General features: G+C 67.7%; 58 protein-coding genes, 1 tRNA gene and 2 pseudogenes (1 of these 61 cut by a window edge). 28 read left to right on the top strand and 33 right to left on the bottom strand.

The genetic code is table 11. The features are described 5' to 3' along the window. Nucleotides 1-76: the start of a CDP-6-deoxy-delta-3,4-glucoseen reductase gene (locus tag D8S75_RS14790; RefSeq protein WP_119967118.1), read on the bottom strand. Its footprint begins 986 nt before the window's first position; the window shows 76 of its 1,062 coding nt (coding positions 1-76); its start codon is at nt 74-76; the stop codon falls past the left edge of the window. 126 nt (nt 77-202) lie between these two features. Between D8S75_RS14790 and D8S75_RS14785 the strand changes: the two genes are divergently transcribed. Then, the gene (locus D8S75_RS14785; protein WP_119967117.1) at nt 203-1,144 is read left to right on the top strand and encodes an SDR family oxidoreductase; all 942 of its coding nucleotides are present in this window, start codon (nt 203-205) and stop codon (nt 1,142-1,144) included. A gap of 151 nt (nt 1,145-1,295) precedes the next feature. Here D8S75_RS14785 and D8S75_RS14780 read toward each other — a convergent pair whose 3' ends face one another. Beyond that, entirely contained in the window at nt 1,296-1,994 is a 699-nt protein-coding gene (locus D8S75_RS14780) for a DUF4124 domain-containing protein (RefSeq protein ID WP_119967116.1), read from the bottom strand. Nucleotides 1,995-2,014: 20 nt separating this feature from the next. Then, nucleotides 2,015-2,497 (bottom strand): hypothetical protein, encoded by a 483-nt coding sequence (locus D8S75_RS14775; RefSeq protein WP_119967115.1) that lies wholly within the window; start codon nt 2,495-2,497, stop codon nt 2,015-2,017. A 222-nt stretch (nt 2,498-2,719) separates the two neighbouring features. Between D8S75_RS14775 and D8S75_RS14770 the strand changes: the two genes are divergently transcribed. After that, nucleotides 2,720-4,447 (top strand): AMP-binding protein, encoded by a 1,728-nt coding sequence (locus D8S75_RS14770; RefSeq protein ID WP_119967114.1) that lies wholly within the window; start codon nt 2,720-2,722, stop codon nt 4,445-4,447. A gap of 86 nt (nt 4,448-4,533) precedes the next feature. Here the strand turns inward: D8S75_RS14770 and D8S75_RS14765 are convergent, their stop codons facing one another. Then, the gene (locus tag D8S75_RS14765; RefSeq protein WP_503167751.1) at nt 4,534-5,424 is read right to left on the bottom strand and encodes a peptidoglycan DD-metalloendopeptidase family protein; all 891 of its coding nucleotides are present in this window, start codon (nt 5,422-5,424) and stop codon (nt 4,534-4,536) included. Between the two features lie 51 nt (nt 5,425-5,475). Between D8S75_RS14765 and D8S75_RS14760 the strand changes: the two genes are divergently transcribed. Both D8S75_RS14760 and D8S75_RS14755 read left to right on the top strand, forming a co-directional pair. Continuing rightward, on the top strand, nt 5,476-6,171 hold the full coding sequence (locus tag D8S75_RS14760; RefSeq protein ID WP_119967113.1) for an SOS response-associated peptidase: 696 nt from the start codon (nt 5,476-5,478) through the stop codon (nt 6,169-6,171). 70 nt (nt 6,172-6,241) lie between these two features. Next, complete coding sequence (locus D8S75_RS14755; RefSeq protein WP_119967112.1) at nt 6,242-6,808, top strand: DUF2242 domain-containing protein; 567 nt, start codon at nt 6,242-6,244, stop codon at nt 6,806-6,808. 21 nt (nt 6,809-6,829) lie between these two features. On the opposite strand, the gene D8S75_RS14750 is transcribed toward D8S75_RS14755, so the two are convergent. After that, a complete protein-coding gene (locus D8S75_RS14750; protein WP_119967111.1) occupies nt 6,830-7,075 on the bottom strand; it encodes a hypothetical protein in 246 nt (81 codons plus the stop codon). An 81-nt stretch (nt 7,076-7,156) separates the two neighbouring features. Here D8S75_RS14750 and D8S75_RS14745 point away from each other — a divergent pair, with 81 nt between their 5' ends. Beyond that, a complete protein-coding gene (locus tag D8S75_RS14745; protein ID WP_119967110.1) occupies nt 7,157-8,077 on the top strand; it encodes a M14 family metallopeptidase in 921 nt (306 codons plus the stop codon). An 80-nt stretch (nt 8,078-8,157) separates the two neighbouring features. Here the strand turns inward: D8S75_RS14745 and D8S75_RS14740 are convergent, their stop codons facing one another. Both D8S75_RS14740 and D8S75_RS14735 read right to left on the bottom strand, forming a co-directional pair. Next, the gene (locus D8S75_RS14740) at nt 8,158-8,610 is read right to left on the bottom strand and encodes an SRPBCC family protein (RefSeq protein ID WP_119967109.1); all 453 of its coding nucleotides are present in this window, start codon (nt 8,608-8,610) and stop codon (nt 8,158-8,160) included. Nucleotides 8,611-8,706: 96 nt separating this feature from the next. Further along, a complete protein-coding gene (locus tag D8S75_RS14735; protein ID WP_119967157.1) occupies nt 8,707-9,024 on the bottom strand; it encodes a DUF2322 family protein in 318 nt (105 codons plus the stop codon). A 299-nt stretch (nt 9,025-9,323) separates the two neighbouring features. Between D8S75_RS14735 and D8S75_RS14730 the strand changes: the two genes are divergently transcribed. Genes D8S75_RS14730 through D8S75_RS14720 form a run of 3 tightly spaced genes read left to right on the top strand, consistent with a single transcriptional unit; the run spans nt 9,324 to nt 10,587 of the window. After that, entirely contained in the window at nt 9,324-9,692 is a 369-nt protein-coding gene (locus tag D8S75_RS14730) for a GIY-YIG nuclease family protein (RefSeq protein ID WP_119967108.1), read from the top strand. After that, a complete protein-coding gene (locus tag D8S75_RS14725) occupies nt 9,689-10,111 on the top strand; it encodes a winged helix DNA-binding protein (protein ID WP_119967107.1) in 423 nt (140 codons plus the stop codon). Before D8S75_RS14730 ends, D8S75_RS14725 begins: the two co-directional genes overlap by 4 nt. Then, nucleotides 10,108-10,587, top strand: a complete 480-nt coding sequence (locus tag D8S75_RS14720) for a hypothetical protein (RefSeq protein ID WP_232829058.1) — start codon at nt 10,108-10,110, stop codon at nt 10,585-10,587. The genes D8S75_RS14725 and D8S75_RS14720 overlap by 4 nt, the downstream gene beginning before the upstream one ends. 38 nt (nt 10,588-10,625) lie before the next feature. On the opposite strand, the gene D8S75_RS14715 is transcribed toward D8S75_RS14720, so the two are convergent. From D8S75_RS14715 to D8S75_RS14700, 4 genes are all read right to left on the bottom strand, one after another. Continuing rightward, entirely contained in the window at nt 10,626-11,609 is a 984-nt protein-coding gene (locus tag D8S75_RS14715; RefSeq protein WP_119967105.1) for an FHA domain-containing protein, read from the bottom strand. Then, entirely contained in the window at nt 11,606-12,973 is a 1,368-nt protein-coding gene (locus D8S75_RS14710) for a S1 family peptidase (protein WP_119967104.1), read from the bottom strand. Before D8S75_RS14710 ends, D8S75_RS14715 begins: the two co-directional genes overlap by 4 nt. Nucleotides 12,974-13,039: 66 nt before the next feature. Further along, nucleotides 13,040-13,597 (bottom strand): DUF924 family protein, encoded by a 558-nt coding sequence (locus D8S75_RS14705; protein WP_119967103.1) that lies wholly within the window; start codon nt 13,595-13,597, stop codon nt 13,040-13,042. A 73-nt stretch (nt 13,598-13,670) separates the two neighbouring features. Continuing rightward, nucleotides 13,671-14,096: a helix-turn-helix domain-containing protein gene (locus tag D8S75_RS14700; RefSeq protein ID WP_119967102.1), complete on the bottom strand. Its 426-nt coding sequence runs from the start codon at nt 14,094-14,096 to the stop codon at nt 13,671-13,673. An 86-nt stretch (nt 14,097-14,182) separates the two neighbouring features. Here D8S75_RS14700 and D8S75_RS14695 point away from each other — a divergent pair, with 86 nt between their 5' ends. Together D8S75_RS14695 and D8S75_RS14690 are read left to right on the top strand one after the other, a co-directional pair. Then, the gene (locus tag D8S75_RS14695) at nt 14,183-14,674 is read left to right on the top strand and encodes a DUF2938 family protein (protein WP_119967101.1); all 492 of its coding nucleotides are present in this window, start codon (nt 14,183-14,185) and stop codon (nt 14,672-14,674) included. Between the two features lie 49 nt (nt 14,675-14,723). Beyond that, complete coding sequence (locus tag D8S75_RS14690) at nt 14,724-14,951, top strand: DUF2798 domain-containing protein (RefSeq protein ID WP_119967100.1); 228 nt, start codon at nt 14,724-14,726, stop codon at nt 14,949-14,951. 107 nt (nt 14,952-15,058) lie between these two features. On the opposite strand, the gene D8S75_RS14685 is transcribed toward D8S75_RS14690, so the two are convergent. From D8S75_RS14685 to D8S75_RS14655, 7 genes are all read right to left on the bottom strand, one after another. Next, nucleotides 15,059-15,679 (bottom strand): DUF937 domain-containing protein, encoded by a 621-nt coding sequence (locus D8S75_RS14685; protein ID WP_119967099.1) that lies wholly within the window; start codon nt 15,677-15,679, stop codon nt 15,059-15,061. 109 nt (nt 15,680-15,788) lie between these two features. Continuing rightward, a complete protein-coding gene (locus D8S75_RS14680; protein WP_119967098.1) occupies nt 15,789-16,118 on the bottom strand; it encodes a hypothetical protein in 330 nt (109 codons plus the stop codon). 17 nt (nt 16,119-16,135) lie between these two features. Then, nucleotides 16,136-16,849: a nucleotidyl transferase AbiEii/AbiGii toxin family protein gene (locus D8S75_RS14675; RefSeq protein ID WP_119967097.1), complete on the bottom strand. Its 714-nt coding sequence runs from the start codon at nt 16,847-16,849 to the stop codon at nt 16,136-16,138. Next, nucleotides 16,839-17,348, bottom strand: coding sequence for a helix-turn-helix domain-containing protein (locus tag D8S75_RS14670; RefSeq protein WP_119967096.1), 510 nt, complete (start codon nt 17,346-17,348; stop codon nt 16,839-16,841). The genes D8S75_RS14675 and D8S75_RS14670 overlap by 11 nt, the downstream gene beginning before the upstream one ends. Before the next feature lie 309 nt (nt 17,349-17,657). Further along, nucleotides 17,658-17,930 carry a HepT-like ribonuclease domain-containing protein gene (locus tag D8S75_RS14665; protein ID WP_442475749.1) on the bottom strand — a complete coding sequence of 91 codons (273 nt, stop codon included), beginning with the start codon at nt 17,928-17,930 and terminating at the stop codon, nt 17,658-17,660. A 73-nt stretch (nt 17,931-18,003) separates the two neighbouring features. Continuing rightward, nucleotides 18,004-18,294, bottom strand: a complete 291-nt coding sequence (locus D8S75_RS14660) for a nucleotidyltransferase family protein (protein WP_119967095.1) — start codon at nt 18,292-18,294, stop codon at nt 18,004-18,006. Between the two features lie 117 nt (nt 18,295-18,411). After that, nucleotides 18,412-18,735: a hypothetical protein gene (locus tag D8S75_RS14655; RefSeq protein ID WP_119967094.1), complete on the bottom strand. Its 324-nt coding sequence runs from the start codon at nt 18,733-18,735 to the stop codon at nt 18,412-18,414. Nucleotides 18,736-18,821: 86 nt separating this feature from the next. Between D8S75_RS14655 and D8S75_RS14650 the strand changes: the two genes are divergently transcribed. Next, complete coding sequence (locus D8S75_RS14650; protein ID WP_119967093.1) at nt 18,822-19,601, top strand: NYN domain-containing protein; 780 nt, start codon at nt 18,822-18,824, stop codon at nt 19,599-19,601. Nucleotides 19,602-19,650: 49 nt separating this feature from the next. On the opposite strand, the gene D8S75_RS14645 is transcribed toward D8S75_RS14650, so the two are convergent. Then, nucleotides 19,651-21,489: a glutamine--tRNA ligase/YqeY domain fusion protein gene (locus D8S75_RS14645; protein WP_119967092.1), complete on the bottom strand. Its 1,839-nt coding sequence runs from the start codon at nt 21,487-21,489 to the stop codon at nt 19,651-19,653. Between the two features lie 174 nt (nt 21,490-21,663). Between D8S75_RS14645 and D8S75_RS14640 the strand changes: the two genes are divergently transcribed. The 5 genes from D8S75_RS14640 to D8S75_RS14620 all read left to right on the top strand — a co-directional run bounded on the left by D8S75_RS14640 (nt 21,664) and on the right by D8S75_RS14620 (nt 24,667). Next, on the top strand, nt 21,664-22,005 hold the full coding sequence (locus D8S75_RS14640; protein ID WP_119967091.1) for a hypothetical protein: 342 nt from the start codon (nt 21,664-21,666) through the stop codon (nt 22,003-22,005). Nucleotides 22,006-22,135: 130 nt separating this feature from the next. Further along, on the top strand, nt 22,136-22,582 hold the full coding sequence (gene aroQ, locus D8S75_RS14635) for a type II 3-dehydroquinate dehydratase (RefSeq protein WP_370807737.1): 447 nt from the start codon (nt 22,136-22,138) through the stop codon (nt 22,580-22,582). Nucleotides 22,583-22,589: 7 nt separating this feature from the next. Further along, a complete protein-coding gene (gene arfB / locus D8S75_RS14630; RefSeq protein WP_119967156.1) occupies nt 22,590-22,997 on the top strand; it encodes an alternative ribosome rescue aminoacyl-tRNA hydrolase ArfB in 408 nt (135 codons plus the stop codon). A 128-nt stretch (nt 22,998-23,125) separates the two neighbouring features. Then, on the top strand, nt 23,126-23,950 hold the full coding sequence (locus D8S75_RS14625) for a DODA-type extradiol aromatic ring-opening family dioxygenase (protein WP_198673216.1): 825 nt from the start codon (nt 23,126-23,128) through the stop codon (nt 23,948-23,950). Between the two features lie 42 nt (nt 23,951-23,992). After that, nucleotides 23,993-24,667, top strand: a complete 675-nt coding sequence (locus tag D8S75_RS14620) for an alpha/beta hydrolase (RefSeq protein ID WP_119967088.1) — start codon at nt 23,993-23,995, stop codon at nt 24,665-24,667. Between the two features lie 39 nt (nt 24,668-24,706). Here the strand turns inward: D8S75_RS14620 and D8S75_RS14615 are convergent, their stop codons facing one another. Next, on the bottom strand, nt 24,707-25,189 hold the full coding sequence (locus D8S75_RS14615) for an Lrp/AsnC family transcriptional regulator (protein WP_119967087.1): 483 nt from the start codon (nt 25,187-25,189) through the stop codon (nt 24,707-24,709). Between the two features lie 133 nt (nt 25,190-25,322). Here D8S75_RS14615 and D8S75_RS14610 point away from each other — a divergent pair, with 133 nt between their 5' ends. Beyond that, nucleotides 25,323-26,597, top strand: coding sequence for a methionine gamma-lyase (locus D8S75_RS14610; protein ID WP_119967086.1), 1,275 nt, complete (start codon nt 25,323-25,325; stop codon nt 26,595-26,597). Here the strand turns inward: D8S75_RS14610 and D8S75_RS14605 are convergent. Further along, complete coding sequence (locus D8S75_RS14605; protein ID WP_119967085.1) at nt 26,533-27,018, bottom strand: Lrp/AsnC family transcriptional regulator; 486 nt, start codon at nt 27,016-27,018, stop codon at nt 26,533-26,535. The two genes, D8S75_RS14610 and D8S75_RS14605, sit on opposite strands and share 65 nt — an antisense overlap. 102 nt (nt 27,019-27,120) lie before the next feature. On the opposite strand from D8S75_RS14605, the gene mdeB reads away from it, so the two are divergent. After that, nucleotides 27,121-29,781: an alpha-ketoglutarate dehydrogenase gene (gene mdeB / locus D8S75_RS14600; RefSeq protein ID WP_119967084.1), complete on the top strand. Its 2,661-nt coding sequence runs from the start codon at nt 27,121-27,123 to the stop codon at nt 29,779-29,781. A gap of 135 nt (nt 29,782-29,916) precedes the next feature. After that, nucleotides 29,917-30,150, top strand: coding sequence for a hypothetical protein (locus tag D8S75_RS14595; protein WP_119967083.1), 234 nt, complete (start codon nt 29,917-29,919; stop codon nt 30,148-30,150). A gap of 146 nt (nt 30,151-30,296) precedes the next feature. Here the strand turns inward: D8S75_RS14595 and D8S75_RS14590 are convergent. The 10 genes and pseudogenes from D8S75_RS14590 to D8S75_RS14545 form a co-directional block, all read right to left on the bottom strand. Next, nucleotides 30,297-30,524 (bottom strand): annotated as a pseudogene (locus D8S75_RS14590) (zinc-dependent peptidase); the annotation flags it as partial. Nucleotides 30,525-30,602: 78 nt separating this feature from the next. Next, the gene (locus D8S75_RS14585) at nt 30,603-32,672 is read right to left on the bottom strand and encodes an NHL repeat-containing protein (protein WP_157982659.1); all 2,070 of its coding nucleotides are present in this window, start codon (nt 32,670-32,672) and stop codon (nt 30,603-30,605) included. A gap of 307 nt (nt 32,673-32,979) precedes the next feature. Beyond that, entirely contained in the window at nt 32,980-35,214 is a 2,235-nt protein-coding gene (locus D8S75_RS17510) for an NHL domain-containing protein (protein WP_157982658.1), read from the bottom strand. Nucleotides 35,215-35,267: 53 nt separating this feature from the next. Continuing rightward, entirely contained in the window at nt 35,268-37,478 is a 2,211-nt protein-coding gene (locus D8S75_RS14575) for an SBBP repeat-containing protein (RefSeq protein WP_157982657.1), read from the bottom strand. A gap of 158 nt (nt 37,479-37,636) precedes the next feature. Then, the gene (locus tag D8S75_RS14570) at nt 37,637-38,470 is read right to left on the bottom strand and encodes a M90 family metallopeptidase (protein ID WP_119967079.1); all 834 of its coding nucleotides are present in this window, start codon (nt 38,468-38,470) and stop codon (nt 37,637-37,639) included. Nucleotides 38,471-38,475: 5 nt separating this feature from the next. Beyond that, nucleotides 38,476-39,255: a UDP-2,3-diacylglucosamine diphosphatase gene (locus tag D8S75_RS14565; RefSeq protein ID WP_119967078.1), complete on the bottom strand. Its 780-nt coding sequence runs from the start codon at nt 39,253-39,255 to the stop codon at nt 38,476-38,478. Nucleotides 39,256-39,271: 16 nt separating this feature from the next. Further along, nucleotides 39,272-39,778 carry a peptidylprolyl isomerase gene (locus tag D8S75_RS14560; protein WP_119967077.1) on the bottom strand — a complete coding sequence of 169 codons (507 nt, stop codon included), beginning with the start codon at nt 39,776-39,778 and terminating at the stop codon, nt 39,272-39,274. Nucleotides 39,779-39,800: 22 nt separating this feature from the next. Further along, on the bottom strand, nt 39,801-40,382 hold the full coding sequence (locus tag D8S75_RS14555) for a peptidylprolyl isomerase (RefSeq protein WP_119967076.1): 582 nt from the start codon (nt 40,380-40,382) through the stop codon (nt 39,801-39,803). Continuing rightward, a complete protein-coding gene (locus tag D8S75_RS14550) occupies nt 40,379-41,635 on the bottom strand; it encodes a L,D-transpeptidase family protein (RefSeq protein WP_119967154.1) in 1,257 nt (418 codons plus the stop codon). The genes D8S75_RS14555 and D8S75_RS14550 overlap by 4 nt, the downstream gene beginning before the upstream one ends. Nucleotides 41,636-41,738: 103 nt before the next feature. Then, nucleotides 41,739-42,800 (bottom strand): L,D-transpeptidase Cds6 family protein, encoded by a 1,062-nt coding sequence (locus D8S75_RS14545; protein ID WP_119967155.1) that lies wholly within the window; start codon nt 42,798-42,800, stop codon nt 41,739-41,741. Nucleotides 42,801-43,013: 213 nt separating this feature from the next. On the opposite strand from D8S75_RS14545, the gene cysS reads away from it, so the two are divergent. From cysS to D8S75_RS14510, 7 genes are all read left to right on the top strand, one after another. Continuing rightward, nucleotides 43,014-44,390, top strand: coding sequence for a cysteine--tRNA ligase (cysS, locus tag D8S75_RS14540; RefSeq protein WP_119967075.1), 1,377 nt, complete (start codon nt 43,014-43,016; stop codon nt 44,388-44,390). A 44-nt stretch (nt 44,391-44,434) separates the two neighbouring features. Next, entirely contained in the window at nt 44,435-45,094 is a 660-nt protein-coding gene (locus D8S75_RS14535; RefSeq protein WP_119967074.1) for a DNA-3-methyladenine glycosylase family protein, read from the top strand. A gap of 58 nt (nt 45,095-45,152) precedes the next feature. Further along, on the top strand, nt 45,153-46,130 hold the full coding sequence (locus D8S75_RS14530) for an acetyl-CoA carboxylase carboxyltransferase subunit alpha (protein ID WP_119967153.1): 978 nt from the start codon (nt 45,153-45,155) through the stop codon (nt 46,128-46,130). Between the two features lie 248 nt (nt 46,131-46,378). After that, entirely contained in the window at nt 46,379-47,329 is a 951-nt protein-coding gene (tilS, locus tag D8S75_RS14525) for a tRNA lysidine(34) synthetase TilS (RefSeq protein WP_119967073.1), read from the top strand. 92 nt (nt 47,330-47,421) lie between these two features. Further along, the gene (locus tag D8S75_RS14520) at nt 47,422-48,690 is read left to right on the top strand and encodes an aspartate kinase (RefSeq protein WP_119967072.1); all 1,269 of its coding nucleotides are present in this window, start codon (nt 47,422-47,424) and stop codon (nt 48,688-48,690) included. A 39-nt stretch (nt 48,691-48,729) separates the two neighbouring features. Continuing rightward, a tRNA-Ser gene (locus D8S75_RS14515) sits at nt 48,730-48,822 on the top strand. Between the two features lie 76 nt (nt 48,823-48,898). Then, nucleotides 48,899-49,678, top strand: coding sequence for a crotonase/enoyl-CoA hydratase family protein (locus D8S75_RS14510; RefSeq protein ID WP_119967071.1), 780 nt, complete (start codon nt 48,899-48,901; stop codon nt 49,676-49,678). Between the two features lie 4 nt (nt 49,679-49,682). On the opposite strand, the gene D8S75_RS14505 is transcribed toward D8S75_RS14510, so the two are convergent. Continuing rightward, complete coding sequence (locus D8S75_RS14505) at nt 49,683-50,852, bottom strand: TGL-type protein-glutamine gamma-glutamyltransferase (protein ID WP_157982656.1); 1,170 nt, start codon at nt 50,850-50,852, stop codon at nt 49,683-49,685. A 195-nt stretch (nt 50,853-51,047) separates the two neighbouring features. Then, a complete protein-coding gene (locus D8S75_RS14500; RefSeq protein ID WP_119967069.1) occupies nt 51,048-51,467 on the bottom strand; it encodes an RNA-binding S4 domain-containing protein in 420 nt (139 codons plus the stop codon). A gap of 51 nt (nt 51,468-51,518) precedes the next feature. Here D8S75_RS14500 and D8S75_RS14495 point away from each other — a divergent pair, with 51 nt between their 5' ends. Both D8S75_RS14495 and D8S75_RS17775 read left to right on the top strand, forming a co-directional pair. Beyond that, nucleotides 51,519-53,027: a sigma-54 interaction domain-containing protein gene (locus D8S75_RS14495; RefSeq protein WP_119967068.1), complete on the top strand. Its 1,509-nt coding sequence runs from the start codon at nt 51,519-51,521 to the stop codon at nt 53,025-53,027. Nucleotides 53,028-53,187: 160 nt separating this feature from the next. Then, nucleotides 53,188-53,322, top strand: a pseudogene (locus D8S75_RS17775) (ABC transporter permease); the annotation flags it as partial.

Here is a 53,322-nt window from a genome sequence, read left to right as displayed (position 1 = left end):
GCTGCGCTCCGAAGCTGCGGCCGCTGGGCTGCACGGTGATCTGGTGGGCGGGAGAGGGCGGCACGGGGCTGGTCATGCTTTGGTTATCCTTGGAAGATCGAACACTGCGAATGGCCGAGATTTTGCCCGCAGAAGTTCCCCCGATTCCTGCAGACCGCAGGCCCGCATGCGCCACAGGCCATGCCTTCCTCTTCGCCATGCCATGAGTTCCGTGTCTCCTTCCTGCACCCTGGGTGCCCTGCCGTCGCGTTTTCGCCGTGCGCGCGTGCTGATCGTCGGCTGCGGCGACGTGGGCCTGCGCGTGGTGCGGCAGTTGCAGGGCCCGCGCGTGCGCGTGCTGGCCCTCACCACCAGCGCCGAGCGCGCGCCCGCGCTGCGCGCGCTGGGCATCACCCCCCTGCTGGGCAACCTCGACCAGCCCGCCAGCCTGCGCCGCCTGGCCGGCCTGGCCACGCGCGTGCTGCACCTGGCGCCTCCGCCGGGCCAGGGCGAAGGCCGCGCGGACTGGTGGCGCGACCCGCGCACGCTGGCATTGGCGCGCGCGCTGCGCCTGCGCAGCCTGCCCGACGCGCTGGTCTACGCCTCCACCAGCGGGGTCTACGGCGATTGCGGCGGTGCCTGGGTGACCGAGGCCCGCACCGTGGCGCCTGCCACGCCGCGCGCCCAGCGACGCGTGGATGCCGAGCGCGCCCTGCGCCACCTGGGGCGTGCGGGCGTGCGCACCAGCATCCTGCGCGTGCCGGGCATCTACGCCCCCGACCGCGAGGGCGGTACGCCCGAGGCCCGGCTGCGCAAGGGCACGCCGGTGCTCGTGGCCGAGGACGATGTCTACACCAACCACATCCACGCCGACGACCTGGCGCGCGCCTGCGTGGCGGCGCTGTGGCGCGGCGCGGCGCAACGTGTCTACCACGCCAGCGACGACAGCGACATGAAGATGGGCGATTACTTCGACCTCGCGGCCGACCTCTACGGCCTGCCGCGCCCGCCGCGCCTGCCGCGCAGCACGGCGCAGGCCGAACTGCCGCTCACGCTGCTGAGCTTCATGGGCGAGTCGCGCCGGCTCGACAACACGCGCCTGCGGCGCGAGCTGCGCGTGCGCCTGCGCTATCCCACGGTGGCGCAGGGGCTGCGTTGCGCTTGACCTGATCACGCCGAGGCGCTGCCTCGAACGGCGGCCTTTGCGGCGGGGACGGTGGTGGATGTGTGCCCTTGCTTACCAACGCAGGGCCAGGGTGCGTCCCCCCTCTCGCAGGAGAGGGGGTGAAGCCGCGCAGCGGCTCAGGGGGTGATCCTTAACACGGCGCGCGCCCGCCAGCCGAGCGGCAGGTGCCATCGGGCCCCGGCAGGCGGCCCGGTCCGGCGCGGGGGTAAGCCTTGCCTTCGGTGTCGAAGCAGGTGAATTCGGTGCAGTGCGTGAGCTTGGGGCGCGACGGCGGGGGCGCGGGATAGGCCGGGCGCGCATTGGGCACCACCACGAGCGGCGGGCGCTGGGAGGCCCGAGCCCTCTCCATTTCGGCATAGCCCTCGGGGCCCAGGCAGTCGAGGTCCATCTGGCGCTGCGCGGCGTCCAGCGCCGGGTTCTGCACCAGCGGCTCGCGGACCTGGGCCTCGTTCAGTTCCTGCCACTGGCGGCGCGAGCGCAGGCACTCGGGCGAGCGCGCGTGGTCGGGGCGGGGCGGCGCGCTCGTGGCCTGCCCACGCTGGCGCAGGGCCTCGCGCTCGGCCTGCAGGCGCGTGGCGGCGGCCTCGGTTTCCAGGCGCTGCTGCTTGCGTTGCAGGGCCTCGGCGGCCTGGGCGCGCTCCTGCTGCAATTCCTCGGCGGTCTTGCGCGGCTCGACCTCGCGCGCCGCCGCGCCGCTTTCACAGGCGCCGTCGGTGTAGGTTACCTTGCCGGTGCGGGCATCGGTGCAGCGCACCACCTGGGCCTGCGTGGCCAGGCACAGCAGGGCCGTGGCGCAGAGCACGAGGGGGCGCAGGAGCCGGGGCGACATGGTGCCTCCTGGAAGCGGGGTCAGGGCATGTCTTCCTGGCGCGGCATCCAGCGGCCGTTGCTCGGGTTGTAGCGGTCGTAGTCGCGGCGCGGGCCGCCGTCGGGTGCCTTGCGTTCCTCGCGGATGCGGCGTTCGCGCTCGGCCTGCACGCGGCGGGCTTCTTCGCGCTCGCGCATCTCCCGCTCGCGGCGCGCGGCCTCGCGTTCACGCTGTTCGCGCTCCCAGCGGGCGCGGTCGCGTTCCTTGTCGCGCTCCCGTTCGCGTTCCCAGCGCTCGCGGTCCCGGCGGTCACGTTCCCAGCGGTCGCGGTCGGAGTGGCGCCAATCCGGCTGTGGCGCGGGATAGACAGGGTAGGCCCCCGGCCCGTAGATGACGGTGGGCTCGGGCCCGCGCGGATAGGCGGGGTAGGGCTCGTAATAGGGATCGCCCGTCGTGGCGCAGCCGGTGGCCAGCAATGCCAGGCTGGCTGCGGCGAAGGCGCGGACGGGGAAGGTGGTTTTCATGGTGCTATGCCTTGGTGTGTGGAGAGGCCTTCTTCCATGACGCGGTGCCGGTGGCTTTGGTTGACCCGGGCGTTGCTCCGGGCGGCAGGCTTTGCCCACGCTTCATGGATGTTGCAATTTGTACACCCGGCGCGGGGTGGTTTTGCAACCATTTTGTCCTGATTGGTGAATTCTGTCTCTGCACAATGGCCTTTTCGCATGCGCGACCCAGGAGACAACGACATGACCGCATCCGCCGCCCCCCACTGGAACATTGCACCCCTGGACGGCCTCTCGCTGGTCAAGGGCCGCCAGGACGCCACGCTGTCGGAAGCGCCCATCCACCGCTTTCTGCTGGACACCGTGCAGCGCTTTCCCGACCGCCCGGCCGTGGCCTTCCGCGAGCAGGGCGTGCGCTGGACCTGGGCGCGCTTCCAGGCCGAGGTGGACGCGCTGGCCTCGGGCCTGCTGGCGCTGGGCCTGCGCGTGGGCGACCGCGTGGGCATCTGGTCGCCCAACCGTGTCGAGTGGCTGGTGACGCAGTTCGCCACGGCGCGCGCCGGGCTGGTGTTGGTCAACATCAACCCGGCCTACCGCATCGCCGAGCTGGAATACGCGCTCAACCTCTCGGGCTGCCGCGCCCTCGTCACGGCCGAGCAGCTCAAGACCTCGAAGTACCTGGAGATGCTGCAGCGCCTGGCGCCCGAGCTGGCCACCTGCGCACCGGGTGCCCTCAAGGCCGCGCGCATGCCCGCGCTGGAGATGGTGATCCGCATGGGCACCGACCGCACCCCCGGCATGCTCAACTACGACGACGTGCTCGCCAGCGGCCGCGCCCGCGCGGACCGCGCCGCGCTCGACGCGCTGGGCGCCGGCCTGTCGTGCCACGACGCCATCAACATCCAGTTCACCAGCGGCACCACGGGCAACCCCAAGGGCGCCACGCTCACGCACCACAACGTGGTGAACAACGCGCGCTTCATCGCCCAGGCCATGGACTTCACCGAGAACGACAGCCTGTGCATCCCCGTGCCGCTGTACCACTGCTTCGGCATGGTGCTGGCCGTGCTGGCCTGCGTGTCCACGGGCGCCGCCATGGTGTTCCCGGGCGAGTCGTTCGACCCCGTGGCCACGCTGGAGGCCGTGAGCGAGGAGCGCTGCACCGCGCTGCACGGCGTGCCCACCATGTTCATCGCCGAGCTGGACCACCCGCGCTTCGCCGAGTTCGACCTCTCGCGCCTGCGCACCGGCATCATGGCCGGCTCGCCGTGCCCCATCGAGACCATGAAGCGCGTGATCGCCGAGATGCACCTCTCCGAAATCACCATCGCCTACGGCATGACCGAGACCTCGCCGGTGTCGTTCCAGAGTTCCACCACCGACCCGCTGGAGCGCCGCGTCTCCACCGTGGGGCGCATCCAGCCCTTGCTGGAGGCCAAGGTGGTCAATGCCGACGGCCAGGTCCTGCCCGTGGGCGAGAAGGGCGAGCTGCTGGTGCGCGGCTACTCCGTGATGCAAGGCTACTGGGGCGACGAGGAACGCACGCGCGAGGCGGTGCGGGACGGCTGGATGCACACCGGCGACCTGGCCACCATCGACGCCGAGGGCTACTGCAACATCGTCGGCCGCGCCAAGGACATGCTGATCCGAGGCGGCGAGAACGTCTACCCGCGCGAGATCGAGGAATTCCTGTTCCGCCACCCCAAGGTGCAGTCGGTGCAGGTGTTCGGCGTGCCCGACGCCAAGTACGGCGAGGAGATCTGCGCCTGGATCGTGCCCAAGCCCGGCCAGACCTGCACCGAGGACGAGGTGCGCGACTTCTGCCGCGACCAGATCGCCCACTACAAGGTGCCGCGCTACATCCGCTTCGTGGAAGACATGCCCATGACCATCACCGGCAAGGTGCAGAAGTTCGTGATGCGCGAAAAGATGATGGCCGAGCTGCAGTTGCAGGAAGCCAAGACGGCCTGACGCCATTGGTGCCGGGTTTCGCATGAAATTCGGCTCTGGCGCTTTATGGACAAGCGCCATTAGCTATCACTTCGATAGCATGAATTTCACTCCGCAAGGAACAGCGCCGGGTCCACCATGGCGCGGTTGAGCATCACGCCCCAGTGCAGGTGCGGTCCGGTGGCGCGGCCCGTGGCACCCACGGCGCCCAGGGGTTCGCCGGTGCGCAGCACGTCGCCCACCTGCACGCCGATGCGGCTCAGGTGGCACACCATGGTGAGCAGGCCGCCGCCATGGTCCAGCCACACCGTCTGGCCGTTGAAGAAATAGTCGCCCGTGTCGATCACGCGGCCCGGCAGCGGCGCCACCACGGGCGTGCCCGTGGGCGCCGCGATGTCCATGCCGCTGTGCGGATTGCGCGCCTGCCCGTTGAACACCCGCCGCAGCCCGAACGAGCTGGAGCGCCGCCCCGGCGTGGGCAACTGCATGCGCAGCGCCTGCGGCACGGGGGTGCTGAACGTGGCTATCACCTCCTGTTGGTGCGCGCGTTCGCGCTCGTAGCGCGCCTGGTCCTCGGGCGAGAGGTCCACGGTGCGGGGCGACACCTTCAACTGCTGCTCGCGGTAGCGCTTGGGGTCGATGCGGTAGGCCACCTGGCGTGTGGCGCCGTCGGGCCCGCGCACGGTGATGTGCGCCGGGCCGGGCGCCGCCGCCAGCGCGATGCCCACCACGGCCGTCCACTCCAGGGCATCGCCCACCACCAGCAGCGGCAGGTCGCCCGCGAACGCCTGGGGTCGCGCGGCCGCCGGCCCCAGCGCAAGCCGGGCCACGCCGCCGGGCACCGCCAGCGCGCGGGGCCAGGGGCTGTCAGGCGATGGGGCAGCGGCGGGCGTGGTGCGCGCGGCGGCCAGGGCGCCAATGGGCAGTGCCAGCAGGCCGATGGCGCCCAGCAGGGCGCGGCGGACAGGAGAAGGGGCGGAGCAAGGCATGGCCGGCATTGTGCAGTGGCTATGGGCCCGCTGCACTGCAGGGGTCGGATAGCATGGCGCATGACCACCCATTACGAGAGCGTGCACCCAGACACGCTGTACCCCGAAGCCTTCCATGTGGCGCCGCCCGATGTTCCCCTGGGGCGCAGCCTGGTGCCGCGCCGGCCCGGGGTCTTCATCCGCAAGGCGCCAGCGCCCGCGCAGGCGCCAGTGCAGGAACCCCAGGAGCCGCCCACGGAGCGCGACAAGCCCGTGCGCGAACTGGCCGCCGGGCAGTTCGGCCTGGTGCCGCCGTGGGTCAAATCGGCCTCGGACGCCAAGCTGCGCTCGACCAAGCTGGTCAACGCCCGGGCGGAAACCGTCACCACCTCCAACAACTTCCGCGAGGCCTGGCTGGGCGCGCGGCGCTGCATCGTGCCCATGATGGCCTTCTTCGTCGACGACCTGCGCAGCGGCAAGCCCGTGCCCACGCGCATCGCGCGGGTGGATGGCCAGCCGATGGGCGTCGCCGGCCTGTGGGAGTGCTGGACGGGGCCGGAGGGCGAGATCATCACCAGCTACACCCTGCTCACGGTGAACGCCAACAGCCACGCGCTGATGCACCGCTACGGCCATGGCGGCAGCGAAAAGCGCATGCCCGCCGTGCTGAACGAAGGCGCTTACGACGCCTGGCTCACCGCGCACCCCGAAAAGGCGCGGGAGTTTCTGCGCACCTATCCCGCCAACTGGCTCACGGCCAACCCGGTGCAGAAATAGCGGGGGCGCCCTGCGCAGAACTTTTCAGCAAAAAGTGGCCCAAACGCTTGATGGATAAGCGCTGACAGCTATGAACAATGAAGCAAGAAAACACCGTTGGAGGACGCAGGCCCATGGGGCCCTGCTCGGCGCCGCGCTGTTGCTGGCGGGTTGCGCCGCGCCACCTTTGCCGCACCATGGGCCCCAGGAGAACTTTGCTTCGGTGGCCACCTATTCGCGCCTGTTCGATGCGCCGCCTGTGCACACCTGCGAGGCCGCACGCCGCGCGCTGCTGAGCCAGGGCTACCTCATCCAGAGCGCCCAGGCCGACCAGGTGGAGGGCACCAAGCATTTCCAGCCCGACGTGGAATCGCACCTGCAGATCATGATCCGCGTGGTGTGCGTGCCCGAGGCCGCTGGCGGGCATGTCAGCCTGGGCTTTGTCACCGCCGTGCAGGACCGCTTCGCCCTCAAGAAGGTGAGCAACTCGGCCAGCCTGGGCGTGGGGGCGCTCGGTTCGGTGTCGCTGCCCATGGCGGCCGGCCACGAGGCCATGGTCAAGGTGGGCAGCGAAACCATCGCCGCCGATGCGTTCTACGACAGCTTCTTCGACCTCGTGCGCCGCTATCTGGCCACCGGCGACTTCGCCGCCGATTGAGCCTTCCTGCCGCGCGGGTTCCTACGCGACGATTTCGTAGGTGACGGCTTCGCTCTCCACCATGTCCAGGATGTCGTTGAGCACATCCTCGTCCTCGGTGCTGCTCCACACATCCTCGGGGTCGCTGGCGAACAGCGGCTCGATGGCGATGTCGAGGAACTGCCCGTCGGGCATGCGGATGACCGGCGTGCCCTCGGAGGTTTCCACCAGTTCCCAGTCGTCCGGCACGGACATTTCAAGCTGGATGGTGACGTTGAGTTTCTTCATGGTGGTTTCCTTGGTGGGTAAGGGGCGAGGGTAACCCATGCACCCTATGATTCCAGCCTTTCGACGCAGCCACCCCACCCGATGATCTCTTCCGCGCTCCCTCCCATCGGCACCCCCGGCCAGCCCTGGGGCCCCGCAGACGTCGCCCAGTGGCGCGCGCGCCAGGTGCGCCGGCGCAGTTACGCCGACGAGGTGCTGGCCGCCATCGAGCGCCTGCGCCCGCGCTTCGACGTGCTGCCCTATGGCGAGGTGGTCTACGGGCCCGAGCGCTACCCCCTGCTCGCGCTGCGCAACGGGGACTGGCGCGGCGATCTGCCCGGCGTGCTGGTCACGGGCGGGGTGCATGGGTACGAGACCAGTGGCGTGCACGGCGCGCTGCGTTTTTTGGAACGGCATGCGCAGGCCTACGCCGGGCGGGCCAACCTGCTCGTGGTGCCCTGCGTGAGCCCCTGGGCCTACGAGCGCATCCACCGCTGGAACCATGACGCCATCGACCCGAACCGCTCGTTCCGCGAACCCAGCCCGGCGCAGGAGTCGGCCGCGCTGATGCGCCTGGTGGCGCCGCTGCGCGGGCAGTTCGCGGCGCATGTGGACCTGCACGAGACCACCGACACCGACGAGTCCGAATTCCGCCCCGCGCTGGCCGCGCGCGACGGCAAGCCGTTCGAGCCCGGCAGCATCCCGGACGGCTTTTACCTGGTGGACGACACCGAGAACCCTCAGCCCGCGTTCCAGCAGGCCATCATCGACGCGGTGGAGCCAATCACCCACATCGCGCCCGCCGACGCCCAGGGCCGGCTCATCGGCACGCCCGCCGTGGCGCGCGGCGTGGTGCGCTACCCGCTGCGCGCGCTGGGCCTGTGCGCCAGCGTCACCGGCGCGCGCTACACCACCACCACCGAGGTCTACCCCGACAGCCCCCGCGCCACGCCCGAGCAGTGCGATGCCGCGCAGGCCGCTGCGGTGTGCGCGGCGATCGATTTCGTGCTGGCGCAGCGTTGACCGGCGCGTCTGCGCCTTTGAAGAAAAAGGCCGCCAGGGATTGCTGGCAAAGCGCCAGCAGCTATCGAAAAAGAGTGAAATCATTCGACAGGGATGTCCGGCTCGACCAGCAGCGTGAGCAACTGCAGCGACTCCTGCCAGCCCAGGTAGCACGATTCCACGGGAATGGCGGGCGGAATACCCTCCTGCACCACGCGCAGTTCCGTGCCCATGGGCACGGCCTGGAGCGACACCGTGGTGCGCATTTCGCCGGGAAAGTTGGGGGTGTCGAAGCGGTCGGTGTTGACGATGCGCTCGCCCGGCACCAGCTCCAGGTACTCGCCGCCAAAGGCATGCACCTGGCCGTTGCCCAGGTTGGTGAACTGCATGCGGTAGCGGCCGCCCACGCGCAGGTCCTGCTCCAGCACCCGGCCCGTAAAACCGTGCGGAGGCAGCCATTTGGCCATGGCGTCGGGGTCGAGGAAGGCGCGGTACACGCGCTCGGGCGGCGCGCGCAGCACGCGGTGCAGGGTGACGGTGCCTGGGGTGGACATGGGCGCTCTCCTGGTCGACGTAAGAGCCGCGCCGGGGTGGCACGGCCGGAAGGCCACTCTACGCCGAACAGCGCGTTCGCGCTGGCCCGTGCCCGGTCAGGCTGCGACGGTTTGTGCGCGGTAGCTCTCGCTGCCCTCGGCCCAGGCCAGCAGGCGGTCGATGTTGGGGTGCTTGCCGGGGTGGGCCAGCGCGTCCTGCGTGTGCTCGGCATACCACTCCAGCCCCAGGCGCGCGGCGGCGGGCGTGATCTGGCCGCCATACAGCGCCGCCAGCGCGGCATACACCGCCAGCGAACCGGCCTGGCCGGGCTTGTTCTCCAGGGTGGCGAGCACCTGGCCGTCGGCGCCCAGCAGTTGCAGGGCGGCGAGGTGGGAGACGGCGGGCAGTTGCTTGAGGCGGTCGGCAAAGTTCATGGTCTGGCGCAGGGGCAAATGTTCAAAAAAAGTGCCTTGGCGGCACGTGGATTCAGCGCAAGATGCTACCAAAAACTGAGCATCCAGCGCCGCCCTGCGGTGCAGGCCCTACCGGCGGATCGCAAGAAAACGCCCCCCTTGCTAGAATCTGCCCCACGGGTGCTGAGGGGCGCCCGCCCGCACAAGAGGCTCTCACCCTCGGCCCGCACACCGGGCTTTTTTCTTGTTGCCTGACAGCTTCATCCCTTGTTTCGTCGGCCCCGCGCGGGGTGGCCGCACACGATGCCAAGGAACCTGTCATGGACTCATCCCCCGTTTCCCCATCCCCCCGGCCCAGCGCCGCCGTGCAGCGCCGCGCGCTCGTCCGCCACTACAAGGACAACCCGCCGCCCATGGGCGTGTACGCGATCCGCTGCGCTGCGCAAGGGCTCGTCTGCGTCAAGGCCAGCACCAACCTGCCGGGCGCGTTCAACCGCGAGCGCTTCCAGTTGCGCATGGGCGGCCACCCCGACCGGCGCCTGCAGCAGGCCTGGCGCACGCACGGCGAGGCGGCGCTGTGCTTCGAGGTGCTCGATACGCTGAAGCCCCGCGCCGATGCCACCGACGCCGAGCACCGCGCCGACCTGGCCGCGCTGCTTGCGCTGTGGCAAGAGGAGCTGGCGGCATGAGCGCCCCGGCCCTCGACCTCTGCCTGGACATCAGCCTGGCCCACGCCCGGCTGCAACTGGCGCTCGACGACGCGCTGGGCACCTGGCACGGCATCGGCCATGCCGATTTCATCCTGCTGCACACGCTGGCGCAGGCCGAGGGCGGCCGTCTGCGCACGGCGGCGCTGGTGGCGCCGCTGGGCGTGCCGGTCTCGGCCGTGGTGCGCCGCCTGATCCCGCTGGAGAAGACCGGCCACATCGCGCGCGATGCGGGCCATGTCAGCCTGCGCCCCGCCGGCCTCGCCGTGCTGGCCGAAGCCCGCACCACGGCCAGCGCGCTGTGCGCCGACGCGCTGCAGGGCCTGCCCGCAGGCGCCACGGACGCTGCGGCGGCGCTGTTGCACCACTTGGCGCCCACCACCTCGGTGGGGGCAGCATGAACAGCGCGCTCGACGAACTCAAGACCCGCGCCCGCGTGCGGCTCAACCGCGCGCGGCGCGAGGGCGTGGCGGGCAGCCTGCAACTGGCCGACTGCCTGCACGACGCCGCGCGCGCCGTGGGCTTTGCCCACTGGGACCATGCCCGCCGCGTGCTCGGTGGCCTGGCCACGGCGGGCGACGACCTGGGCGACTTCTGGCACGCGCCGGGCACCGGCATCCTGCTCAACCACTGGTTCGCGCGCCACGAGGATGCCCTGGCCGTGCTGGATGCAGACCGCGCGGCCTACCTGCTGCCCTACCGGCGCCAGTGCTTCATCGTGCAAGCGCCGTTCATCCAGGCCCTGGGCCTGGACCCGGACGACCCGCACTGGGGCCTGCTGCGCCACGACCTGGTGGCGGGCCTGGGCACGCCCGCGTGGCAGGCGCTGGCGGCGCGGCGGGTGAGGGCGCCGCTGGAGACGTTCGCGGGGCGGTAAACGCCCGCCAGGCCGGGCCGCCGGCCTGGCAGCGGGCGCTACTCCTCGTCCTCGTTGTCGTCGTCCGCTTTCGCGCGGCGGTCGAGTCGCTCGCGCAGCGCACCGGCTTCCTGCGTGAACAGGGGCACCGGCACGGCGGGGGCCAAGCGCAGGCTGGGCGGGAACAGGCTGCTCATGTACAGCTGGTTGGACAGGCGCGAATGGTTGAGCCACTGCACCCCCATCCAGGCGGGCAGGCCCAGGGCCAGCACGGCGCCCACGGTCCAGGCCAGGCCGGTGCGGCGGCGCGGCAGCACGGCGGCCAGGTGGGTGTAGATGCCTGCGGCCAGCACCAGGGTGATGAGCACATAGCCAAAGCGCGAGACCGCCTCCCACGACAGCGCAAACGCCGCCAGGCTGGCAGTGAGCGACACGGCCTCGGCCCCCAGGTACAGCGCGCAGGCAATGCGCATGTGGCGCCAGAACTGCAGGTGGCCGTCGAACACCTTGTTGGCAATGGCCCACAGACCGGCCCAGCCACCCATGAACAGCGCAATGCCCAGCAGCGCGCCGGGCAGCGCCTTCAGGTACTTGGTGCTGTCGTCGGCCTTCAGCCATTCGGCGGCCAGCACGGCCGCCAGCATCAGCGCCAGCAGGGCCACGGTGGTGGCCAGCGTGCGCCAGGGGAAGCGCGGCAGCGGCAGCTCCTGGGCGATGGGTGCATCGGCCAGGCGCAGCGCAATGCGCGTGCGGCCAATCTCCAGCGGTGCGCCATCGGGCCAATCAAAGCGCTCGCCACTGGCGTGGCGCTTGCGTTGCAGCAGGGCGCCGTTGAGGGTGTGCTGCACCTCCACGCTCACGGTGCGGGGCGCGTCCGCAGCACGGTCGATGCGCAGGTGCGTGGGCGCCACATGCGGGTCGTCCAGCACCAGGTCGCATTCCAGGCTGCGGCCCACGGTGACGGGCCAGCGCGTGACGGGTGCGCGCGCCAGCAGCGCGCCGTGGCGGTCAAAGGCCTCCAGCAGGGCCAGGGTGGGCATCATGGCGCGGCCTCCCACTTGAAGGACTGCAGAAAGCGCTCAGCCAGCTTCAGGCCGTTGTCAAAGCCAATGCCGCGCACGTCCAGGCGGCCCAGCACGCCCTGCGTGGGCTGGTTGAGGGTGGCGGCCAGCACGGTCATGTCGTACAGGCCCGGCAGCTTGCGGTAGGCCGACATGCAGACCACCGCGCGCAGCGGCAGGCCGCCTTGGTCCACAAAGCGCTCGGCACACTCGGCCGCCGTCTTTTGGCGGCTGCCCCGGTTGGGAATGCGTTCATTGGCAAAGCTGCGCGAATACATGTGCGCGAAGCGCGCCGCGCCGTAGGTGGGGGCGCTGTAGGCCTCGTAGCCCAGGCGCACCGTGCCCGTGCTGAAGTCGCCCGCCACCACATGGCTGTTGGTCTGGCAGGCCGAGCGCTCCAGGTGCAGCGCGCTGTAGTCCTCGTCGCGCCCACTGCCCCAGCAGCGCGCCAGCGCGTCGTCGGGCACGGGCACCAGGTAGTTGCCGTGGCGCTGGTCGTGGAACGGGGTCTGCAAAAAGCGCTCGGTCAGCAACTGCTGGTGCACCAGCAGTTGCCGCGCCACCTCCTTGTGGGCCGGCTGCGTGATGGGCTGGGCACTGGCCGCGCGCTGCAGCAGCGCCTGGGCAAACTCGGCCGGGATCAGAAAGCTCACCTGCTCGCCATCGAGCCGCTTGGCCACGTTCACGCCCAGCACGCGCCCGCCGTCGTCCACGGCGGGGCCGCCGCTCATGCCGGGGTTGAGCGTGCCGCCAAAGAAGATGCGCGGGTAAAAGCTGCGCCGCACCAGGCCGTTGTAGGTGCCTTCGGTCACGGCAAAGCCAATGTCCAGCGGGTTACCCAGCGAGTAGATGCGCTCGCCCTGCGCCAGCGCCTCGGCGGCGGGGCGGAACTCCAGCACCGGCGCGGGGCTGGTGCGGCCGCGCGCGCGCAGCACGGCCACGTCGTGCTGCACATCAAAGGCCAGCAGATCGACATCGCCCTCCTGCCCGTCGATGGTGACGTACACGCCCCGGTAGCGCTCGGGCTCCAGCGCGAGCTGGCTGGCTACATGGAAGTTGGTCACGATCAGCCCGTCGGCCGACACGAAGAACCCCGAGCCAATCGACGCCTGGGTGTTGGAGGTGCGCAGCAGCGTGCGGATCTGCAAGAGCTTGTCGCGCGACAGCTCATGGATGCGCCGGGCATCGCGCGACAGCGCCGCCTGCGCCGCCGCAGGTTGCGCGGCCGAGGCGGGGGCACCGGGCGCATCGGCGGCTACCGGTGGGTTCTGGGCACTGGCCAGGCCGCAGGCCAGCCAAAGGAGGGGGGTGGCAAGCCGAAGCCGCCAGCGGGTGGAAAAAGGCATCGCGGCATTCTAAGAACGTGATGCGGCGCCACCACTGCGCTCGCGCAAGCTCCGGCCTGGGCCGGGTCAGAATGACGAGCCCGGCTCGCTCAGAAACGCCAGCTCCTCCGCCGTGGACGCCCGCCCCAGCACGGCGTTGCGGTGCGGGTAGCGGCCAAAGCGCTCGATGATGGCCTGGTGCTGCAGCGCAAAGCGCAGGTTGCCCTCCAACCCCGGCTGCGCGAACAGCCGCACCGACTGCGCGTGGATGGCAGCCGACTCGCTGTGCATGTAAGGCATGTAGGCAAACGCCCGCTGCGTGGGCGGCAGGGCGCGGTCCTGGCCGCTGGCCACCAGCTCCTGTGCCAGCACCAGGGCCATGCCGTCCTGCGCGAAGGCGCGCGGCGTGTCGCGCCACACGTTGCGCGAGAACTGGTCCAGCACCACGATCTCGGCCAGCCGCCCCGGCGTGCTGGCGCGCCAGCCCGACAGCTCGCCGCGCGCGGCAGCTTCCAGGGTGGGGCCGAAACGCTGGGCAATGGCGGCGTCGAGCGCGGCGTCCTTGGCGAAGTGCTGCGCGGCGGTCAGCTCCTCGAACCAGAAGTGCAGGACGGCCGTGGGATCGGTGGGGATTGAATGGGTCATGGTTTTGAATCAAATTGGCCTGTAAAGCCCATGGATAAAGCGCCAAAAGCTATTGAAAGAGTAGCAGTCGCGCTCACTTCCCGCGCGGCGCCAGCGGCCGGGGCTGCGCCTCCATCATGCCGGCCGCCGCCGCCTTCAGCAGCCGCTGGAACGACGGGCACGCCGCATGGCTGGGCGCGGGGCACACGGCGGCGTGGCGCAGGCCCTCGCTCATGGCCTTGAGGCGCTTGACCGTGCGGTCCAGCTCGTCGGCCTTGGCGGACAGCAGCGCGCGGTCGATGTTGGGTTCCCCGCCGGGCGTGAACATGCTGCGGATCTCGTCCAGCGAAAAACCCGCCGCCTGCCCCAGCGCGATGAGCGCGAGCTGGTCCAGCACCTCGGGCGCGAAACGGCGCCGCCCGCCGTCCCGCGCCAGCGCATGGATGAGCCCCTTGCTCTCGTAATAGCGCAGTGCCGAGGCCGGCACGCCCGACAGCCGGGCCACCTCGGAAATGTCCATGCAAAAACCTCTTGACTTGAAGTTGACTTGAACTTCTATATTAGCCAGCAACCGCTCCAGCGGTCCATTGCAAAAGGAGTATCCACATGCCATCACTTCAAGACATCGCCACCATCGCCCTCGTGGGCGCGGGCGCCACCGCCGTGCTGGACGCCTGGCTGCTGCTGTTGCAGCGCCTGGGCCTGCCCACCATGAACTTCGTGCTGCTCGGCCGCTGGGTTGGGCACGGCCTGCGCGGGCGTTGGCGGCACGCCTCCATCGCGCAGGCCGCGCCCGTGCCGGGCGAGCGTGGCCTGGGCTGGCTGGTGCACTACCTCGTCGGCATCGCCTTCGCCGGGGTGCTGGCGGCGTTGCCGGGCGGCTGGCTGCAGGCCCCCACGCTGTGGCCCGCGCTGGCCTTCGGCGTGGGCACCGTGGCCGTGCCGCTGTTCGTCATGCAGCCCGCCATGGGGCTGGGCGTGGCCGCTCGCAAGACGCCCGCGCCGCTCCAGAACTGCGCGCGCAGCCTGACCAACCACGCCGTCTTCGGCGCGGGCCTGTACCTCGCGGCCGCCGCCGTGCAGCAGATCGGCCGCTGAGCGGCCGAGTCATTTCCCTTCCACCTTCATCCACGAAAGAGAGTCCACCATGTTTCCCCAAAAATACGCCCCCGCACTGTTCGGCTTCATCCTCTCCGGCCTGATGTCGCTGCTGGTCTCCGGCATCTCCACCGCCCGCGCCGTGGGGCTGGCGGCCCACTTTCCCGGCCTGTGGGCCACGGCCTGGCTGACGGCGTGGCTCATCGCCTTTCCGGTGGTGCTGGTGGTGGCGCCGCTCACGCGCAAGGCGGTGGGCTGGCTGACGCGGCAGGGGTGATGCCTATCGTGGGCAGGCCCTGGCGGCCTGCCTGTGTTTCAAGGAAAAATAGACTTTGCGACCGTGGATAAAGCGCTATTAGCTATTTAAAAGATAGCAAAAACGCTTCAGCGCCGGCCGCCCATCAGCCCGCCGCCGATCTTGAACAGGTCGCCCAGCCCCACTTGGCCGTCGCCATCCTGGTCGAGCAGGCTGCCCAGCAGGCCGCCGCCCAAACCCCCTTGCTGCTGCACGCGCGCGCTCTCCTGGCCCAGCACCTGGCCCAGGCCGCCGGCATCCATGCCGCCCGACTGCATGCGCTGCGCCAGGAACGACATCACGATGGGGGCCAGCATCTGCAGCAACTGCCCGGCGTTGGCGCCCAGCCCCGTGGCCTGGCCCAGGCCGGCCTCTGCGCGCTGCTGGTTGCCGCCAAAGATGTGGCCGAGGATGGCCGCGCCGTCTCGCGGGCCACCGCCACCGCTTGCGCCGCCGCCCAGCAGCGAACCCAGCAGCCCGCCCAGATCAGCACCGCCACCGTGGTCGCGCTGCAAGGCGCCAAACAAGTCCATCGCGCCTTGCGGCTGCGCCGCGTTGCGCCCCAGCGCGCCCAGCAGCAGCGGCAGGGCCGCGCCCAGGGCGTCCTGGGCCTGGGCGGGGCTGGTGCCCAGTTGCTGCGCCATCTGTTGCAGCGGCGCGCCCTGGAGCTGGGCCATCAGTTCATCGACAAGAGAGGCGGAGGAGTTCATGGCGGGCGTCCTTTCAGAAAGAGGCATGGTATGCCTTTGCGGTGGTGTGCGCAGTGCAGCAGGCGGCGAACGGCTGGTTGACACGCCAACCCGGCCAGGGTTCAGCCGCTCAGGCCTGCCACACCCCAAATCCCGCCGAACGCAGGTCGATGCCAATCTCGATCTCCCGGTCCACCGCCTCGTCGTAGCCCATGGGGTTGAAGCCCTCGTACAAATCGGGCAGCAGGCGCAGGCCGTACTGCGTCACGAACCGGTTGGCCTGGATGCCCGCCTTGTGCTTGTCGAACCGCACATCCGGGTCCAGCCCCGTCATGCCCACGTACACGCAGGGCTTACCGTCGATGTAGCCGGGGTTGCATTTGCGAAAGCGCGGCTCGTTCAGCACGTCCTTGGAGAGTTCGACCACGTAGACGTGGTGGTGGGGTTTGCGGCGGCGCATGGGGCTTCCGGGTCTTCTCATGCCTGGGGCACAACCCGCCGCAGGGCGCGCACCTTTTGCCACAGCACCGCCTTGGGCATCTGCATGGCCATGGCCTGCATGCAGCGTTCCAGCCAGCCGGTGCGGTTCTGCAGCCGGTCGATCGCCTTGCCCAGGTCACGCGCCACCGAGGGGCCATAAGCCTCTGACGCCTTGGCCAGCGCGGCGCGCAGGGCGGGCAAGGGCAGGTCCATCATGGCCAGGTCAATCACATCCCGGCTGAACACGCCGTCGTCCGCCTGGCGGTCGGAATTGGCCAGCAGCTTGGATGTGGCCAGGTCCAGCCGCGTCAGTGTGCTTAATCCGCACACCGTGTCGCCGGCCACCGGGGGCTCCAACACCATGCGGGCCTCGCGCACGATTTCCAGCTTGATCGCCTGCCCATCCATCTGCACCTGGGTGCGTATGCCGTATTGGTCGGCCCGTATCTCGCGCAATGCCACCAGCGGCTGCGCGTGCGCGTGGGTGATGGCGGCCAGCCCGCCGGGGCCGGTGAGCCGTTGCCGCAGCTCACGGTAGCCCGCCGCGTCAGACACCAGAAAATCAATGTCCACCGACTCGCGGTATTCGCCATGGCGCAGCGCAATGCAAGTGCCTCCGCCAAACAGGCAGCCATGCTGGCGCAGCGTGTCCCCGTTCAGGGCCTGCAGCACATGCGCAATGCGCTGGTGGTGGGGGCGCTCAAACGGCATCGCTGGGCCCGGTGCCGGTTTCCGCGCTGGGCGACAGGGCCAGCCGCAAAGCTTGCAGCAGGGCTTGTTCGTCGGCAGACATGGTCTGCATGTCGAGGTGCCGCGCATTGCGTTCGTAAATGCCCAAGGCCTCTGCGGGCGTGAGGGTGTCGGTGCCGTGCACCTGCCAGGCCAGCGCGTGCAACTGCGGGTAGTCGGCCAGCGGCACCCGCGCCGGAATCCAGCCGGTGCGGTCGGGCGCAGGCTTTGCTGCATCGGCTGCGACGGGTATTGCCTGTAGCCCTATGCCCAGCGCCGCCATGGCGTTGCACCACGCGCCCATGGCGACCGATGGCTCGCCTTTCTCGATGCGGTGCAGCGTCACCCGCGATAGGCCCGCTGCCTCGGCCGTCACCGTTGCGCTCAGCCGCAGTGCCTTGCGCTGGGCGCGAATGTGTGCGCCCAAGGCTTGAAGCTGGGCGAGGCATTGCTCGGGGGTGACGGGTGCGGGCGATGGCATTTGTTTCTCATTATTTTCAAAATGGAAGTTTTGTCAAATATGAGAAACGATTTTTGATTTGTTCGATGACCAGACCTCGCAGCCAGGGCATATCCCGCTTATTTTGGGTCAAATCCGGCCCTGGCCCTTTAACTACAAGCGCGAGCAGCTATGAAAATAGAAGCGAAATGGGCGCGCGAGGAGTCAAGTTGATGAGCCCGGCACGCCCGCCAGCGCACCCAGCCGCCGTGCGCTCACCTTGGTTGCAACGGGCGTGGCGAACGGCATGTTGTGCTGCGCCGAGAAGCGGTTGCGCTCGGCGGGGTCAGATCAAATGGACGACGGCAAGGCGTCGAGCTGAGTCTTCAAAGCCGGCAAGGCGGTTTGAACCGTGTCCCACACCACTTCGAGGTTGATCTCAAAGTAGCCATGGGCAATGCGGTTGCGCATGCCGCGCATGCTGCGCCAAGGGATGTGGCCGTGCTCTGCTGCAAAAGCGGAATGCTGATCCATCACCTTGGTGGCCGCTTCACCAAGAATGATCAGGCTCATGACCACCGCTTGCTGGGCGCGCCTGTCTTGCTCGAACTCCGCCTGGGCCATGCCTTCGGTGAACGATTGCGCGTCGGCAATGGCTTGGGCATGTGGTCCAGATAATCCGCTAGCCTGTTCACGGTCATACAGGCCGGGCTTCCTGGGCGACGGTATCGCGGAACTTGGCTGGCAGGTCCTTGAGGGTGAGCACATCGACCCGCACGCCCAGCAACTCCTGGAGTTCGTCCTGCAGGCCACCCAGATCCAGCAACGTGGTTCCGGGCAGTGTGTCCACCAACAGGTCCAGATCGCTGCCGTCGCCATCATCCCCACGCAGAGCCGAACCAAATACCCGAGGGTTCGCCACGTGGTAGCGCGCCGCAGCACGGCAGACGGCTTCACGGTGCTGGCTGAGGGCTTGGGAAGGGCGCATGGTTGGAAGTTTAGCGGAGCAAGCCATTTTGTGAAAAATCGGCCTGCAGCGCTTATGAATATTGCGCGAGCAGCTATAAAAATAGAAGCAAAATGAATGCGCGGGGAGTCAAGGCGTTCATCCCGACACACCCGCCAGCGCACCCAGCAAACGCGCGCTCACCTCGGCAGCATCGGGCGTGGCGAATTGCATGTTGTGCTGCTCCGTCAGCGGGCCGTGGCCCGGCTCCATCATGCCACCGGCAGCGCCGTAGCCCATGGCCTTGAACTTCCAGACCCCGCCCACTTTTTTGAGCGAGCCCACATGCGCCCCATCGGCCGTGTGCACCGCCACCACCTCGGCGTTGATGGGCAATAACTGCAAGGGGCCTGCCACCGGGCCGGGTGGGATGTGGGTGTAGGTGGGTTTGAAGGCAGGCGGTTGGGGCGGGGTCCGAGGCATGGAGGTGGTTGTATCGCGAAAGCGCGAAAATGGACATTTGTTGGCACGTGTTCCAAACACGCTCTGATGATGGAGAAGATGCAACGATGGCAATCAAACCCAATAGTGATCGGCTGGCAGTGATGATTGATGCCGACAACGCCCAAGCAACATTGGTGCAAGAGCTGATGTCCGAAGTATCGCGTTACGGGACGGCAACTATCAAGCGAGCTTATGGCGATTGGACGACACCGAATTTGGCACAGTGGAAGGGCGTTTTGCATTCCAATGCGATTCAGCCTGTCCAGCAGTTTCGGTACACCACTGGTAAGAATGCCACTGATTCAGCGCTCATCATTGACGCGATGGATGTGCTGCATTCTGGTGTCGTGGATGGGTTCTGCCTAGTGTCATCCGATAGTGATTTCACACGCTTAGCGACGCGCATCAGGGAAGCAGGGCTAGCAGTCTACGGCTTTGGTGAGCGACACACTCCAGAGCCTTTTGTAGCCGCTTGCGACAAGTTTGTTTACACGGAAATCCTTCGGCAAAAACCCGAAGAATCCAAGTTAAAACCATCTGCCAATACCCCCGAAACAAAGGCTATGCCAGAGGAGGTTAAACCGGAGGCGGTGGCTGGTGTCCCCAAGCTGAAACCAATGGTGCTCAAGGCTCTTGAGGTTGTGGCGAGGGACGACGGGTGGGCAACACTTTCTTCTCTGGGTAGCCAGTTAGGTCGCACTCATCCCTCCTTCGATTCTCGGAACTACGGTGTCGCCAAATTAGGTGACCTGATGCGGAAGCAAAATTATCTGGAAACGAAGGACGTGCCAGCAGGCGAAAACAGCCAGCACGTGAACCTTTACGTGCGCAGAAAACCGGCATAACGCCCCATGGATGCATGGGGACGGGCGCGGTCTTGGGTGAGTCCGCGGCTCACTTCCCCCAGCTATCCTTCAACCCCGTCACCCGGTTGAACACCGGCTTGCCCGGCGCGTGGTCCTTGCGGTCGGCCACGAAGTAGCCAAAGCGCTCGAACTGGAACTTGTCGTCGGGCTGTGCCGCCGCCAGTGAGGGCTCCACGTAGGCGGTCACCACCTTCAGGCTGTCGGGGTTCAGCAGGGCCAGGAAGTCCTTGCCGCCTGCGTCGGGCTGGGCGTCGGTGAACAGGCGGTCGTACAGGCGCACTTCGGCCTGCACGCCGTCGGCGGCGCCCACCCAGGTGATGGCGGCCTTGGCTTTCACGCTGTCGGCGCCGGGGGTGCCGCTCTTGGTGTTGGGGATGACCTTGGCGTGTACTTCGGTGACCTTGCCGTCGGCGTCTTTCGCACCCACGCCGGTGCATTCGATGACGTAGCCGCCCTTGAGGCGCACCACGTTGCCGGGGAACAGGCGCTTGTAGCCCTTGGGCGGCACTTCCTCGAAGTCCTCGCGCTCGATCCAAACTTCCCGGCCGATCTGGAACACGCGGTCGGGCGGGGGCGTCTGGCCTTCGGCGATGGCGCTGTGGGGCAGGGCGGGCTGGGTGCAGGTTTCCAGGTAGGCGTCGGAGCCAAACACCTCGGCCCAGTTGGTCAGCACGAGCTTGACCGGGTCCAGCACGGCCATGCCGCGGTGGGCCTTGTGCTCCAGGTCTTCACGCAGGCAGCCTTCGAGGGTGCTGTAGTCGATCCAGGAGTAGTCCTTGGTCACGCCGATGCGCTCGGCGAAGAGCTGGATGCTCTCGGGCGTGTAGCCCCGGCGGCGCAGGCCGACTATTGTTGGCATGCGCGGGTCGTCCCAGCCGCTCACGTGCTTTTCGTTCACCAGCTGGGCCAGCTTGCGCTTGCTGGTGACGACGTAGGTGAGGTTGAGCCGGGCAAATTCGTACTGGCGCGGCGCGGGGGCGGCGAGCAGGCCGCCTTCGATAAGGCGCTCCATCAGCCAGTCGTAGAAGGGGCGTTGGTCTTCAAATTCCAGCGTGCAGATGCTGTGGGTGATCTGCTCCAGCGCGTCCTCGATGGGGTGCGCGAAGGTGTACATGGGGTAGATGCACCACTTGTTGCCGGTGTTGTGGTGCTCGGCGTGCTTGATGCGGTAGATGGCCGGGTCGCGCAGGTTGATGTTGGGGGACTGCATGTCGATCTTGGCGCGCAGCACCATGGCGCCGTCGGCGTGCTTGCCGCCCTTCATTTCGCGGAAGCGCGCCAGGTTCTCGGCGGGGGTGCGGCTGCGGAAGGGGCTGTCCACGCCGGGCTTGCCGAAGTCGCCCCGGTTGGCGCGCATCTGCTCGGGCGTCTGTTCGTCCACGTAGGCGTGGCCGGCCTCGATCAGGCATTCGGCGGCGCGGTACATGAAGTCGAAGTAGTCGCTGGCCTGGTAGGGCTGGTCGTTGCCGGGCTGGGCCCAGTCGAAGCCGAGCCATTTCACGGCATCGATGATGCTGTTGACGTACTCCTGGTCTTCCTTCTCGGGGTTGGTGTCGTCAAAGCGCAGGTGGCACACGCCGCCGTAGTCGCGCGCCAGGCCAAAGTTCAGGCAGATGCTCTTGGCGTGGCCCACGTGCAGGTAGCCGTTGGGCTCGGGCGGGAAGCGGGTGCGGATTTTTGCCGGGTCGGGCTGGCCGGCCGCGTGGTGGGCGGCGTCGCCGGGGCTGCCGGCCCAGCGGCGGCTGGCGTAGGTGCCCTTGGCCAGGTCGGATTCGATGATCTGGCGCAGGAAGTTGCTGGGTTTGGCGGCTTCAGGGGCCGTGGCGGTGGCCACGGGTTGGGTGTTGGCGGGGGTGGGGGTACTCATGCGGGCATTTTAGGCGGCGGTTCCGTGAAGTTTTGCCCCTTCCCGGGGGGCGGGCGTGTACGTCCGGAAACAATATCGGGCGGTTTTCATGCCATCCTTTTCACTACCTCGTGCGTTATGCACTCGTAAGGGGGCCGGGCAGGGTGCCGGGCTTCCCTTGAAAAGGAGATTTCCATGATCCATTCCCGTTCCATCCTGTCCATGGCCGCTGCGGCTGGCGTGGCCCTGGCGTTGCTGGCCGGTGCCGGCGCGGCCCAGGCGCGCGATGTCAATTGGTCCGTGGGCCTGAGTTCGCCGGGCGTGGCCGTGGGTGTCAGCAATGGCTACCCCGTCTATGTGGCCCCCCCGCCGGTGTATGTGGCGCCGCGCCCGGTGTATTACACGGCGCCGCCGGTCTATTACGCGCCGCCCGCCTATGGCTACTACTACCGCGACGACCACCGGGGCCCGCACCGGCACCGCCACCACCACCGGCATGACCGGCATGACCGTCACGACCACTGGGACCGCCGCTGACGCGCGCCCCGTGGCATAACCCACTGCGCCAGGCGGCCCTCGGGCCGCCTTTGTCTTGGGCACCGCATAATCCGGCGTTCTGGCCCGCCGGCATTGCCGCCCGGTGGGCGCAACGCCTGGAGTGCCTTCCGTGAAAACCGTTTTCGTCCTCAATGGCCCCAACCTGAACCTGCTTGGCACGCGCGAGCCCGCCGTGTACGGCGCGCAAACGCTGGCCGATGTGGAGCAGATCTGCGCCGCCGCCTGCGCCCGCCATGGCTTCGCGCTGCGCTTTCACCAAAGCAACCACGAGGGCGCGCTGATCGACTGGATCCACGAGGCCGGCCGCCTGCAGGCCGCTGGCGAACTGGCGGGCCTGGTGCTCAATGCCGGGGCCTACACGCACACCAGCGTGGCGCTGGCCGATGCCGTCAAGGGCACGGGCGTGACGCTGATCGAGCTGCACATCAGCAACGTGCACGCGCGCGAGGCGTTCCGCCACCATTCCTACCTGTCGGCCGTGGCGCGGGCCGTGATGTGCGGCTTTGGCGTGCCGGGCTACGGGCTGGCCATCGACGCGCTGGCGCAGATGCAGTGACGCCATGATGGCCGGGGCCCTGCCCGCGATCACCGAGAGCGAGGTCGAGTTCACCGCCATGCGCGCCCAGGGCGCGGGCGGGCAGAACGTGAACAAGGTGTCGAGCGCGGTGCACCTGCGCTTCGACATCGGTGCCTCCGCGCTGCCCCTGGACGTGAAGGCGCGCCTGCTGGCGCTGCGCGACAGCCGCATCACGCAAGAGGGCGTGGTCGTCATCAAGGCGCAGCAGTACCGCAGCCAGGAGCAGAACCGCGCCGACGCGCTGGCGCGGCTCAATGCGCTGGTGCAGAGCGTGGCCAGGGCGCCGCTGGTGCGCCGCCCCACCAAGCCCACCTACGGATCGAAGCAGCGGCGGCTGGAGTCCAAAAGCCAACGCGGCCAGACCAAAGCGCTGCGCGGCAGGGTTCAAACGTAAAAGTCGGTGTCCTTCCGTGCAGCCGGCGGCATGGCGTGATTGTTGCCGTGATCGGGACGAAGAATCCTCTTTGCGGATCTTTATCCCGAAAGCCATAACTTTTACAGTGAAGGCAAAGGATGACCACCATGACCGCCTCCACCACCGCCCCCGCCAGCCTCGCCATTCCCCCCCTGTTCGTTTCACATGGCGCGCCGCTGTTCGCCCTGGACGCGGGCGAGACCGGCCCCGCGCTCACCCGTTGGGGGCAGGAGCTGCGCGCGCGGTTTCCGGGCCTGCGCGGCGTGGTTGTCATGTCGCCGCACTGGATGGCGCGCGGCGTGCGCGTGATGGCGGCCGAGCGCCCCGCCACTTGGCACGATTTCGGCGGCTTCCCGCCCGAGTTGTATGCGCTGCAGTACCCCGCGCCGGGCGAGCCGGCGCTGGCGCAGGAGGTGCTGGCGCTGCTGCAGGCCGCTGGCGTGCCGGCGCAGGCCGATGCCCAGCGCCCGTTCGACCACGGCGCCTGGGTGCCGTTGATGCACCTGTTTCCCCAGGCCGACGTGCCCGTGGTGCAGGTGGCGCTGCCGGTGGGCGCCGGGCCTGCCGAGGTGCATGCCCTGGGCGCGGCCCTGCGCGGCCTGGGCCGCCAGGGTGTGCTGGTGGTGGGCACGGGCAGCATGACGCACAACCTGGGCGAGTTCTTCGGCGGCGCGCGCGAGCCGGCGCCCTACGTGCTGGAGTTCAGCCGCTGGATCGAATCGGCCCTGCGGCGCGGCGACCTGCCGGCGCTGCTGGACTACCGCGCGCAGGCGCCGCACGCCGAGCGCGCCCACCCCACGGAAGACCATTTCCTGCCGCTGTTCTTCGCGCTGGGCGCGGCGGGCGAGGGCGCGCAGCCCCACTACCTGAGCCGCGAGGTGATGTACGGCATGCTCGCCATGGATGCTTTCGCCCTGCCGCATGCGGCGTGAGGTGGCAGAATCGACCCACACCATCCCGAAAGGAGGTTTGCCATGCTCGAACTGCCGCTCACCTTCTTGCAGCGTCCCGCTGCGTCCACCGTGCCCAAGCCCTGGCTGCTGGTGTTGATGCATGGCGTGGGCAGCAACGAACACGACCTGTTCGCGCTCACGCCGCAAATCCCCGACCAGTTCCATGTGCTGTGTCTGCGCGCGCCGCGCCGCATGGCGCCGGGTTCGTTCGCCTGGTTCGATTTCAGCGTGGAGCCCGGCGGCGCGCGCACCATCAACGAGCAACAGGAGGCGGCCAGCCGCACCCTCGTGGGTCAGGCCATCGAGGACGCTTCGCGCCAGCTCGGCATTCCGCCCGAGCGCGTGGTGGTGGGCGGTTTCAGCCAGGGCGGCATCATGGCGCTGTCGATGCTGCTGACGCGGCCCGAGCTGATGACGGCCGCCCTCGTGTGGCACGGGCGCCTGCTGCCCGAGGTGCTGCCGCTGGCGGCGTCCAACGACGCCCTGCACGGCCGCAGGCTTTGGGTGAGCCACGGGTCGCACGACAACGTGATCTCGCCCACGCACGGCCAGGCCATCGCGCACCACCTCGCGAAAACGCCCGTGACGGTGAGCTACCACGAGTTCCCGAGCGCGCACGAGATCCGTCCGTCGGAACTGGCGCAGACCGTGGCCTGGCTCACCGGGCTGACGACGCACGCCGGCATGACGCAGTGAGGCCGCCAGTGTGGCGCGGCACTCGGCCGCCCAACCGCATCAGGCCCGGTCCACCGGCAGCGCCACCGTGCGCTTGACCTCCTTGAGCGAAAAGCTCGTCGAAATCTCGCGCACCCCCGGCAGGCTGCGGATGCTGGTGCGCACGAATTCGGCAAAAAATTCCAGGTCCGGCGCCACCAGTTCCAGCTGGTAGTCGTAGCGGCCCGAGAGGTTGTGGCACGACAGCACCTGTGGCAGCGCCAGCACCTCGCGCTCGAAGGCGGCCGTGACCTCGGCCGTATGGTTGTGCAGCCCGATCTGCACGAAGCCCAGCACGCCATAGCCCACGCGGTGCCGGTCCAGGTGGGCGTGGTAGCCGCTGATCAGGCCCGCTTCCTCCAGTTGCCGCACGCGCCGCCAGCACGGCGAGGGCGAGAGCGACACGCGCTCGGCCAGCTCGCCCACGGTGGCGCGGCCGTCCTTTTGCAGGGCGTCGAGCAGGGCGCGGTCCACGGCGTCCAGGGCTTGTGGATCTGAGGGCATGAAATTTCCTGAAATCTTTACTTCGTGGCAATTATTTCCATATTCATGGGGATTTTCTGTGCAAATGGCGAAATATTTCCCCGGCCCCTGGCAAACAATTTGAGGCATTCGAACACCACCCGGAGACCTCACCATGAGCAAGGCCCACGACACCACCGGCGGCTTCAGCACGCGCGCCATCCACTTCGGCTACGACCCGGCCGAGCACCAGGGCGCGCTGGTGCCGCCCATCCACACCTCGGCCACCTACGCCTTCCCCGATGTGGGCTACGGCGGCCGCTGCTTCAGCGGCGAGGAAAACGGCTACTTCTACACCCGCATCGCCAACCCCACCCTGGCGCTGCTCGAAGGGCGCCTGGCCAGCCTGGAGCAGGGCGCGGGCGCGGTGGTGTTCGGCTCGGGCATGGGCGCGATCACGGCCACGCTGTGGTCCATGCTGGAGCCCGGCGACGAGGTGCTGGCCGACCTCACGCTGTACGGCTGCACCTTCTCCTTCCTGCACCACGGCCTGGGGCGCTTTGGCGTCACGGTGCGCCATGTGGACATGACCGATCCCGCCAACGTGGCCGCCGCGCTGAGCGACAAGACCCGCGTGGTCTACCTTGAAACCCCGGCCAACCCCAACATGCGGCTGGTGGACATCGCTGCCGTGTCGGCCCTGGCGCATGCGCGCGGCGCCAAGGTGGTGGTGGACAACACCTACTGCACGCCCTACCTGCAGCAGCCGCTGCTGCTGGGCGCCGATGTGAGCGTGCACTCCATGACCAAGTACCTCGGCGGCCATGGCGACCTGACGGCCGGTGCCGCCATCTTCGCCGACGCCGCGCTGGCCCAGCGCGTGCGCCTGTACGGCCTCAAGGACATGACGGGCGCCGTGATGTCGGCGCAGGACGCGCACCTGGTGATGCGCGGCCTCAAGACCCTGGCGCTGCGCATGGACCGCCACTGCCAGAGCGCGCAGACGGTGGCCGAATTCCTGGCCGCGCACCCGGCCACGGCGGCGGTGCACTACCCCGGCCTGGCCGCCTTCCCGCAGCATGCCCTGGCGAAACGGCAGATGCGCCAGATGGGTGGCATGATCGCCTTCGAGCTGCACGGCGGCCTGCCGGCCGGCGTGCGCTTCATGGACGCGCTACGCCTCGTCACCCGCGCGGTGAGCCTGGGCGACGCCGAGACGCTGGCCCAGCACCCGGCCAGCATGACGCACTCCACCTACACGCCCGAGCAGCGCGCCGCGCACGGCATCGCCGAGGGGTTGGTGCGGCTGTCGGTGGGGCTGGAGGATGTGAGCGACCTGCTGGCCGATATCGGCCAAGCGCTGGACCTGGTGCAGGCACTGGATTTCAGCCGCGCCCAGCCGACGACGGCTGGGGCAGCGGCAGCGCCGTCTTGTAGCGCACCTGCTTGATGGCGAAGCTGGAGCGGATCTTTTCCACCCCCGGGATTGGCGAGAGCCGCTCCAGGATGAAGTTCTCCAGCGCGGCCATGTCGGCCACGGCGACACGGATCAGGTAGTCGCTGTCGCCGGTCATCAGGTAGCACTCCATCACTTCGTCCTGCTCGGCGATGCGCCGCTCGAAGTCGGCCAGCATTTCCTTGCTCTGGGCCTTGAGGCTGATGCTGATGAAGACATTGAGCCCCAGGCCCAGCGCGGCGGCGCTGGCCAGCGCCACGTAGCGGCTGATGACGCCCGCGCTTTCGAGCGCCTTCACGCGCGCCAGGCAGGGCGAAGGCGAGAGATGCACGCGCCGGGCCAGCTCCACATTGGAGAGCGAGCCGTCGGCCTGCAGCTCGGCCAGGATGCGCAAATCGATGGCGTCCAGTTTCATATGCGGTGATCGGCGGGTTTGGCGGCATGTCGTGCCGTGCGCCGGTGATTGTGCCCCCGAATCAGCAACCCATTTTTCTCGCACAGGAATAGAGTGGCAGCCATGAATGCACCCATGCCTTTTTCCGCCCTGGCACCCGCCGAGGGCTTTGTGGACACCGACCCCCAGGAAACCGCCGAGTGGCGCGACGCCTTTCTCGCCCTCGTGGCCACCGAGGGCCCCGAGCGCGCCCGCTTCGTGCTGGGCGAACTCGCGCGCCAGGCGCGCGAGCGGCAGGTCGGCTGGCATCCCGGCTTGAACACGCCGTATGTGAACACCGTGGCCGTGCAGGACCAGGGCGTGTTCCCCGGCGATCTGGCCGTGGAGGAGCGGCTGGCGTCCATCATGCGCTGGAACGCGCTGGCCATGGTGGTGCGCGCCAACCAGGCCTATGGCGAACTCGGCGGCCACATCGCCAGCTATGCCAGCGCGGCCGACCTGTTCGAGAGCGGCTTCAACCACTTCTTCCGCGCGCGCGAGGGCCTGGGCGCGGGCCAGCACCGGGGTGATCTGGTGTTCTTCCAGCCGCACAGCGCGCCGGGCGTGTATGCGCGCGCCTTCCTTGAAGGGCGCCTGTCTGAGCAGGACCTGATGCACTACCGCCAGGAAATCACCGCGCCCAGCGTGGGCGCGCGCGGCCTGAGCAGCTACCCGCACCCCTGGCTCATGCCCGACTTCTGGCAGTTCCCCACGGGTTCCATGGGCATCGGCCCCATCAGCAGCATCTACCACGCGCGCTTCATGCGCTACCTCACGCACCGCAACCTGCTCGACTGCGCGGGCCGCAAGGTGTGGGGCGTGTTCGGCGACGGCGAGATGGACGAGCCTGAATCGATGAGCGCGCTCACGCTGGCCGCGCGAGAGGGGCTGGACAACCTCGTCTGGGTGGTCAACTGCAACCTGCAGCGCCTGGACGGCCCGGTGCGCGGCAATGGCCGCATCATCGACGAGCTGGAGCGCCTGTTCGCCGGCGCGGGCTGGAACGTGGTCAAGCTCGTCTGGGGCAGCGACTGGGACGGCCTGTTCGCCCGCGACCTCACGGGCGCGCTGGTGCGCACGCTGGAGGGCACGGTCGATGGGCAAATGCAGACCTTCGCCGCCAAGGACGGGCGCTTCAACCGCGACAACTTCTTCGGCCAGAACCCCGAACTGGCCGCGCTGGCCCAGGGCATGACGGACGAGCAGATCGACCGCCTCAAGCGCGGCGGCCACGACCTGGTGAAGATCCACGCCGCCTATGCCGCGGCCAGCGCGCACAAGGGCCAGCCCACGGTGATCCTGGCCCACACCAAGAAGGGCTACGGCATGGGCCAGGCCGGCCAGGGCAAGATGACCACGCACAGCCAGAAGAAGCTGGACGACGGCGACCTGATCGAGTTCCGCAACCGCTTCAACCTGCCGCTCAGCGACGCGCAGGCCACGGGCCTGGCCTTCTACAAGCCGCAGGAGGACAGCGCCGAGATGCAGTACCTGCGCCGCCACCGCCAGGCTTTGGGCGGCTACCTGCCCCGGCGCGAGACGGTGTGCGACACGTTGCCCGTGCCGCCCCTCGCCAGCTACGCGCAGTTCGCGCTGGCGGCCGATGGCAAGGAAATGAGCACCACCATGGCCTTCGTGCGCATGCTGGGCACGCTGCTGAAAGATGGGCAACTCGGCCCCCGCATCGTGCCCATCGTGGCCGACGAGGCGCGCACCTTCGGCATGGCCAACCTGTTCAAGCAGGTTGGCATCTACAGCAGCGTGGGCCAGCGCTACGCGCCCGAGGACATCGGCTCGGTGCTGAGCTACCGCGAGGCGCTGGACGGCCAGATCTTGGAAGAAGGCATCAGCGAGGCCGGCGCCATCGCCAGCTGGACGGCGGCGGCGACGAGCTACAGCGTGCACGGCCTGGCCATGCTGCCGTTCTACATCTACTACTCCATGTTCGGCTTCCAGCGCGTGGGCGACGCCATCTGGGCCGCCGCCGACCAGCGTGCGCGCGGTTTCCTGCTGGGCGCCACCTCGGGCCGCACCACGCTGGGCGGCGAGGGCCTGCAGCACCAGGACGGCAGCAGCCACCTCGTGGCCGCCACCATCCCCAACTGCAAGGCCTACGACCCGGCCTTCGCGGGCGAGATGGCCGTCATCGTGGACGCCGGCATGCGCGAGATGGTGACCGAGCAGCGCGACGTTTTCTACTATGTCACGCTGATGAACGAGAACTACGCCCAGCCCGACCTGCCGCCCGGGGCGCATGAAGGGGTGTTGCGTGGGTGCTATCAATTAAAGAGCTATTCGCGCTTGATCGACGGGCGTGAAGTGCCTATTCCATCCCAAAAATCGGTGACCCTGCTGGGCTCGGGCGCCATCCTCACCGAGGTGCTCAAGGCCGCTGAACTGCTGGCCGCCGAGGGTGTGGATGTGACCGTGCTCAGCGTGACGAGCTGGAGCGAGCTGGCGCGTGACGGCGTGGCCTGCGAGCAGCGTGCCCTGGCCGGCGAGGCCGAGCCGGGCGTGCCGTGGCTGGCGCAGCAACTTGCTGGCACGCAGGGCCCGGTGATCGCCGCCACCGACTACGTTCGCGCCGTGCCGGAAACGGTGCGCGCCTTTGTCCCGCCTGGCCGCCGCTTCGTCACGCTGGGCACGGATGGCTTCGGGCGCAGCGATACCCGTGCGGCGCTGCGGCAGTTCTTTGGGGTCGATGCGGCGCACATTGCGCGCGTGGCACGCCAACTGCTGCCGTAGTGCGCACGGGGCGGCTCCCGCACCGAGGGAGCCGCCGCATGGCACCCTGCGGCCAACCACCAAGGCCGCCGTGATCGTCGATAGGTTCTTGTAAGGAGCTTTTTTACAATGACACAACCACTGCAAAAGAGCACCATGGCACCCGTCACCTGGAACCACCTACCGCCCATCACCTGGATCGCGACGCTGGACGGGCAGGAAGTCTGCACCATCAAGCGCAAAGACATCGGCGGCTGGACCGCCGGGTGGATGGGCGAGCGCTTGTGGCCGGCCCCCTCCCACTTGCCCAAGGCCATGCCGCAACCCACGCGGTTTTTCGGTACTTTGGAAGAGGCCAAGCTCGCGGTGGAGCAAGCACTGGCGGCGTGACGTGTGCACGGGCCTCCATCTGCTGGAGAGGCCCGTCCATTGCTTCCATTTTGATAGCTGGTAGCGCACGCCATCCGGCGCTACAGCCGGAAATCCATCAAATTTTTCTGGGACGATGCAAGCGCTCCCGGAAGCAGGTCGCGGCCTCATGGCCCGTCTGCGGGCCTGTTGAAGAAGGCATCCAGTACCGGCACCAGCCCCGGAAACTCCAGCGCGAAGCGCTCGCGGTTCACGAAATACGCCTCGCAGGCCACGGCGAAGAACTCGGTGGGCGAGGTGGCGCCGTAGGCGTCGAGCCAGGGCCAGTCGGCACCGAAGCGCTCGGCCTTGATGACGGCCTCCCGGAACTGGGCGTAAGCCGGTTCCGAGGCTGCTCATGCAGTGGGGGTGCCTGTGGGCGCCCCGGTGCTGATCGCTGAGCCGTGGGCCGAGCGGCCGCGCTAGCACCCTCATCACGGCAGCTTGACTGCTGCCACCGCGTGGGACGTGGATATGAAGAGGGTGGTGTCGCGCACCGCGATGCCCGTGGGTTCGTCGATAAGGCCTGGCAGGTCTCCCGCTGCAAATCCCTTGCCCCAGGGCTTGCCCACCAGTGTGCTGACCTGGCCATCGGCCCCGATCTTGCGCACGACCCGGTGGCGGGGATCGGTCACGTAGACATTGCCTTTGGCGTCCACTGCAAGGCTCGCAAGGGAGTCGGAGATCGCTGCACCCGTGTCGACGGCCAGAACGGCGGAGGACGCCGGGCCATCCACCAGCCCGGGGGGCATGTCCGCACGGCCTGCTACCGTGCTCACGATTCCCGCAGGCGTGATCTTGCGGATGGTGGGGCCGATGCCGGTGATGGAGTGGTAACGCCCGTCCACCACGTACAGATTCCCTGAAGGGTCCAGTGCCATGTTGCCCAGCGCGGAGAACAGGGCTGAACTGGCAGGGCCATCTGCGTGCCCGCGGGCATTGGGGCTACCAGCAAGCAGGCTGACGGCACCGGTCGGGCTGATCTTGAAAATGACCCCTTGCAGCGATGACGCATACAAGGTGCCCGCATCGTCGGAGACCAAGCCCGTGATACCGGGGAGCAGGAATGCCGGGAGGGCATCCAGCTGTGCGGTCAAATCCACAAAAACCGTGACGTTGCCCGCGGGCGTCGCTTTCAGGATGCTCTTGAAGCTGGTGGTGTAGAGGTTGCCTGCACCATCGACGGACAATGGCGCGGAGCCGCAAAAGGCAACTTCGTTGATCGAACCCGTGAGTTGCGTGCACGGGTTTTTTGCCCTGCCCAGCGTACTCACTCTGCCATCAGGCTGGATGGCCCGAATAGCACCGTTGTTGCGGTCGCGCACATACAGGAGGCCCGATTTGTCCACGGCCAGCGGCCCTGGGCTGTCGAACCGGACTGCGCTCCCGCTGCCGTCGGTCCAGCCTGGGCTGACCGGTGTTCCCACCCTCAGGTCGGCAGCACCCGTGCGGGTGTATCGGTAGATCATCGCGTAGGACTGAAACGTCCTGGAAGTTCCGCTTTCGGTGACGAGAAAGCGGCCCTCTGCGTCCACTACCAGACGCTTGGCCGAGCAGAAAGCGGGGGGCAGGCCCTCAGCGCCCCAGGCGCAATCCTGGGTGCTCCGCACGGTGGCGACCGAACCATCGGTTGCGATTTCACGAAGGGGGGTGCCGGCGTATTTGTCCAGCACGAACACCCGATTGGAACGGTCTACGGCAATGGCCTGCAGTTCGCCAAACTTGGCCGCAGACGCGGCCCCATCCACATGGCCCGCGTTGCTCTGGGCCACGGTGCCTGAGAGCACGATGGCCTGGCCGTCGGGCGTGTATTTGCGCACCACATGGTCGTTGGGGTCGGCGGCATACAGGGCACCCGTCGAATCTGTCGCCAACTGCACCGGGTAGTAGAACGAAGGGTTGTTGCGTCCTTGACCTGGGGTTGGGTACTGGCTGGCCTTGAACACCACGGTGCTGACCACACCGGCTGGCGTGATTTTGCGAATGGGGTTGCCCGTGGGCTCGGGGGGGAGCCCTTGTGTCGAGGGTGCCCACTCGGACACATAGATATTGCCATCCTTGTCCACGGCAATGCTGGTAGGGCTGCACAGTGTTGCTGCCGTGCCAGTGCCATCGGTATTGCCACACACACCCACCTTGCCGGCCAGCGTGGTGACGTTGCCGGATGCATCGATCTTGCGCACCACGTGGTTCCCCGCGTCCGCCACATAAGCGTTACCCGCTGCATTCACCGCCACTGCCAGTGGTGCGTTGAAGCGGGCCGCAGTGCCTGCGGCATCCAGGTAGCGCGTTTCTGTGCTGACCGCGTCGCTCCGCGTGGGGCCGCCGCCTGCCACCGTGGTGAGCTGCCCGGAGGGAGACAGTTTGCGAATGGTGTTGTTGCCGGGGTCCGCCATCAGAACATCGCCCGTGGGGGTGAGCGCCATACCGCCTGTTTCGACGCTGATCTTTGCAGAAGCCCCGGTGCCATCCTGGTTGCCCGGGCCATCGGTGCTGCCTGCCAACAAAGACAGGGCTGTGGCGGGTGGCGGGGGCGGGGCTGGTGTATCGCTGGAACCTCCGCCGCAGGATGCCAGCACTGGGATGGCCAGCGAGGCCAGCAGCCTCCAGTGGGCACCTTGCAGGGCGCATGGTTTGCTTTGCATAAAACCCCTCGAAAATTCCAACTCAGGATCGCAACTTGGCCGTCGGCCAGTTGAGAGCGCGTGTAGAGGGCAGCCAGGGCTGTGCCACGGGTGGAGCACGGCGGAGGCATGAAGTGTTCGCTGATCGCGCAGGCACTGCGGGCCCTTCATCGGATGTGTGTTGCGTTCACGGCAACTGAACTTGCACCACCGCGTTGGGTACCGAGATGTACAGCATGGAGTTGCGTACCGCGATACCTGCAGGGCGGTTGATGATGCCTGGCAAGGCACCTGCTGCAAAACCGTAACGCCATGCCTGCCCCACAGGCGTGCTGACCAAACCATCGGTGGCAATCTTGCGGATCACGCTGTTGACGGGGTCGGCGACATACACATTGCCTTTGTTGTCTACAGCAATGCTGGCGGTCTCGCCGGACAAGATGCTGCCCACCGTAAACAGTGCCGCTGCGCCAGCGCCATCTGCATAGCCGGGCGTGGCGTTGGGGTTGCCCGCCAGGGTGCTGACTAGTCCGGACGGCGTGATCTTGCGGATGGTGGGGCCCACTACCGTCGCCGTGTAAGACAGGCCATCGACGACATAGAGATTGCCAGCCGCATCGGTGGTCATGTGACCTGGCGCCGAAAATTTCGCCGCTATGCCTTGCCCATCGGCATGCCCCAATGTACCCACCTTGCCTGCGAACACCGTGGTTTCGCCCTTGGTGTCGATCTTGAAAATGGTGCCCTTGAGGGTGGACACATAGACGTTGCCTGTGCTATCGGCTGCAATGCCGGATGCGTTGTTGGGCATGAATATGTAATTGGGCGCCGTCAGCAGCGGCGTCAGGTCCGCCAGGAGCGTGGCCTGGCAGTCCCTCATCTTGAAGACGCGCTCCTCATTGACGGTGTAGAGGTTCCCGGCGCCGTCGGTGGCCAGCGGGCCGTTGTTGAATCGCAGGGACCCGCTGGTGGGACCCGATAGAGCCAGGAACTCGCTGGCCATGCCGGTGACTGCCGTGCAATGCCCGCCCGGCTTGCCCAGGGTGCGCACCAGACCGTCTGTCTGCACCGTGCGGATGGCGCCGTTGCCGTTGTCGCGCACATACAGAGCCCCCGATGGATTGAAGGCCAGAGCGCCTGGCCTGTCGAATCGTGCACTGCTGCCTTGCCCGTCATCAGCACCCTCGGCAGAAGGCGTTCCGGCGACCACGGTGGAGGCGCCTTGTGGCGTGTAGCTGCGCAACTGGGTGTACTTATAGGAGCCACCGTGGTAACCATATTCGGCCACGAGGAACTCGCCATTGGCTTTGACAACCATCTGGTTCGCGGTGCACAGGGTCCCTGGGGGACCCGCAACAATGCCATTTGGAATGGGGCAGGACTGCGCACGAACAAGGGTCGTTGCGGTCCCATCGCTGCCAATCCGCCGGATGGTCGGATGGCCAGAATTGTCAGGCCCCAGCACGTGCAGACGATTCGCGGCGTCGAATGCAATGGCTAGGAAAGTGCGGAACTTCGCGGCAGAGGCCTCGCCATCGGTATCGCCTTCATTGTTGAGGGCCGGTTTGCCAGATACCACGGTGGCTTGGCCGTTGGCGGTGTACTTGCGGATCACATGGTCGTTGGGGTCCGCCGCAAAGAGCGTTCCCGCCGAGTCAATCGCCAAATGCACGGGATAGTAATTGGGGATCGGGCCCCAAGGAGTGGGTATCCCGCCGGCGTACAGGCTGGCTTTGCCGATGAACGTACTTACTTCACCGGCAGCGGTGATCTTGCGGATGGGGTTTTCCGTGGCGGAGCCTTGTGAGACATACACGGTACCCGCCTTGTCCACGGCGATGCTGGCGGGGTTGCAGAAAGTCGCGGCGTCACCAACACCGTTCTGGCTGCCACACACGCCCGCTTTCCCGGCCAGGGTCGTGACGACTCCAGACGTGCTGATTTTGCGCACCAGGTGGTTCTGGGTATCGGCGACATAGGTGTTCCCCGCTGCGTCAACGGCAACCGCCTTGGGGCTGTAGAACCGAGCTGCAGAGCCGCTTCCGTCGGCATGGTTGGTGCTGCCTGAAGGCTCCATCGCACCGCCGCCTGCCAAGGTGGTGACTTGCTCTTGGTCGGCGCTGAGTTTGCGTATCCGGTGGCCATCCGCAATGACCACCTCGCCTGAACTCGTCACTGCCATGCCGCCCAGACTGAGGCTGAAGCGAGCGGCGGTGAGCGCGGCACCATCCTGGTTGCCGGCTCCATCGGTATTGCCGGCAAGGAGAGACAAGGGCGTGGCGGGAGCTGAAGGATTGGGCGGAGTCGTGGGTGTTTCGGCCGAACCGCTGGAGCCGCCCCCACAGGCTGTAAGTATCGGAATCACCAATGCGGCAAGAAGGCTGATACGTTGCAGTCGATCGTTGGGCGCAATGTCTGGCATAGGACTCTCGGTTGTGGTTTGGCTTTTTAGCGCAACAGTGTTAAGCGCATGCTTCAAGGCAGTTTGATCTGCACGACAGCGTGGGCCATGGAGACGTACAGCGTGGAGTCCCGCACGACCGCCCCCATCGGCCGGTTCAGCATGCCGGGTAGTTCTCCCGCTGCAAAGCCATAGCGCCCTTGCTGGCCCGCCAGCGTGCTCACCTGTCCATCGGCGACCGCGATCTTGCGGACCACGCTGTTGAATGGATCGGTGACATATACATTGCCCTTGGCATCCACCGCCAGGTGGGCGGTGGGCCAGCGGTTGGGTTCAGCGACCGTGAGCTGCGCGACGGTGCGTGGGCCATCGACCAATGCGGGCGCGGTGTCTGCCCTGCCTGCCAAGGTGGTGACCACACCGGCGGGCGTGATCTTGCGGATCGTTGGGCCCACGTTCTGGTCGTGGTAATTGCCTGCATCGATCACATACAGGTTGTCCGCTGCATCTGTGGCCATACTGCCAAGGTAGCCGAACCGGGCTACGCTGCCTGGCCCGTCTGCATGTCCCGTGTTCCGCAGGCTGCCTGCAAAGACGGTGACGTCCCCTTTGGGATTGATCTTGAAGATAGCGCCGCTCGATTCCGCTGCTGCATAGACATTGCCAGCGCTGTCCACGGTGATGCCGCTGATGAAGGAACTGCTTGCTGTTGGCAGGTTGACCAAGGCATTGAGGTCGGCCATGAATGCGACATCTCCTGCCGCAGTGATTTTGGCGATGCGGGCCCCCATGGGCACATAGAGGTTTTCAGTGCTGTCCGTTGCCAGCAGAGAGACAAACGGAAAACTCACGTCGTTGACTCTGCCAGCGAAACCGAGAGGGAAGGGCTTGCCTGGGGTGCCCAGGGTGCGTGCCGTCCCGTCTGGTGAGACTGCGCGAATCACATGATTTTCAGAATCCGCAATGTACAGGGTGCCGGTCTTGCCCATGGCCAGGCCCACGGGGTGGCTAAAACGCGCTGCAGAGCCCATGCCATCTTGAAGACCTACGCCAGAAAGCATGCCAGCCATCACAGTGGGCGTGGCGTCATTGGGCGCGTACTTGCGGATCAGGGTGTAGGGCCCGCTAAGCGGTGATGTTTTCGTGAAGCCCGTTTCATTCACGATCAGGTTGCCCGCTGTGTCCACTGCCAAATCTGTCGCGGCACAGAGGCCGTGGCCCGGCGTGGAATATGTGCTGCAGGCAGGTGATTGCACTACCGTAGAGACCGAACCATCGACGCCAATCTGGCGAATTCTCTTGTTGCTGCCATTGCCGTCCAGCACGAAGAGTCGGCCCTGATGGTCCAGGGCAATGGCGTCCATGCTGCCAAACTTGGCAACCGATGCGGCTCCGTCGGCATAGCCCACGATGTCTTCGGTCACCGTGCCGGACAGGACGGTCGACGTGCCGTCCGGGTTGAACTTGCGGACCACATGGTCGTTGGGGTCGGCGGTGTAGATCGTCCCAGTGGTGTCCACTGCCACACGCACGGGAAGGTAGTAATAGATGTACTGACCCCCTGAAAAATGCGTTCGACTGGGAACTTGGCTGGCCTTGGTGGTGACGGTGCTGACTACCCCAGAGGGTGTGATTTTACGGATGGGATTGCCGCCACCAGCGTGAAGCCATTCCGTCACGTACACGTTGCCCGCACGATCCACGGCGATGCTGGAGGGGCGATAGAACGTTGCTGCCTGGCCTGAACCATCGGTATTGCCGGAGACGCCTGGCTGGCCCGCCAGTGTTGTCGTGGTGCCTGCAGTGTCGATTTTGCGCACCACGTTGTTGACTGTGTCAGCCACATAGGTGTTGCCCAAGGCGTCCACCGCCACGGCCTCGGGGGCGCTGAACTTGGCTGTAGGCCCCGTCCCGTCTGCATGGTTGGTGGTCAGGGCGCTCGAAATGTCAAACGGCGTCACTCCTCCGCCAGCCAGTGTGCTGACCTGTCCAGTGGTCGACAGCTTGCGTATCGCGTTGTTGCTGGTGTCAGCGATGACCACATCCCCTGCCGGTGAAACAGCCAAACCACGCACCAGCCTGCCGAGCCGCGCGGCCGTGGCGGTGCCATCTTGGTTGCCGAGGCCATCTGTGCTTCCCGCAAAAAGCGATAAGGCGGTTGTGGGCGGGGGAGGCTGCACAGGCGCGTCAGAAGAGTTGCCCCCGCAGGCAGACAATGCCAAAAAGGCGATGATGGAGGGCAGCAGCGCATGCGCAGGCTGGATTTTGAGAACAGTGTTTTGCACGAAAATATCCCTGTTTCCGGGGAGGCGCACGGTTCCCCTGGGCCGCAAAATGCCGGGTCAGTGTAGCTTTGGCCATGTGCCGCAAAACGTAAGCAAAAGAAAAAACGCTGTTACCAAAAACCGCAGAGAAATACGCGGGGGGAAACAATGGCGTGCGGCTAGGAAGTGGAACTGTGGTCGTTTCTAAAAAACGCATCCAGTACCGGCACCAGCCCCGGAAACTCCAGCGCGAAGCGCTCGCGGTTCACGAAATACGCCTCACAGGCCACGGCGAAGAACTCGGTGAGCGAGGTGGCGCCGTAGGCGTCGAGCCAGGGCCAGTCGGCACCGAAGCGCTCGGCCTTGATGACGGCCTCCCGGAACTGGGCGTAAGCAGGTTCCCAGGCGGCCCACCAGGCCGCGTAGGCTGCGCGCCCGCCGCTGGTGCCCATGAAACCCGCAGGTAGCGGCGGACAGCCATTGGCGTGGCCGCTCTTCATGTCGAGCTTATGCACGAACTCATGCACCACCACGTTGGCGCCTTGTTCTGCGCTGCGGCCTGCGTCCTGCACATGCTGCCAGCTCAGCATGACGGGGCCGCGCTCCATGGCCTCGCCGGCCAGGACCTCGGTGTAGTGGTGCACCACGCCGGCCTCGTCGCGGCTCTCGCGCCGGGCCACGGCTTCGCCGGGGTGGACGACGATGGTCACGAAGTCGTCGTACCAGCCCAGGGCCTCGCGCGGCTCGCCCCAGTGCAGCAGCGGCAGGCAGGCCTGGGCGGCGATGTCGATGGCCATGGCGTCTGTCACTTCCAGGCCGTGCGCGCCGTGGAACTGCTTGCCGTTGAGGAACAGGGCGCTGAGCGCGCGCAGCTTGGCCTGGTCGGGCAGGCTCAAGGCGGCGAGGAAGGGGTGGCGCCGCAGGGTTGCCAGCCAGCGTTCGGCCGGGATGTCGGGCACGGGGGCGAGGGTGGTGCGCAAGCGGTTGCGCAGGCGGTTCCAGAAGGCGGGCATCGCCGTCACATGGGGGCGATGGCGATGCGTTCCAAGCCCTGGGGCGTGAGGCGCAGCACATCGGCGCGCGGCGGCTGCGCGGCGGCATCCCAATCGCTGAGCACTACGCGGGCGAGGCCGGGGGCCAGGGCGTGTTCGGCAGGGCGGTGGGTGTGGCCGTGGATCAGGGTGCTGGCGCCGGCGGCTTGCAGCCAGGCGATGGCGGCGGGACCGTCCACGTCGGCATATACGGCGCCAGAGCGCTTGTGCGCCTCGCTTTGCTGGCGGATGCCGCGTGCCTGCTGGCGGCGCTGCACCAGGGGCCGGGCCAGGAACTGCGCTTGCCATTCGGCGCTGCGCGCCTGCAGGCGAAAGCGCTGGTAGTCCACATCGTCCAGGCACAGCAGGTCGCCGTGGCTCAGCACGAAGCGCCGGCCGCCGAAGCCGAGCACGGTGGGGTCCTGCAGGCCGGTGATGCCGCAGTGGCGCAGGAAGGCCGGTCCGGCCAGGAAGTCGCGGTTGCCGTGCATGAAGAACACCGGCAGGCGTTGCGCGGCGGCCTGCAGCGCGGCGCAGGCCTCGGCCTCGAAGCTGCCGGCTTCCGCGATGGCATCGTCGCCGACCCAGACCTCGAACAGGTCGCCCAGGATGAAGAGGGCATCGGCCTTGGTGGTGGCCAGATAGTGCTCGAAAGCGGCTACCGTGGCAGGCTCGCTGGCCTGCAGGTGCAGGTCCGAAATGAAATCGACCGTGCGCCAGTGCGAGGGAGCGGCAAGCTCCTCGAACCGGGGCACGGTCGGGGTCACGGGAAGCGCCGTGGAATCAGAGGGCCACGGCCTTCTCGATCACCACGTCGTCCTTAGGCACGTCGTCGTGGAAGCCCTTGCGGCCGGTCTTGACGGCCTTGATCTTGTCCACCACCTCGGTGCCCGCAACCACCTTGCCGAACACGGCATAGCCCCAGCCCTGTGCCGTGGGGGAGGTGTGGTTCAGGAAGCCGTTGTCGGCCACGTTGATGAAGAACTGCGCCGTGGCCGAGTGCGGGTCGCTGGTGCGGGCCATGGCCACGGTGTAGTTGGCGTTCTTCAGGCCGTTCTTGGCTTCGTTCTCGATCGGCGCGTCGGTGTTCTTCTGGTTCATGCCGGGCTCGAAGCCGCCGCCCTGGACCATGAAGCCGGGGATCACGCGATGGAAGATGGTGTTGTTGTAGTGGCCCTTGTTCACATAGGAGAGGAAGTTCTCGGTGGACTTGGGGGCTTTCTCGGCGTCGAGTTCGAGGGTGATGACACCGTAGCCGGTGATGTGCAGTTCGACCTGGGGGTTGCTCATGGCGTGTTCCTTCAAGAATGGGTTACTTCACCAGCGTGGCGGAGGTGATGGTGACGGTGGTGGTGGGCACGTTCTGGAACGGGCCTTTGTTGCCCGTGGCCACGCCCTTGATCTTGTCCACCACCTCGGTGCCCGAGACCACCTTGCCGAACACGGCGTAGCCGTGGCCGTCGGGCTGGGGGGCGTTGAGCATGGCATTGTCCTTCACATTGATGAAGAACTGCGCCGTGGCGGAATGGGGGTTGCCGGTGCGCGCCATGGCGATGGTGTAGGTGTCGTTCTTCAGGCCGTTGGCGGCCTCCAGCGGGATCGGCGCCTTGGTGGGCTTTTGCTGCATGTCGGCGGTGAAGCCGCCGCCCTGGATCATGAAACCGTCGATCACGCGGTGGAAGATGGTGCCGTCGTAGTGCTTGTCGGCCACGTACTGCAGGAAGTTCTCCACCGTCTTGGGGGCCTTGGCGGGGTTGAGTTCGACCACGATGTCGCCCATGCTGGTGGCGAGCTTCACCTTTGGGGCATCTTGCGCCTGGGCGGGGGCGACAAAAACCATAGTTGCCAGCGCAATGCCAACAAGGCCAAAAGCCGAATTTCTTCTGGAAATCATCCAATCACTCCTTCGAAAAATATCTGCCAGCGGTTGCCCCGGCGGGTCCAGAACTGGCGCTTGACGGGACCGGTCTGGGCGCCATCGGCGACTTCGCCAAACGTCACGACCATCGTGTCCACGGTATCGGTCCAGCGCAGGTACGACTTGTCCTTGAGCTGGATCTCGCGGCCGCGCAGCGCGCGCGCCTCGGCCTGCAGCACGCCGGCCCATTCGGTCAAGGGCTTTTTCTTGTGGCCCTGGAATTCAGGCGCGTAGAAGCCCAGCAGGCGCTGCATGTCGCCCTCGGTCTTGGCGCTGCGCCAGGCATCGAGCACGGCCTCGAACGACTGGCGCTCGGCCTGGATGCTGTGTGGTTGCACCCACTGGAGCTGGCGCGCGATGACCACCGGGGTCGAGCGCGGCTCCACGGTGCGCAGCAGGCGCTCCAGGTCGGGGTTGGACAGCACCACGCAGCCGTCGGTGGCCTGCGGCGCGCGCGCGAACTGGCCGGGTGGCGTGCCGTGCAGCCAGATGCCGCTGCCGGTCTTGCCGCGCAGCTGGTCGAGCGCGTTGGGGTAGCTGATGGGCAGCGCGCCCGAGCCGTAGAAGTCGCGCAGCGAGGCCGGGTCGAGGCGGCTGGTGATGAAGTACACGCCCAGCGGCGTGCGCTGGTCGCCCTCGACGACCTTCTCGATACCCAGCTTGCCCACCGAAGCGTAGTAGTCGGCCACCAGGCGCAGGCCCTTGGAAGTGTTCTCGAACAGGTACAGGCGCGAGAGCGCCGCATCGACCGCGATGGCGTGGCGGTAGCGTGGCGCCAACTCCAGGAACTGCGACGGAACGCTGTTTTCAGTGGGCCGCGCGCGCTGCGCCACCACGCGCTGGCGCGATTCGGTGCGCAGCTCCTCCAGCACCGTGGCACTGGACGGCGTGCTGGCGGCCGTGGGCGCGGGCACGTCGCCCAGGCGTTGCAACGGCCGGGTGCGGGCCGAGAGCAGGTCGCCCAGCGCCAGTTGCGCCAGCTGGAAATTGGGGTAGTCGCGCACCAGCCGCTCGGCGCTGGCCAGGGCCTCGCGCGTGCGGCCTTCGCCGGTGAGCTGGAAGACTTGCAGCAGGCGCTCCTCGGCCTGGCCGTCGCGCAGCGGCGCCATGGCGGCGGCCGGGACCGTGCTGGCGGCGCGGCGGGCCTTGTTCTTGCCCTTGCTCTTGCTGCCCTGGGCCAGCGCGGGCCCGGCCAGCAGCGCGGCCACCAGCAGGCCCAGCAGTGCCATGCGGCCATGGGCGGTGCGGCGCGTGGTCTGGCGTGGCTTCAAGGACGGTGCGGGGCGGCCCGCGGGGGACGCTGGATGGAACACGTTACGGTGCGGCAGGCCGTCAGCCCCCGGTCGATTCGCGCACGATGGTCCAGCGGCCCTGGTGCTGCACCAGGTCCAGCGTCTTGCGGCTGGAGACGTTGAGCGTGTCGGCGCTGTAGGCCTGCTGGAAGCGGGCCGTGGCCTTGTTGCCGTTGACGGTGACCTGGAGGTCGGAGAGCTTCACGCTGATGCGGTTCTTGCCGACGATGCGCGATTCGCGCTCTTTTTCCCAGGCGGCGCGGCTTTGGCGGCCCGGGGGCGTGAATTCCTTGCCATAGGCGCCCAGGTAGCCCTTCATGTCCTTGGCGGCCCAGGCGGCGGCCCAGGCCTGGATTGCGGCGGTGACTTCCTGCACGGCGGCGTCGCTGGCCACGGGCTTGGCGGGCGCGGGTTCCGGCGCGGGTGCGGGAGCCGGCGCCACGGCAGGGGCGGGCGCCGGAGCCGGTGCGGGCTTGGCGGCCGGCGCTGGGGCAGGTGCGGGCGCCGGGGCGGCCGGAGCCGGTGCGGGTGCCGCGGCCGGAGCGGCGGCGGCCGGGCGCGCGCCGCGTGTGCCGGTCTCGGCGGTGAACAGGTCGCGGATCAGCGCCAGCTTGGGCTTGACCGAGTTGGCGTTGGCGCCATCGAGCTGCAGGGCCTTGCTGTAGGCCTGGCTGGCGAGCTTGGCGTAGATGTCGCCCAGGTTCTCGTGCGCCGTGGCGTAGCTGGGGTTGGTGCGGATGGCCATTTCCAGCGCGGCGCGGGACTTGTCGAGCTGGTTCTGGCTGGCGTAGATCACGGCCAGGTTGTTGTAGGGCTCGGGCAGCTCGGGGAATTCTTCCGTCAACTTGGTGAAGGTGACGATGGCGTCGTTCTGTTTGCCCGCATCGGCCTGGGCCACGCCGCGCAGGAAGCGCAATTGCGGGTCGCGCGGGGCGACCGAGAGCCGCTGATCGGCCTTGGCGAGGGCTTCGGCGGGCTTGCCGGCCTTGAGCAGCTGGGTGATTTCAGCGTAGTCATTGGCCTGGGCCAGACCCGTACCCACGAGTGCCGTCAGGGCCAGCAGGCGCAGGATTCGGGGGAGGGTGCGGCGGACTTGCTTCATGGGCATGCGGTGTTGTTGGGCAGCGTCGTACCCGGGCCGGGCTTATACTGCGGCGGATTGTAGCTGAGGGGGTGTCATGACAGTGTGCTGTTGCCGCTGCTGATTGTGCCGGCGTCCGGCGCCGGGCGCGCCCCCGCTTCCGGGGCGCCGCTCCCCAAGCTGCCGGGTGAACCTGCTTTGCCCATCCCCCCCGTTTTCCGTGACTGACATTCCATGAGTTTGCGTATCTACAACACGCTGTCGCGTGCCTTGGAGGAGTTTTCCCCGCTCGAACCCGGCCATGTGCGCATGTACGTGTGCGGCATGACCGTGTACGACCTGTGCCACCTGGGGCATGCGCGCTCCATGGTGGCCTTCGACGTGGTGCAGCGCTGGCTGCGCGCCAGCGGTTATGCCGTGACCTACGTGCGCAACATCACCGACATCGACGACAAGATCATCAAGCGCGCCGTGGAGAACGGCGAGACCATCCGTGGTCTGACCGACCGCATGATCGCCGCGCTGCACCAGGACGCCGACGCCCTGGGCATCCAGCGCCCCGACCATGAACCGCGCGCCACCGAATACGTGCCGCAAATGCTGGCCATGATCGGCCAGCTCGAAGGCAAGGGCCTGGCCTACCAGGCCGGCAATGGCGACGTGAACTACGCCGTGCGCAAGTTCCCCGGCTACGGCAAGCTCTCGGGCAAGTCGCTCGACGAGCTGCAGGCCGGCGAGCGCGTGGCCGTGCAGGAGGGCAAGGATGATCCGCTCGACTTCGTGCTCTGGAAGAGCGCCAAGCCCGCCGAGCCCGCCGAGGTGAAATGGCCCAGCGCCTGGGGCGAGGGCCGCCCGGGCTGGCACATCGAATGCTCGGCCATGGGCTGCGAACTGCTGGGCAAGAGCTTCGATATCCACGGTGGCGGGGCCGACCTGCAGTTCCCGCACCACGAGAACGAGATCGCCCAGAGCGAGGGCGCCAACGGCCAGCCGTTCGCGCGCTACTGGATGCACAACGGCTTCATCAACGTGGACAACGAGAAGATGTCCAAGAGCCTGGGCAACTTCTTCACTATCCGCGACGTGCTGAAAGAGTACGACGCCGAGACGGTGCGCTTCTTCGTCGTGCGCAGCCACTACCGCAGCCCGCTGAACTACAGCGACATGCATCTCGACGACGCCCGCGCCGCGCTCAAGCGCCTGTACACGGCGCTCTCGCTCGTGGCGCCCGCCGAGGTCGCCATCGACTGGGCGGAGCCCCATGCCGCGCGATTCAAGGCCGCCATGGACGAGGATTTCGGCACGCCCGAGGCCGTGGCCGTGCTGTTCGAGCTGGCGGGCGAGGTCAACCGCAGCAAGTCGGCGCAGGCCGCCGGCCTGCTCAAGGCGCTGGGCGGTTGCCTGGGCCTGCTGCAGGGCGACCCCCAGGCCTTCCTGCAGGCCGGTGCCGGTTTTGACGAGGCCGCCATCCAGGCGCAGATCGCCGCGCGCGCCGCCGCCAAGGCAGCGAAGGACTTCGCCGAGGCCGACCGCATCCGCCAGGCGCTGCTGGGCCAGGGCATCGTGCTCAAGGATTCGCCCACGGGCACCACCTGGGAAGCGGCTCAGTGATGGTCTTTAAGAAAAATCGGCCTTCGAGGCAGGCGGGGTAAGCGATGCCAGCTACTAAAAAGATAGCTGTCGAGGCGTCCGGCCCGGCCTCGCCCGGTTATTGGGCCGAGGCCTGCAAGCACCTGATGAAGAAGGATCGGGTGATGAAGCGCCTGATCCCGCAGTACGGTGACGCCGCCCTGCAGACGCGCGGCGACGCCTTCGGCACGCTGGCGCGCAGCATCGTGGGCCAGCAGATCTCGGTGAAGGCCGCGCAGACGGTGTGGGATCGCTTCGCCGCGCTGCCGCGCGCCATGACGCCGGCGGCGGTGCTCAAGCTCAAGATCGACGACATGCGCGCCGCCGGCCTGTCGGCGCGCAAGGTCGAATACCTGGTGGACCTGGCCCTGCACTTCGACGCCGGCAAGCTGCATGTGGACGGCTGGCACGGCATGGAGGACGAGGCCATCATCGCCGAGCTGGTGGCCATCCGCGGCATCGGCCGCTGGACGGCCGAGATGTTCCTCATCTTCCACCTGATGCGGCCCAATGTGCTGCCGCTGGACGACGTGGGACTGATCAACGGCATCAGCCAGAACTATTTTTCCGGCGACCCGGTCAGCCGCAGCGACGCCCGCGAGGTCGCCGAGGCCTGGAAGCCCTGGTGCAGCGTCGCCACTTGGTATATTTGGCGCTCGCTGGACCCGCTGCCGGTGACCTACTGACCGGCCGAACGCGCGTTGCCGCGACCATTTGATGCGCCTGGCGCACAAGGAGAACAACTTGGCGAAAAAGACATTCCTGGATTTCGAGAACCCGATCGCCGAACTCGAATCCAAAATCGAAGAACTGCGCTACGTGCAGACGGAAAGCGCGGTCGACATCTCGGACGAGATCGACCAGCTCAGCAAGAAGAGCCAGCAGCTCACCAAGGACATCTATTCCGACCTGTCGCCCTGGCAGATCACCAAGATCGCGCGCCACCCCGAGCGTCCCTACACGCTCGACTATGTGCGCGACCTGTTCACCGACTTTGTCGAGATGCACGGCGACCGGCATTTCTCCGACGACAAATCCATCGTCGGCGGCCTGGCCCGCTTCAACGGCCATGCCTGCATGGTGCTGGGCCACCAGAAAGGCCGCGACACCAAGGAGCGCGCGCTGCGCAACTTCGGCATGACGCGCCCCGAGGGCTACCGCAAGGCGCTGCGCCTGATGAAAACGGCCGAGAAGTTCAAGCTGCCCGTGTTCACCTTCGTGGACACGCCCGGCGCCTTCCCCGGCATCGACGCCGAGGAGCGCGGCCAGTCCGAGGCCATCGGCCGCAACATCTACGAGATGGCGCAGCTCGAAGTGCCCATCATCACCACCATCATCGGCGAGGGCGGCTCGGGCGGCGCGCTGGCGCTCTCCGTGGCCGACCAGGTGCTGATGCTGCAGTACTCCGTGTACTCCGTCATCAGCCCCGAGGGCTGCGCCTCCATCCTCTGGAAGACCAGCGACAAGGCCCAGGAGGCCGCCGAGGCCCTGGGCATCACGGCCCACCGCCTCAAGGCGCTGGGCCTGGTGGACAAGATTGTCAGCGAGCCGGTGGGCGGCGCACACCGCGACCCCAAACAGATGTCGTCCCTGCTCAAGCGCGCCCTGGGCGACGCTTTCCGCCAGGTGGCCGACCTCAAGACCAAGGATTTGCTGGAACGCCGCTACGAGCGCCTGCAGAGCTACGGCCGCTTCACCGACACCAAGGCCGACAGCCGCTGACCGTTCACGGCTTGCCTGCAGACCACGGCCCCGCATGGGGCCGTTGTGCTTTGGAGCCTGTTTGCGGTTTTTTCATGGGGGACGCTGCCCCGCAAAAGCAGCGTCTGCGGCGTTGCATGCCTCGGCGGGCCACCAGCCGGGCTGTGGTTTGCTGCCATGCGCACCCCCATGAAAAGAGCGCACACAGGCTCTTGGGGCGCGACAATCGGCGCCATGCCCTCCTGCCCTGACCGCCGCGAAAGCCGCGCATGACCCTGTCCTTCGACGCCGCCCTGCAGGCCTTCGCCCCCCGGCTGCCGCTGGCCGTGGGCCTGAGCGGCGGCGCCGACTCCACCGCGCTGCTGCTGGGCTGCGCCGCGCGCTGGCCCGGCCAGGTGCGGGCCATCCACGTGCACCACGGGCTGCAGAGCGCGGCCGGTGCCTTCGAGCGCCACTGCGTGGACCTGTGCGCGCGCCTGGGTGTGCCGCTGCAGGTGCAGCGCGTGGACGCGCGCCATGCCCCCGGCCAGAGCCCCGAGGACGCCGCTCGCATTGCCCGTTACAAGGCTTTTGCGGTTGCAGCGCAGGCGGAATCAGCGCAAGGTGCTATTCAATCAATAGCATTGGCGCAACACGCCGACGACCAGGTCGAGACCCTGCTGCTCGCCCTGTCACGCGGCGCGGGCGTGGCCGGGCTGGCCGCCATGCCGGCCTTCTGGCAGCGCGATGGGCTGGACTGGCACCGCCCGCTGCTGGCCGTGCCCGGTGCCGAGCTGCGCGACTGGCTGCGCGCGCGTGGCCAGGCCTGGGTGGAAGACCCGAGCAACCAGGACGAGCGCTACACGCGCAACCGCATCCGCGCACGCCTGCTGCCGGCGCTGGAGGCCGCGTTTCCGCAGTTCCGCGACACCTTCGCGCGCAGCGCCCGCCATGCCGCGCAGGCCAGCGAGCTGCTCGAAGACCTGGCCCGGCAGGACCTGGCCGAGGTGGGTGACCCGCCCCGCATCGCGGGGCTGCAACAGCTCGGCAGGGCGCGCCAGGCCAATGTGCTGCGCCACTGGCTGCGCCAGGCGCACCAGACCACGCCGTCGAGCGCGCAGCTCGATGCGCTGCAAGCGCAGATCGCCGCCTGCGCCACGCGCGGCCACCGCATCCACCTCAAGGTGGGGCGCGGCTTCGTCGAGCGCGAGGGGCTGGTGTTGCGTTGGTACAATCCCTAGGTTTTGGCCCCTACACGCACGAAAGCCGGCGGCGCCCCCAAAACAGTGTCCACCCCGCGCCGCGTGCACCGGTTTCGTCACCAAGCTATCCCATGCCATTGATCGTTCACAAATACGGCGGCACCTCGATGGGTTCGCCCGAGCGCATCCGCAACGTCGCCAAGCGCGTGGCCAAATGGGCGCGCGCCGGCCACCAGATGGTCGTGGTGCCCAGCGCCATGAGCGGCGAGACCAACCGCCTGCTGGCCCTGGCCAAGGAACTGGCGCCCTCGCGCGCCTCGTCGGCCTACCACCGCGAGCTCGACATGCTGGCCGCCACGGGCGAGCAGGCCTCGTCGGCGCTGCTGGCCATCGCGTTGCAGGCCGAGGGCATGGAATCCGTCAGCTATGCCGGCTGGCAGGTGCCGATCCGCACCGACAGCAGCTACACCAAAGCGCGCATCGAATCCATCGACGACCAGCGCGTGCGGGCCGACCTGGCCGCCGGCAAGGTGGTCATCGTCACGGGGTTCCAGGGCATCGACGAGCACGGCCACATCACCACGCTGGGCCGTGGCGGTTCCGACACCTCGGCCGTGGCCGTGGCGGCCGCGATGAAGGCCGACGAGTGCCTGATCTACACCGACGTCGATGGTGTCTACACCACCGACCCGCGCGTGGCGCCCGCCGCCCGCCGCCTGACCACGGTGAGCTTCGAGGAAATGCTGGAAATGGCCAGCCTGGGCAGCAAGGTGCTGCAGATCCGCTCGGTCGAATTCGCCGGCAAGTACAAGGTGCCCATGCGCGTGCTTTCCAGCTTCACGCCCTGGGACATCGACATCAACGAAGAAGCCAAGTCCGGCACGCTGATCACTTTTGAGGAAGACGAAAAAATGGAACAAGCCGTCGTATCCGGCATCGCCTTCAACCGCGATGAAGCCAAGGTTTCCGTGCTCGGCGTGCCCGACACCCCCGGCATCGCCTACCGCATCCTGGGCCCCGTGGCCGATGCGAACATCGAAGTCGACGTCATCATCCAGAACCTCAGCAAGGATGGCAAGACCGACTTCAGCTTCACCGTGCACCGCAACGACCATGCGCGCACGGTCGAATTGCTCAAGGAAAAGGTCCTGCCCGCGCTGGGCGCCCAGGACGTCGTGGGCGACGCCAAGATCTGCAAGGTCAGCATCGTCGGCATCGGCATGCGCAGCCATGTGGGCGTGGCCAGCACCATGTTCCGCGTGCTGAGCGAGGAAGGCATCAACATCCAGATGATCTCTACCTCCGAAATCAAGACCTCCGTCGTCATCGACGAGAAGTACCTCGAACTGGCCGTGCGCGCCCTGCACACCGCCTTCGACCTGGACAAGCCCGCCGAGTGAAAAAGGGCCTCAATCTGAGGCATAATAGCGGGATTGACTGGAAACGTGACCGAGTGGCCGAAGGTGCTCCCCTGCTAAGGGAGTATGGGGTGTAGAGCCTCATCGAGGGTTCGAATCCCTCCGTTTCCGCCAAACAAGCAAAAAGCGCCCACCGGGCGCTTTTTTGTTTTTGGCCGCTAGCATGGAGCCTCTTCAAAGGGAGGCAGCCATGGACACCGTGCACTGGAGCGAGAGCGAAGCGGTCTGCACCATCACCATCGACCGGCCGGCATGCCGCAACGCAGTGGACCGGCCCACGGCCGAGGCGCTGGGCGATCTGTACCGGCGTTTCGAACGCAGTGCGCACCTGAAGGTGGCGGTGCTCACGGGCGCGGGCGGGCATTTCTGCGCCGGTGCCGATCTGGGCGCCATCGCGGACCCGGCGCGGTGCAACGAGCTGGACCCGCAGGGCCTGGGCAGCGGGCCGATGGGGCCCACGCGCCTGGCGCTGTCCAAGCCGTTGATCGTCGCCATCGAGGGCTATGCCGTGGCCGGTGGTTTGGAGCTGGCGTTGCAGGCCGATCTGCGCGTGGCCGCCGAGGACGCCGTGCTGGGCGTGTTCTGCCGCCGCTGGGGCGTGCCGCTGATCGATGGCGGCACGGTGCGCCTGCCGCGCATCGTGGGCATGGGGCGGGCGCTGGACCTCATCCTCACGGGCCGCGAGGTGTCCGCCGCCGAGGCGCAGTCCATGGGGCTGGTCAACCGCGTGGTGGCGCCGGGCATGGCCCTGGAGGCGGCCCAACGGCTGGCCGGCCAGATCGCCGCGTTTCCCCAGGCCTGCATGCTCGTCGACCGGGCGAGCGTCTATGCGCAGTGGGACCTGCCGCTGGCCGAGGCGCTGCGACAGGAGGGTGTGCATGGCGTGCCCATCGTGGCGCGGGAAGGGCGGCAAGGGGCCGCGCGCTTTGCCGGTGGCGCGGGGCGCCACGGTCGGCCGGACGGGGGCTGATTGATCAGGAGGCGGCGGCGAAGTCGGGCAGCGGCAGATCGCTGTCTTCCATGGAGACGCCGCGGGGATGCTCCCGCGTGGTGTCGATGCAGCCGCCTTCCGCGTACACCCCCTGCGGATCGCGCATGCGCAGCATCCGCTGCATGATCCAGCGGGCTTTCTCGGGATCCTGCAGGGTGCCCTGGCATTGGCGTTCGACACGGGCTTCATCGATCTGCAGCTCTCCCTGCGCGTCCGCATGCACGCCGTCACGCCAGTGGTAGATCTCCAGGCATTTGGCTTCCAGTGTGTAGGGGCGCTCCCTTTGCCAGAAGTTGCTGAACAGGCCGCCACCCATGTAGATCACCCATGACCCCTCGTAGCCCGTGACGTTGGATGAATGTTCATCCGGGTTCCGAAACCAAACCCGGTCGCCCGGCACGTAGTAGCGGGGTGGGAGCGGCTCGTCCATGCGGCCTTCCTCGACCAGGAACACCTCGTGGAACTGGCCCGAGCGGATGGCATGGACCGTGTTGACTTCCTGGAGCCGGGCCAGCAGGCCGGGATGGTGTTCCCGCGCTTCCAGCGCGATGCCGAGCAGGATCACGTATTCCGTGGCGCGGTAGCAGGAAAAATCATAGAGCTTGCCCGTGGCATCGGGCTGCGTTGCGCAGGTCAGCGCCTCGATCAGGCAGCGCCCGGGCTGCAGCAGGAAACCGTGTTCTTCATCGTAGTGCCAGTAGGCGGCGGGGCGCTCGGCGGCGGCGGTCTTGAAGGCCAGGGCGGTCTTGCGCGCCGCCTCGGCGATGTGGCGGCGCACGCGGATCGCCGAAGCCAGCGCCGCGACGCTGGGGAAAGTGAAGCCCGTGGGGCTGGCCAGCATGGCGACGAGGATCTCGCGCTCCAGATCCTGGCGTGGGTTGGCCGGGCCGGTGGGGTGCAGACGGCCCTGCAGGCCCAGGGTGTCGTGTCCCGGCAGCCAGTCCGCCAGCACCTGGGGGCGCAGGGTGCATTCGAGCCGCTGCCCCTGCACGGTTTGCACGGGCGCGCAGTGGGTTTGTTCCTCCAGGGCGTGGTGCACCAGCAGGACGGACAGCTCCTGCTGGTGCCGGCGCATCGAGGCCGCATCGGCGCAGGCCAACTGCACTCCGTGGACGAGGGCGCCTGTTTCCGCGTTCGCCTCTGCTCTGTACATGCCGTCTCCTCCCAAACCCGGTTGCAGGGGTGGCCAGCGACAGCGGCGTTCAGGTGCCGCATGTTGCTGGCTTCCTTTTTTGTGCGGGTCATTACAGCATGCATTAACCCTTTGTGTGCAAAGGGTAAACGAGATGTCGTAGCGCTTTGTCTGGTGCCTTGGGCGGGGCGGCCTCCGCCATGGCGGGCCAGGGGCTCAGTCGTCGATGGAGGCGCTCCAGCGGCTGCCCCAGTCGCGCGCGCGGTCGATGTCGCGGCGGTCGCGTTTGGTGGGGCGGCCTTCCTGCAAGGTGGCGGCCGGCTCGGGAGCCAAGCGGCGCAGTTCCTGGGCCTTCTCGCGCGCGGCGATGCTTTCGGCCGTTTCTTCGTAGAGTTGCTGAGCCACGGGGGCCGGGCCGCGCATGTTGCTCAGCGCCCGCACGACCACGGTGCGCGGCACCTGGCCCTGGCGCAGGGCCACGGTGTCGCCGGGGCGCACATCGCGCGAGGCCTTGATGGCCAGGCCATTGATGGTGACGCGGCCCTTGCCGATTTCCTCGGCTGCCAGGCCGCGTGTCTTGTAGAAGCGGGCGCACCACAGCCACTTGTCGATGCGCATGGACTCCAGGGTATTCATGGGGGCATTGTGCCGCGCGGCGCCGGGGCCTGCGCGCTACCATCACGGCCCATGCCAGACTCTACCGATCCGATCCCAGCCTTGCCGCTGGATGCCCAGGGCATCCTGGAGCTTGCGGCACGGTCGATGTTCCAGCTGTTCTCCAGCGTCAGCCAGGGCATGTTCCTGGTGGACCTGCGCGGCCGCATCGTCTGGGTGAACGAGGGCTACCAGCGCTTCTTTCCCGACCTGGGTCTGACCTCGGTGGACCAGTTCGTCGGCCGCACGGTGGAGGAGGTGATTCCGAACACCGGCATGCGCCGCGTGCTGGAGACCGGCCAGCCCGTGCTGATCGATCTGCTCACCAACAGGGCCGGCACCTTCGTGGTCAGCCGCATTCCGCTGCGCGACGACGCGGGCAAGGTGATCGGCGCCATCGGCATCGTGCTGTTCGACCACCCCGAGACCACGCTGCAGCCGCTCATCAGCAAGTTCGCGCTGCTGCAGCGCGACCTGGATGACGCGCGCCGCGAGCTGGCGGCGCAGCGCAGCCAGCAGTTGCGCGGCGCGGGCGCGGGTGACCGGCGCACCAAGTACACCTTCGCCAGCTTCGTCGGCTCCAGCCCGGCCGCCACCGAGGTCAAGCGCCAGGCGCGCCGGGCCGCGCAATCGGCCAGCCCGGTGCTGCTGCTGGGCGAAACGGGCACCGGCAAGGAGCTGCTGGCCCATGCCATCCATGCGGCGTCGAACCGCGCCAGCGGCCCCTTCGTGGGCGTGAACATCGCCGCCGTGCCCGACACGCTGCTGGAGGCCGAGTTCTTCGGCGTGGCCCCCGGCGCTTACACCGGCGCCGACCGCAAGGGGCGCGACGGCAAGTTCAAGCTCGCCGACGGTGGCACGCTGTTCCTCGACGAAATCGGCGACATGCCCGCCAGCCTGCAGGCCAAGCTGTTGCGTGCGCTGCAAGAGGGCGAGATCGAGCCCTTGGGCAGCAACCAGCTCGTGCCCTTCGACGTGCGCGTGGTCGCCGCCACCTCGCGCGACCTGCCGGCATTGGTGCGCGAGGGGCGTTTCCGCGAAGACCTGTTCTACCGCCTGCACGTGCTGCCGGTGCGCGTGCCGCCGCTGCGTGAGCGCCCCGGCGACATCCCCGCGCTGGTGGAGGTGTTGGGCGAAGACCTGGCCCTGCGCAACGGCACGGCGCCGCCCGAGCTGCTGCCCGATGCCCTGGCGCTGCTGGCCGGCCAGCCCTGGCGCGGCAACATCCGCGAGCTGCGCAACGTGCTGGAGCAGGCCGCCATGCGCAGCGATTCGCAATCCATCGACGCCGAGCAGCTGCGCATGATCCTGCGCGAGGCGGGCGTGGAGCCGGCGGCTCCGGTGCCCGAAGCCACCGTCACCGGCGGCGCGGCCCCGGGACAGGACAGCCTGCTGCGCCCCCTGGCCGTGCAGGTGGCCGAGCTGGAGCGCCGAGCCATCGCCGCAGCCATGGCGGCCCACGGCGGCAACAAGCTCGCCACCGCGCGCCAGCTCGGCATCTCGCGCGCGACGCTCTACGGCAGGCTGGAAAACCCTGAGTAAAAACCAGGCAACTGTCCGCAAATCAGCCATTTGGGCTGACTGAAAACTGGACAGATGGGCCGCGTGTCGCCCTGGAGGGGGCGCTGGAGCGCCTTGAATCTTGGAAGAAGGTGTTGGCACGCTAACTGCAACATCTGCTCACAACTTCCGGAGACAACCCATGCAAAGACGCTCCCTGGCCGTGCTGGCCCTGGCAGCTGCCACCTGCTCTTTTCCTGCCCTGGGCCAGACGGGCGAGATCCGCATCGCCCACGTCTACAGCAAGACCGGCCCGCTGGAGGCCTATGGCAAGCAG

The organism is Simplicispira lacusdiani, assembly GCF_003604195.1.
Classification (GTDB): domain Bacteria; phylum Pseudomonadota; class Gammaproteobacteria; order Burkholderiales; family Burkholderiaceae_C; genus Simplicispira; species Simplicispira lacusdiani.
The sequence above is the reverse complement of the archived record's forward strand: the minus strand, read 5'-3'. Positions and strand labels throughout refer to the sequence as shown.

Excerpts from the sequence above, each read along its gene's own strand:
- D8S75_RS14785 (WP_119967117.1), top strand. The coding sequence starts at position 203 with ATGAGTTCCGTGTCTCCTTCCTGCACCCTGGGTGCCCTGCCGTCGCGT.
- D8S75_RS14555 (WP_119967076.1), bottom strand. The coding sequence starts at position 40,382 with ATGATTTCCAGAAGAAATTCGGCTTTTGGCCTTGTTGGCATTGCGCTG.
- D8S75_RS14510 (WP_119967071.1), top strand. The coding sequence starts at position 48,899 with ATGGACACCGTGCACTGGAGCGAGAGCGAAGCGGTCTGCACCATCACC.
- D8S75_RS14675 (WP_119967097.1), bottom strand. The coding sequence starts at position 16,849 with ATGCCGTTTGAGCGCCCCCACCACCAGCGCATTGCGCATGTGCTGCAG.
- D8S75_RS14700 (WP_119967102.1), bottom strand. The coding sequence starts at position 14,096 with ATGGACATTTCCGAGGTGGCCCGGCTGTCGGGCGTGCCGGCCTCGGCA.
- D8S75_RS14740 (WP_119967109.1), bottom strand. The coding sequence starts at position 8,610 with ATGTCCACCCCAGGCACCGTCACCCTGCACCGCGTGCTGCGCGCGCCG.
- D8S75_RS14660 (WP_119967095.1), bottom strand. The coding sequence starts at position 18,294 with ATGCGCCCTTCCCAAGCCCTCAGCCAGCACCGTGAAGCCGTCTGCCGT.
- D8S75_RS14735 (WP_119967157.1), bottom strand. The coding sequence starts at position 9,024 with ATGAACTTTGCCGACCGCCTCAAGCAACTGCCCGCCGTCTCCCACCTC.
- D8S75_RS14710 (WP_119967104.1), bottom strand. The coding sequence starts at position 12,973 with ATGCCTTTTTCCACCCGCTGGCGGCTTCGGCTTGCCACCCCCCTCCTT.
- D8S75_RS14615 (WP_119967087.1), bottom strand. The coding sequence starts at position 25,189 with ATGCCCTCAGATCCACAAGCCCTGGACGCCGTGGACCGCGCCCTGCTC.
- D8S75_RS14695 (WP_119967101.1), top strand. The coding sequence starts at position 14,183 with ATGCCATCACTTCAAGACATCGCCACCATCGCCCTCGTGGGCGCGGGC.
- D8S75_RS14760 (WP_119967113.1), top strand. The coding sequence starts at position 5,476 with ATGACCACCCATTACGAGAGCGTGCACCCAGACACGCTGTACCCCGAA.
- D8S75_RS14670 (WP_119967096.1), bottom strand. The coding sequence starts at position 17,348 with ATGCCATCGCCCGCACCCGTCACCCCCGAGCAATGCCTCGCCCAGCTT.
- D8S75_RS14745 (WP_119967110.1), top strand. The coding sequence starts at position 7,157 with ATGATCTCTTCCGCGCTCCCTCCCATCGGCACCCCCGGCCAGCCCTGG.
- D8S75_RS14655 (WP_119967094.1), bottom strand. The coding sequence starts at position 18,735 with ATGCCTCGGACCCCGCCCCAACCGCCTGCCTTCAAACCCACCTACACC.
- D8S75_RS14730 (WP_119967108.1), top strand. The coding sequence starts at position 9,324 with ATGGACTCATCCCCCGTTTCCCCATCCCCCCGGCCCAGCGCCGCCGTG.
- D8S75_RS14665 (WP_442475749.1), bottom strand. The coding sequence starts at position 17,930 with ATGGCCCAGGCGGAGTTCGAGCAAGACAGGCGCGCCCAGCAAGCGGTG.
- D8S75_RS14620 (WP_119967088.1), top strand. The coding sequence starts at position 23,993 with ATGCTCGAACTGCCGCTCACCTTCTTGCAGCGTCCCGCTGCGTCCACC.
- D8S75_RS14690 (WP_119967100.1), top strand. The coding sequence starts at position 14,724 with ATGTTTCCCCAAAAATACGCCCCCGCACTGTTCGGCTTCATCCTCTCC.
- D8S75_RS14520 (WP_119967072.1), top strand. The coding sequence starts at position 47,422 with ATGCCATTGATCGTTCACAAATACGGCGGCACCTCGATGGGTTCGCCC.
- D8S75_RS14545 (WP_119967155.1), bottom strand. The coding sequence starts at position 42,800 with ATGAAGCAAGTCCGCCGCACCCTCCCCCGAATCCTGCGCCTGCTGGCC.
- D8S75_RS14550 (WP_119967154.1), bottom strand. The coding sequence starts at position 41,635 with ATGGCACTGCTGGGCCTGCTGGTGGCCGCGCTGCTGGCCGGGCCCGCG.
- D8S75_RS14605 (WP_119967085.1), bottom strand. The coding sequence starts at position 27,018 with ATGAAACTGGACGCCATCGATTTGCGCATCCTGGCCGAGCTGCAGGCC.
- arfB (WP_119967156.1), top strand. The coding sequence starts at position 22,590 with ATGGCCGGGGCCCTGCCCGCGATCACCGAGAGCGAGGTCGAGTTCACC.
- D8S75_RS14680 (WP_119967098.1), bottom strand. The coding sequence starts at position 16,118 with ATGCGCCGCCGCAAACCCCACCACCACGTCTACGTGGTCGAACTCTCC.
- D8S75_RS14750 (WP_119967111.1), bottom strand. The coding sequence starts at position 7,075 with ATGAAGAAACTCAACGTCACCATCCAGCTTGAAATGTCCGTGCCGGAC.
- D8S75_RS14495 (WP_119967068.1), top strand. The coding sequence starts at position 51,519 with ATGCCAGACTCTACCGATCCGATCCCAGCCTTGCCGCTGGATGCCCAG.
- D8S75_RS14570 (WP_119967079.1), bottom strand. The coding sequence starts at position 38,470 with ATGCCCGCCTTCTGGAACCGCCTGCGCAACCGCTTGCGCACCACCCTC.
- D8S75_RS14505 (WP_157982656.1), bottom strand. The coding sequence starts at position 50,852 with ATGTACAGAGCAGAGGCGAACGCGGAAACAGGCGCCCTCGTCCACGGA.
- D8S75_RS14775 (WP_119967115.1), bottom strand. The coding sequence starts at position 2,497 with ATGAAAACCACCTTCCCCGTCCGCGCCTTCGCCGCAGCCAGCCTGGCA.
- mdeB (WP_119967084.1), top strand. The coding sequence starts at position 27,121 with ATGAATGCACCCATGCCTTTTTCCGCCCTGGCACCCGCCGAGGGCTTT.
- D8S75_RS14780 (WP_119967116.1), bottom strand. The coding sequence starts at position 1,994 with ATGTCGCCCCGGCTCCTGCGCCCCCTCGTGCTCTGCGCCACGGCCCTG.
- D8S75_RS14500 (WP_119967069.1), bottom strand. The coding sequence starts at position 51,467 with ATGAATACCCTGGAGTCCATGCGCATCGACAAGTGGCTGTGGTGCGCC.
- D8S75_RS14595 (WP_119967083.1), top strand. The coding sequence starts at position 29,917 with ATGGCACCCGTCACCTGGAACCACCTACCGCCCATCACCTGGATCGCG.
- D8S75_RS14625 (WP_198673216.1), top strand. The coding sequence starts at position 23,126 with ATGACCGCCTCCACCACCGCCCCCGCCAGCCTCGCCATTCCCCCCCTG.
- D8S75_RS14560 (WP_119967077.1), bottom strand. The coding sequence starts at position 39,778 with ATGAGCAACCCCCAGGTCGAACTGCACATCACCGGCTACGGTGTCATC.
- D8S75_RS14650 (WP_119967093.1), top strand. The coding sequence starts at position 18,822 with ATGGCAATCAAACCCAATAGTGATCGGCTGGCAGTGATGATTGATGCC.
- tilS (WP_119967073.1), top strand. The coding sequence starts at position 46,379 with ATGACCCTGTCCTTCGACGCCGCCCTGCAGGCCTTCGCCCCCCGGCTG.
- D8S75_RS14725 (WP_119967107.1), top strand. The coding sequence starts at position 9,689 with ATGAGCGCCCCGGCCCTCGACCTCTGCCTGGACATCAGCCTGGCCCAC.
- D8S75_RS14645 (WP_119967092.1), bottom strand. The coding sequence starts at position 21,489 with ATGAGTACCCCCACCCCCGCCAACACCCAACCCGTGGCCACCGCCACG.
- D8S75_RS14770 (WP_119967114.1), top strand. The coding sequence starts at position 2,720 with ATGACCGCATCCGCCGCCCCCCACTGGAACATTGCACCCCTGGACGGC.
- D8S75_RS14765 (WP_503167751.1), bottom strand. The coding sequence starts at position 5,424 with ATGCCGGCCATGCCTTGCTCCGCCCCTTCTCCTGTCCGCCGCGCCCTG.
- D8S75_RS14685 (WP_119967099.1), bottom strand. The coding sequence starts at position 15,679 with ATGAACTCCTCCGCCTCTCTTGTCGATGAACTGATGGCCCAGCTCCAG.
- D8S75_RS14720 (WP_232829058.1), top strand. The coding sequence starts at position 10,108 with ATGAACAGCGCGCTCGACGAACTCAAGACCCGCGCCCGCGTGCGGCTC.
- D8S75_RS14535 (WP_119967074.1), top strand. The coding sequence starts at position 44,435 with ATGCCAGCTACTAAAAAGATAGCTGTCGAGGCGTCCGGCCCGGCCTCG.
- D8S75_RS14705 (WP_119967103.1), bottom strand. The coding sequence starts at position 13,597 with ATGACCCATTCAATCCCCACCGATCCCACGGCCGTCCTGCACTTCTGG.
- D8S75_RS17510 (WP_157982658.1), bottom strand. The coding sequence starts at position 35,214 with ATGCCAGACATTGCGCCCAACGATCGACTGCAACGTATCAGCCTTCTT.
- D8S75_RS14610 (WP_119967086.1), top strand. The coding sequence starts at position 25,323 with ATGAGCAAGGCCCACGACACCACCGGCGGCTTCAGCACGCGCGCCATC.
- cysS (WP_119967075.1), top strand. The coding sequence starts at position 43,014 with ATGAGTTTGCGTATCTACAACACGCTGTCGCGTGCCTTGGAGGAGTTT.
- D8S75_RS14715 (WP_119967105.1), bottom strand. The coding sequence starts at position 11,609 with ATGATGCCCACCCTGGCCCTGCTGGAGGCCTTTGACCGCCACGGCGCG.
- D8S75_RS14755 (WP_119967112.1), top strand. The coding sequence starts at position 6,242 with ATGAACAATGAAGCAAGAAAACACCGTTGGAGGACGCAGGCCCATGGG.
- D8S75_RS14640 (WP_119967091.1), top strand. The coding sequence starts at position 21,664 with ATGATCCATTCCCGTTCCATCCTGTCCATGGCCGCTGCGGCTGGCGTG.